Source organism: Methylobacterium currus (assembly GCF_003058325.1).
Lineage (GTDB): Bacteria > Pseudomonadota > Alphaproteobacteria > Rhizobiales > Beijerinckiaceae > Methylobacterium > Methylobacterium currus.
The window spans coordinates 1440561-1496545 of the sequence record NZ_CP028843.1 but is presented as its reverse complement, the minus strand read 5'-3'; the positions used below and the strand labels follow the sequence as shown (position 1 = coordinate 1496545).

Below are 55985 nucleotides of genomic sequence, written 5' to 3'. Positions count from 1 at the left end.
CCGTAATCGATCACGTTGAGGATGCTGTGCAGCACCACCGTGATGATCCGGCTGCCGCCGGGCGTGCCCGTCACGAGGACGGGCTTGCCGTCCTTGGTGACGATGGTCGGGCTCATCGAGCTCAGGGGCGTCTTGCCGGGCGCGACGGCGTTGGCCTCGCCCTGGAGCAGGCCGTAGATGTTCGGCACGCCGACCTTGGCGGTGAAGTCGTCCATCTCGTTGTTGAGGAGCACGCCCGTCCCCTCGGCGGTGATCCGCACGCCGAACCAGTCGTTGAGGGTGTAGGTCACCGAGACGGCATTACCCTCAGAATCGACGATCGAGTAATGGGTCGTGTTGCTGCCCTCGTGCGGGGCTGAGCCCGGCCTGAGCTCGGCGGAGATGCCGGCCTTCCGCGGGTCGATCGCCGCCCGGACCTGCGCGGCATAGGCCTTGTCGGTCAGCCGCTCGACCGGGTTCGTCACGAAGGCCGGATCGCCCAGGTAGCTGTTGCGGTCGAGATAGGCGTGGCGCATCGCCTCGATCTCGTAATGGACCGCCTGGGCCGAGCCCCAGCCGAGCGTGGCGAGGTCGTAACCCTCGAGGATGTTCAGCATCTCGCAGATCACCACCCCGCCGGAGCTGGGCGGCGGGGCCGAGATCACCCGGTAGCCGCGATAGTCGCACTCGACCGGCGGCAGCTCGCGGGTGGCGTAGCGGTCGAGATCGGCCTGGACGATGAGGCCCTCATGCCGGCGGCTCGACGCCGTCAGCGCGTCGGCGACCGCGCCCTTGTAGAACCCGTCCTTCCCCCGCTCACTGACCGCCCGCAGCGTCCCGGCGAGGTCCTTCTGGACGAGCCGGTCGCCCACCCGGTAGGGCTGCCCCTGGTTCAGGAAGATCCTGGCCGAGGCCGGATCCTTGCCGAAATCCTCGGTGGCGGTTCCCAGCATGTCGACGTCGCCCTGGTCGAGGGTGAAGCCCTCCTCCGCCAGCGCGATCGCCGGGGCGATCAGCTCGGCCCGTGGCCGCGTGCCGAACTTCGCCAGCGCGTCCTCGAGGCCCGCCACGGTGCCGGGCACCCCGACCGCCAGGAAGCTCTTCGTGCTCAGGCCTTTGACGACGTTGCCGTCCTTGCCGAGGAACATGTCGCGGCTGGCGGCGAGGGGCGCCTTCTCGCGGAAATCCAGGAAGGTGCGGCTGCCGTCGGCGCGCTGGATCGTCATGAAGCCGCCGCCGCCGAGGTTGCCGGCGGCCGGATAGACCACCGCCAGGGCGTAGCCTACCGCCACCGCCGCATCGACGGCGTTGCCGCCCCGCTTCAGCACGTCGACGCCGACCCGGGTCGCCAGATGCTGTGCCGTGACCACCATGCCGTGCTCGGCGGCGACCGGCGCCCGCGAGGCGGCGAGAGCGGCCTCCCGCGGGACGGACACGACCAGGAATGCGGTGAGAAGTCCGATGCCGACCGAGGCGATCCTGTGGCCCATGAGCGTCCTGCCCTGTTCGCGATTCGCCGCCACGGTACACGACGGCGGCGCGCCGCCCTATCGCGGGCGACTTATCCGTGTGAGACCCATCCCCGTCCGCGGACCGCGCTCTAGCTGCGCAGGGCACACGCACCGGGAGGCCTTCCATGTCGATGAACCGCCGCACCCTCATGGCCGGAGGCGTCCTCGCCGGCCCGCTCCTCGCCAGCGCGCCCGGCCTCGCCGGCGGCGGGGCGGCGCCCGCCGGCGACCTGCCGGGGGTCTACCGCTACGGCATCGGCGAGGCGACGGTGACGGCCCTGCACGAGGGCGGGGTGAAGCGCCCGCTCGATGCGGGCTTCGTGCGCAACGCACCCCTCCCCGAGGTGCAGGCGGCCTTAGGCCAAGCCTTCCTGCCGACCGAGACCCTGCCAATCACCTTCACGCCGCTCCTCCTCACCCTCGGGGGCAAGCGGGTGCTGGTCGATGCGGGCTTCGCCGACCAGGGACCGCCCGGCACCGGCGGGACGTTGCGCGGGCTGGCGCTCGCCGGGATCGATCCGGGCGCGGTCGACGTGGTGGTGATCAGCCACTTCCACCCCGACCACATCCTCGGCCTCAAGCGCAAGGACGGCACCGCCACCTTCCCGAACGCCCAGGTCCTGGTGCCGGAGGCCGAGTGGCGCTTCTGGATGGATGACGGCCGCATGGCGAATCCGCCCGAGGCCCTGAAGGCCACTCTCGGGGCCGTGCAGAAGACGTTCGGCAGCGGCCTCAAGGTCGAGCGCTATGCCTGGGACAAGGAGGTGCTGCCTGGCCTGACCGCGCTCGGCACGCCGGGCCACACCCCGGGCCACACCTCGTTCCGGCTCGAATCCGCCGGGCGCCGTCTCCTGATCGCCTCCGACATCACCAACCACCCGGCCCTGTTCGTGCGCCATCCCGACTGGTCGGCTCTGTTCGACATGGATGCCGATCAGGCCCGCGCCACCCGCCACCGGATGCTGGCGCTGATCGCCGACGAGCGCCTGCCGGTGGCCTTCTACCACGCCCCCTTCCCGGCCGCCGGGCATATCGCCCGCTCCGGCTCTGCTTACGAGTTCGTGCCGCTGCAATGGGGGCTGGACCTCGCCTGAGCGCTCACCCTCAGCGCTCACGGGCCCGGCATTCCCCGGGTCTCGGCGACGAGCCGGGCCAGGGTCGCCCGGCCTCCGCCGGCAGGGTCGGGATCACCGCGTCTCGTCGGGGTGACGGGCTTTCGGCGCCGCCACCATCGGCTCGGCCAGGGCGGCGCGGACTTGATAAGCGCGGCCACCTCCTCGCCGCGCTCGACGGCGCCCTTCCGGGCATGGACCGAGCGCATCCCGGGCAGCACGTCGAGGCAGGCGGCGAGGCGCACGCGCCGGGGCCTCGCCGACCGCGAGCGCCGCGTCGGCGTCCGGGAAGGGGGTGTAGACGAGAAGCGGACGCTCCATGCTATGCCTCTCCCGACGGGGCCGGGGACGGCCCGGCGGTCTCGCGCGTCCGGGGATGCGCGGGCCCCCGGGCCGTCAAGCGGCAGGACCTTTCTCGGCGGTCGGGACACCCCACATGGCGCGGCGCTTCAACCAGATCGCCTTCATCGCGAGCCCGACGCCCGACGCCCGCGAGGCGGCCGAGCTCCTGATGCAGCGCTACGACCACGTGCCGCCCGAGGAGGCGGACGTGGTGGTGGGCCTCGGGGGCGACGGGCTGATGCTCCAGGCGCTGCACCGCTTCATGGGCACGGGCAAGCCGATCTACGGCATGAACCGCGGCACCGTCGGCTTCCTGATGAACGAGTTCCACCTCGACGACCTGATCGAGCGGCTGGAGGTGGCCCAGCGCAGCATCGTCCACCCGCTCCTGATGATCGCCACCGATGTCGGCGGGCTCACCCACACGGCGCGGGCGGTCAACGAAGTCTACATGCTGCGCCAGACCCACCAGACCGCCAAGCTGAAGATCTCGATCGACGGCCAGGTGCGCCTGCCGGAGCTGATCGCCGACGGGGTGCTGGCGGCCACGCCGGTGGGCTCGACCGCCTACAATCTGTCGGTCGGCGGCCCGATCCTGCCGATCTCGTCCCAGCTCATCGCGCTCACCCCGATCTCGGCCTTCCGGCCGCGGCGCCAGGGCAGCGTGCTCCTGCCCAACCACGTCCGCATCCGCATCGAGGTGAAGGACCCGGAATACAGACCCGTGGCGGCGGTGGCCGACCACACCGAATTCCGCCGCGTCGCCCGGGTCGAGACCCAGCTCGACCGCTCGACCGACCTCGTGATGCTGCACGATCCCGGCCAGGGCATGGACGAGCGCATCCTGCGCGAGCAGTTCGGATGAGCCCCGCGCGGCAAGATCCTGCACAGGATCCTCAAGATCCTGCACAGGACCCTACGGCAAGGCGGCGCACTGGAAGCCGGCGCATCCTCGCATAGATCCGTCGCCGGGGCCGGCCGTGACGCCCCGTGACGGAGCGCCCGGATGCCCGACCGCCTGCCCCCGCCCCGGTTCCGGGCCCCGCTCCCATACGGGGCGCCGGTCTCCTGCCGGGCGCCGACCTCCTGGCAGGGCTTGCCCCGATGAGCGGGGGCGCCCTGCGGGAGGACGATTACCGCAACCTCGCCGAGTCGCTGCCGCAGCTCGCCTGGATCGCCGAGGCCGACGGCCATATCGTCTGGTACAATCAGCGCTGGTACGACTACACCGGCACCACGATCGAGACGATGCGGGGCTGGGGCTGGCGCGCCGTCCACCACCCCGACCACCTCGAGCGGGTCGAGGCGCGCTTCCGCCGCGCCTTCGCGACCGGCGAGCCGTGGGAGGACACCTTCCCGCTGAAGGGCGCCGACGGGGTCTTCCGCTGGTTCCTGTCCCGGGCCCAGCCCTTTCGCGATGCCTCCGGGCGAATCGTGCGCTGGTACGGCACCAACACCGACATCACCCGCAGGCGCGCCACCGAGGAGCGCCTGCGCCACGCCCAGGACCGCTTCCGCGCCCTCGTCGACAGCGCCGCGGCGATCATCTGGTCGGCGGATACCAACGGCGAGCTGTCGCTCGGGCAGTGGCGCTGGACCGCCTATACGGGCCAGAGCGACGAGGAATGCCAGGGCTGGGGCTGGGTCGAGGCGGTGCATCCCGACGACCGGGCCAAGGCCGCCGATGCCTGGTCCCGCGCCGTCGAGGCGCGCACGCCCTTCGAGATCGAGTACCGCCTGCGCCGGCGCGACGGCGCCTGGCGCCACATGGAGGTGCGCGCCGCCCCCGTCATCGCCGAGGACGGGGCCGTGCGCGAATGGGTCGGCATGCATGTCGACATCACCGACCGCAAGGAGGCCGAGGCCGAGATCGACCGCGCCCGCCACGCCGCCGAGGCCGCCAACCGCGCCAAGAGCCAGTTCATCGCCAATATGAGCCACGAGCTGCGCACGCCGCTCTCCGCGGTGATCGGCTATTCGGAGATGCTGGCCGAGGAGCTGGAGGATCTGGGCCAGGCCGAATTGCTGCCGGACCTGCGCAAGATCGAGGCCTCGGCGCGGCACCTGCTGGGCCTCATCAACGACGTCCTCGACATCTCGAAGATCGAGGCCGGCCGGATGAACGTGGCGGCGGAGGACTTTTCCGTCCGCGACATGGTCGCCGACGTGGTGGCGGCGACCGAGTCGCTGGTGGGCAAGAAGCGCAACCGCCTGGTCCTCGACATCCCGGACGAGATCGGCGCCATGCGCCAGGACCAGGGCAAGGTGCGCCAGTGCCTGGTCAACCTGCTCGGCAACGCGGCGAAGTTCACGGAAGGCGGCACCATCACCCTCTCGGCCCGGCGCGACGAGGAACAGGGGACCGACTGGCTGACCTTCGCGGTCACGGACACCGGCATCGGGCTCACCCAGGAGCAGATCGGCCGGCTGTTCGAGCGCTTCGCCCAGGCCGACGAATCGACCACCCGGCAATTCGGCGGCACGGGCCTGGGCCTCGCCATCACCCGCGCCTTCTGCCGGCGCATGGGCGGCGACATCACGGTGACCTCGACCTACGGCGAGGGCGCGACCTTCACCCTCCGCCTGCCGGCGGTGCTGACGGCCCAGGACGACGAGCCGACCCCGGAGGAGGTGCGGGCGCTCGCCGAGGCGAAGCAGGAGGCCGCGCGCCACGACACCGTGCTCCTCGTCGACGACGACCCGGCGGCCCGGGAGCTCCTCTCCCGCTTCCTCGAGCGCGAGGGATTCCGCGTCCGCACGGCGAGCGACGGCAAGGCGGGCCTCGCGCTCGCCCGGGCGCTCAGGCCCCGGGCGATCCTCCTCGACGTCGAGATGCCCCGGATGGACGGCTGGTCGGTGCTGCACGCCATCCGCAGCGACCCGGATCTGTCGGCGACCCCGGTGATCATCACCTCGGTGGTCAACGAGCAGGGCCTCGGCCGGGCGCTCGGCGCCACCGACTACCTGGTCAAGCCGATCGACTGGGACCACCTCAAGGGGCTGATGGAGCGTTACCGCCCGGCCGATTCCCCCGGCACGGTGCTGCTCGTCGACGACGACGCGGATGCCCGCGAGCGCCTGCGCCGCAGCCTGTCCCGGGACGGCTGGACCGTGCGCGAGGCGGAGAACGGCGCCGCCGGCCTCGCGCGCCTCGACGAGGGCCGGCCCTCCCTGATCCTCCTCGACCTGATGATGCCGGTGATGGACGGCTTCGCCTTCCTGACGAAGCTTCGCGCCCGGCCCGACGTCGCCGACGTGCCGGTGGTGGTGCTGACCGCCAAGGACATCACCCCGGCCGAGAAGGAGCGCCTCGGCCGCGACACCGAGCGGGTGATCGTCAAGGGCAGCGTGTCCCTGAGCGAGATCGGCCGCCTGCTGCGCAACATGTACGCCGATCGGGTGCCGGACGCGGTGCCGGCCTCGCTGCAGGGGCTGATCGACGAACTGGCGGCGCGGACGGGGCCGGAGGGAGGATGAGATCCCCCCGGTTTCCTCAAGGTCACGCCTTGATTTCGGCGCGGCGCGCGGCAAGATCGTCCCCATGGCGAAGATTGCGAAGCGCGCGGGCCCTCGTCCGTACCGGAGCCTGGGGACGACCTCGGACGGGGTCGTGATCCTGACGCCGAAGGTCGCGCCGACGCATTTCAAGGCCGGCGAGATCCGCAGGATCATCGCCAGGCTGAAGCGCGAGGAGGCCGACCGGGAGGCGCGCGAGGCGACGGCGCAGGCCCGTGCGCCGTCGTCTCCGAAGAAGGCGTGACGGCGGAAGGCGTGAATGCCGCTCGAACCGCGTGACGTCTTCATCAACTGCCCGTTCGACGCGGCCTACCGACCTTTCTTCCACGCGATCGTCTTCACGGTGACCCGCTCGGGCTTCCGGGCCCGCTGCGCCCTGGAAACCGACAACGCCGCCGACAACCGGCTCGCCAAGATCTGCCAGATCATCAAGCAGTGCCCCTACGGCATCCACGACATCTCGTGCACCGAGGCGGGCGGCGATCCTCCGCTGCCGCGGTTCAACATGCCGCTCGAACTCGGGCTGTTCCTCGGTGCGCAGCGCTTCGGCGGCCGGCATGACAAGCGGAAGTGCTGCATCGTGCTCGATCGGGAGCCCTACCGGTTCCAGCGCTTCATCTCGGACATCGCCGGTCAGGACATCCATTCCCATGCCGGGGACGTGCCGACGCTGATCCTGAAAGTCGCGACCTGGCTGCGAACGCAGAGCGACGATCCGCGGGTTCCCGGTGGCCGGGCGATCGCGGCCGAATACGCGGCGTTCGAGGCGCGCCTCCCGGTCATCTGCGCGGCGCGCAGGCTCGACCCCGACGAGCTGACCTTCGGCGATTTCGCCCGGATCGCGGCCGAGGCCATCGCGACCTGACGGCGCGCCCTAACCCCGCCCGCGCCCGGTCCCCTCGTCCCACACGCTCCAGCGAAACACCTCGGTGCCGGCACCATCGACGATGCGCACCGCCTCGGCCGCCGGCCCCGAGCGCTGCGGCACCCGGGCGCGGCGGAAGAGGCGAAGCGCCCGCTCGCGGGCGGCGTCGAGGCCCGCGGTGCGGATCGAGGCGCGCTGGACCGGCGCGTCCTCGGGGCCGATGATCTCGATGTGGTAGGTTTCGCGCAGCAAGGGTCTGGGGGCTCCGGTCGGCCCCCTCAATAGGGGAGCCGGGCCGGCGCGCGCCAGAGGCCGCGCGTCGCAATTCGGCGAGCGGTCGCCATCGTCAGGTCTTCAGCACCGGCTCGCTGACGTCGCCGCCGCCGCGCCGGGCGAGGTAGGCCGGCTGGAACATGCACATCCGCACCGCGTCGCGGTACTTGCCGTTGACGAAGAACTCGTCGCGCAAGATGCCCTCGGTCTCGAAGCCGCAGGCCTCGTAGATGCCGATGGCGCGCCGGTTGTCCTTGTCGACGTGCAGATAGAGCTTGTGGATGTTGAGCACCTTGAAGGCGTAGTCCATCGCGATCTGGGTCGCCCGCAGGGCGTAGCCGCGGCCCTGGAAGGACGGGTGGATCGCGATCTGGAACTCGCAGGAGCGGTGCAGGTGGTTGATCTCCACCAGCTCGACCAGGCCGGCGCGCTCGTTCTCCGGGGTGGCGATGATGAAGCGCCGCTCGGTCTGGTTGTGGATGTTGCGCTCGTAGAGCTGCGCCAGCTCGGCGAAGGACTCGTAGGCCTCCTCGAACCAGTAGCGCATGATGCTGTCGTTGTTGTTGAGCTGGTGCACGAAGAGCAGGTCCTCGCGTTCCAGCGGTCGCAGCTTGATGGTCGGGCCCATGGTCGTTCGAAAGGTGCCGGCGGGAGGCCCTGACCCTACTCCTCCGGCGGCGCCCCGTCACCCGCCGACAGGGCGGCGATGGCGGCGGCGAGGCGGTCCCAGCCTTCCGCCAGGCGCGTGACCTCGACGACCAGCCGGTCGAGGGCGGCGGCCGCCTCGGCGCTCTCCGGCGTCGCCCGCGCCGCGGCCGAGACGGGGTTCTCCCGCAGGGCCGCGAGCTGGTTGCGCAGCTGGCCCCGCAGGGCGGCGAGGCGGCGCCGTCCGGCCTCTCCCGGAAGCGGCCCGTCCGCGTCCTCCGGCGCGCCCTCCTCCACCAGCCGCAGCCAGGGTCGTCCGGTCTCGGGCATGGCAGCCTCCGTCATCCGGGGCCCCGGGTGGGGCGTGACGGCCGATGCTGCGCGCCGGGAGCGAACAAGAGATTAACGAAACCTTGAGAATGCCGCTCGTCCGGGGAGGCCCTCGACCCTTGGAAATCCCGCGACGGTCGCGATCCGGACAGTCGGTCGTGGCAGGCTCGCGTGCGAAAACCGCCACATTGCGGTGGCAGGCCCTGGCGGTGGCAGGCCCTGGCGCGGGCGAGGATGGAGCGGCGGGACATGGCCTTGCGGGGACGGACGATCCTGTGCGTGACGGCCGTCGCGGCGGTCCTGTTCGCGGGCGCTCTCCCCGTCCAGGCGGCGCCCAAGCACCTCGCCCCGGTCCCGCCCGCGACGCTCGCCCTGATGGCGGCGCGCACCATGGCGCCCTCGGCGCCGGTGCTGCTGCGGGCCTACAAGCAGGAATCCGAGATCGAGGTGTGGAAGCAGGCCGCGGATGGCCGCTACGTCCATCTCAAGACCTTCCCGATCTGCCGCTGGTCGGGCCAGCTCGGCCCCAAGGCCCGGGCCGGCGACCGGCAGGTGCCGGAGGGGTTCTACTCGGTCGCCACGCGCCAGCTGAACCCGAACTCGGCCTATTACCTCTCCTTCGACGTCGGCTATCCCAACGCCTATGACCGGGCCCATGGCGGCACCGGCTCGGCCCTGATGGTGCACGGCACCTGCTCGTCCGCCGGCTGCTTCGCGATGACCGACCGGCAGGTCGGCGAGATCTACGCGCTGGTGCGCGACGCGCTCGCCGGCGGGCAGGCGGCGTTCCAGTTCCAGGCCTTCCCGTTCCGGATGACCGCCCGCGCCCTGGCGCGCCACCGCACCGACCGGCACATCGCCTTCTGGCGCCAGCTCAAGGAGGGCTCGGACCGGTTCGAGGCGACCGGGCGCGAGCCGCTGGTCGGCGTCGAGGGCGGGCGCTACGTCTTCGCCCCCTATCCCGACCCGGCCATCGAGGCCCTGGCGGTGGCACGGCGCGGCGAGGAGGAGGCCCGCATCCAGGCCCTGGTCGAGGGCGGCGTAGAGGCGGTGCGCACCACCTACGCCGATGGCGGCCAGCATCCGAGCTTCACCGCGATGCTGAAGCGCGCCTCGGCCTTCGGGGCCGCCGCAGGCGGCGCAGCCGCCGTCACCGGCGGCCTGGGCGGCGCAGCCGCCGTCACCGGTGGCACGGCGACCGTGGCGAGCGCCACCGCCTACGCGACGGAGGGCACCCCGGCGGCGAGCCCCTTCGCGGCCTTCATCGTGCCGGCCGGCCTCGGCGAGGTCAGCCGGCCCGAGGCCCTGGCGATGGCCGGGCGCGAGGTGGTGGTGGTCCCGGCCCGCCGGCGCCCGCCAGCCCCGATCCACCCGATCCAGGTCGCGGCGGCCGTCGTGAAGCTGCCGCTGATCGAGACCGAGCCGTCGCCGTTCTCGCGCCTGCGCCTGGCGGAGGAGCCCTCCCGCCTCACCCTCGCGGCCTCCCCCGAGCCGGCGAGGCCCCGGTTCCTGACGGCGCGGTTCGCGGCGCTGCCCTGAGGCAGCGGGTCACGATCCGCCCGGCCTCGGGATGGGGGCGCGGCTGGGATGGTCCGGGAGGCGATCCCGCCCCTCACAGGTCCAGAATCCAGGTCTCCCCCACCAGGTCCTGCCCGAAGGAGCGGTGCGGCGCCGCTTCGACCAGGCGGAAGCCCGCCTCGGCGTAGATCCGCCGGGCGGCGCCCAGGACGTCGTTGGTCCAGAGCGTCAGCTGCCGGTAGCCGCGCGCGCGGGCGCCCTCGACGCAGGCCGCGGTGAGGCGCCGGCCGAGGCCCTGGCCCCGGGCGGAGGGCTCGACATAGAGCAGGCGCAGCTTCCCGACCGTCTCGGAGGCCGGCGCCAGGAAGACGCTGCCCAATATCTCGCCCCCCTGCTCGGCGATCCAGGCCCCGGCCCGGCCTGGGTCGAAGTCGCGCACGAACCCGGCCAGGATCTCGGCCACCAGGGCCTCGAAGGTGAGGTCGAAGCCGTATTCGGTGGCGTAGAGCACGCCCTGGCGGTGGGTGATCCAGCCGAGATCGCCGGGCTTCAGGTCGCGCAGGACCGTATCCGCCTCTGCCGGCGGCCCTTCCGACGGATCCCCGAGCAGGTGGCGCACCCGCGCCATCGCGCCGACGAGGGCGGCCCGGTCGGCGGCCGAGAGGCGCGCCAGCAGCGCCCCGACCTCGGCCCGCGACGCCGCATCGAGCGGCGCGAAGGCGGCCTGCCCCTCCGGCGTCAGGGCCAGGACCTGGCGTCGCCCGTCGCCTGCGGCCGTCTGCCGGCTGAGGAGCCCCTGGTCCTCGAAGCGCTTGAGCAGGCGGCTGAGATAGCCGGCATCGAGGCCGAGATCCTGCCCGAGGATCGAGGCGGTCAGGCGATCGCGATGGGCGAGCTCGTAGAGCACCCGCGCCTCGGTGAGCGAGAAGGCGCTGCGGTGCAGCCCCTCCTCCAGGAGGCCGATCTGCCGGGTGTAGAACCGGCCGAAGGCCCGCACCGCCGCGACCATCGCGGCATCGACCTCGTCCGCCTGCATCATCAGCCCGCCTCCCATCCACGGGGAGCAGGATCGTCGAATTAATTGACTCAGTCAACTATTGGCGAGGAGCGCTGCCACGAGGTCGTGCACCTGCCGGATCCGGAACGGCTTGCGCAGGAAGGCGGCGTGACCGGCGGCGCGCTCCCGCACGGTGTCCTCCGGCATCGAGCTCATCAGCACGACCGGGATCCCGCTTGTCTCCGGATCGACCCCGAGGGCGGCCAGCATCGCCGGCCCGTCCATCACCGGCATCATGAAGTCGAGGAAGATCAGGTCGGGCCGGGTCGCCGCGACGCGGGCGAGGCCCTGCCGCCCGTTGGCGGCGGTGACCACATTGTGGCCGTCGTCGGAGAGGACGGCGTCCAGCAACTCGGCGATGCCGAACTCGTCGTCCACGATGAGCACCGTCGCCACCTGCTTATTCCCCGCCGCGTCCCGCCGCGTCGCGGTCGGCCAGGATCGATTCGGCCCGCTCGGGGCCGTCGTCGATCGCCAGGCCGCCAGGGCGGATGTCGAAGACGCGCAGCCGGGAGTCGATCCGGGCGTCCCGGGCCTTGGCGACGGCGATCAGGCGGTGGATGCCGGAGCGCAGGGCGCAGGAGCGCATCAGCACCACGTTCTCGGCGACGCTGGAGGTCTGCCGCAGGGAGGGCTCACCCGAGGGGGCGTCGAGGAAGGTGCCGCGCAGGTCGGTCTCCCGGGTGTACATCGCCGTCACGCCCAGCGCCCTCAGCTCGGCCGTCAGGGCGGCGAAGATGCGGACGATCCGGTCCTGATCCCCTGCGATCCGGCACATCGCGTCCAGACCGTCGATGAACACGCGCCGGACCCGCCGGTTCCGGATCGTCCCCAGCAGATCGGTGCAGATCTCGTCGATCAGCCCCTCGGTGGCGGGCTGCCACAGCACCGCGACCCGGCCGTCCGCGATCAGGTCGGCCGCTGGCAGGTCGAGCGCCCGGGCCTTGGCGAGAAGCGCCGCCTCGCTCTCGTAGAAGCCGCAGAGCAGGCCCGGCGCCTCCGGGTCGGCGCCGAGGAACTGCAGGCCGAGCGTCGTCTTGCCGATGCCGGAGGGACCGCCGATCAGGGTGGTGGAGTGGTGCGGCAGGCCGCCGCCCAGCATCGCGTCGAGGGCGGGCGACCCGGTGGTCAGGGCCGGGCCCTCGACGTGGTCGCGCCGGCTCGGCAGCCGCAGGCGCGCCTCGATGCGCGGAAACACCCGGATCCCGTCATCGGTGATGCGGAAGGCGTGGCGCCCGCGCAGGAAGCCGCTGCCGCGGAACTTGCGCACCTCCAGTTCGCGCTCGGCCCGCCATCCGGTGAGCCGGCTCGACAGGACGATGAGGCCGTCGACCATCGTGTGCTCGGCCGCCACCAGGTCGGCCCCGGCCGAGGCGCTGGTGAGGAGGAGCGCGGTGGCGCCGGTCGCCGCGGCCTGGGTCTGCAATTCGTGGATGAAGGTCTTGAACTCGAGGGCCGAGGCGGCGGTCTCCTCCGCCGCCACCAGGCCGTCGAGGACGAGCAGGCTCGCCTCGCGGGCGGCCATCTCCCGGCGCAGCAGGGTCAGGAGGCCGGCGAGCCCCTCGTCCTGCAGGGTGCGGAAGGCGCTCAAGTAAGTGATCCGGTCGGGGATCAGGCCGGCCTGGAAGAAGCCGAGCGGCGCGATGTGGCCGAGCATCCGGGAATGGCTCTCGGCCAGCAGCGTGACGTAGAGCGCCCGGTGCTCCGGCGAGGATCCCGCAGAGGACCCGGCAGAGGACCCGGCATGCGTGTAGCAGGCATGGTTGCCGAAGATGGTCTTGCCCGATCCCGGCGTGCCCTGGACGATGTAGACGCCGCCGCGAAACAGCCCGCCGCCCAGGATGTCGTCGAGGCCGGCGATTCCCGTCGGAACCCGCTCCAGCTCTCCGTAGGCACCGGCCTGTCCCATGCTGGGTTCCGCCCCCGTCATTCCGTGTCTCTCGCCGTGCGCTCGGGCGCTGCGATCGCCTATCCGTGGAGGGGGAGCGTTACCGTGAAGGTCGCGCCTTCGCCAGGGCGACTGTCGAGCGCGACGCCGCCGCCCATCGCCTCGGCGAGACGGCGCACCAGCCACAGGCCGACCCCGAAGCCGGTCGGCGCCACGCGCGGATCGCCCACCGCCCGCTCGAAGCGCTCGAAGATGCGGGCCTGGTCGGCCTCCGCGATGCCGATGCCGCGGTCGCTCACCCGGATCCTCGCCACGCCGCCCTCCCGGACGGCCGCGACCGTGATCGCGCCGCCGTCGCCGTACTTGATCGCGTTGGTGACGAGGTTGTCGAGGATCTGGTCGAGGGCGAGGCGCTCGCAGGAGAGCACCAGGTCGTCCGGCACCGCGACCGCGATCGTGCTGCCGGCATGGGCCGCCATCGGGCTCAAGGACGCCACCACCTCCTCCACCACCTCGGCGAGGGGCACCGGGGCGGCGAGCAGCGCGAGCTGCCCGGTCTGGGCCCGGGAGACGTCGAGGAGGGTCGTCGCCCGGCGGACGTAGCGCTCGACGAGCCAGCGCAGCTGCACCAGCCCCTGCGCCACCCGGCCCTCCGGCGCCTCGCGCGCGGCGGTGCCGAGCAGGCGCTCGACCTGGCCGAGGATCGGGGTCATCGGGTTGCGCAATTCATGCGCGACGCCGGCCAGGAACGCGTCGCGCTCGGCAAGCGCCCGGCGCAAGGCGGCGACCTCGCGGCGCAAGGCGGCCGTCTCCTCGGCGGCCTCGGCCGATGCCGGGATGTCGTCGGCGCGGGGGCCCGTCGACCCGCTCGTGACCGGCCCGCTCACGCGCGCGGCCGCCACAGGCAGGCCGCAATTCGGCGAGCGGCCGTCCGGCTCGGCGGCGGCGCGGGGGGCGAGGTCGGCATCACCCGGATGGCATAACAAATAGCAACCCGGCAGGCGAGCGCCCATGGCCGCGCTTGCCGGGTCGGGCCGCGACGGTTCCTGCGTTCTACCGCCGCGGCGCGTCCTTATCGCCGCGGCGCCTGCACCGGGATCACCCGGGCGCCGCCGACCGAGCGTGCGCCGCCATTGATGACGTAGAGCACCGGATCGGCCTTGGGCTGCGGTGGGATGCCGGAGACGGTCGGGATGCCGTAGGTGCCCTCGCCCCAGGCGGAGGGGACGAGCTCGCTCGGGCGCGGCAGCGTGACGTAGGGCTCGGCGACGAGGCCCGGCTCCAGCACCCCGCCCGGGCCCGCGCCGTAGAGGCCGAGGGGGGCGGCGAAGGTGGTGCCGCCATAGGCGGCGAACCGGCGGCCGTGGACCCCCCCGCCCCGGCCGTGCCGCCCGCGGACGTCGTAGATCGCGGCGCGGCCGCCCTGCACGGCCGAGACATGGGGACGCCCGCCCTGCCCCGGGGTTCCGTAGCCCCGCAGCGGCTGCGCCTCGGCGCCGGCGCCGACCAGGGTGGCGGCGAGGGTGAGGACGATCAGGTCGCGACGCATGGTGTGTCTTCCCGGCTCCCGGCACTCGCAGGGCTCAATGCCGGGGTGCCATCCTCGTTCCCGTCGGGGAGCCGCGCCAGCCGTGGCAGAGTGCGGAGCACGGGAAGAGGCGGCTCGACCGCGGCACGCCGCGCACTTTGTCAGGCAGCCTCGGGATCCGTCACGAGAGGTCGTGCAGCGCCTTGCCCAGGGGGGCGCCGATCGTGAAATCGGAGAAGTCGACGCTCAGGCCGGCCCGCTCCGGCGTACAGCACATCGGGCCGACGCTGTACGAGGATGCCTTGGGAAACGGACAGAGCCGCATCAGCGGCCAACGCGTCCCGTCGGAGGATACCTGCAACCGCAGCACGCCTGCCGCAACGGTCGCCCGCAGCCAGAAATCCCCCGCGTCGTGACCATACGGCGCCGTCGCCCAGTCGGATCGGTCGATCGTCAGCACGCTGCTGATCATCGGGATGCCGTCAGACAGTTCGATCCCCGCCTTGACCCATGCGCGCGGCGAGACCCGCACCATCAATCCGGCCTGGTCGTACAGCTCCCGATACTGTGCGCGAACCCGCACCTGCGCCGTAAAATCGCCGGTGGTCGTCACGGCGAAGAAATGGCCCGTGTCTCGGGTGAAGCCGTAATGGGTTTCCCGCCAGAAATCCGTGGCCTTGTCCGTGACGACGTGAAGACCGTCGCCCGTCATCTGCCAGTTGGCTGGCTCGTTGACCCAGGTTCCGCCTTGAAAGCCCATCGTCTCGCCTTGTCTCGCCGATGCAATGTGTGCGTTCGCGCGTCAGGCAGGATCGGCCTTCCGGGCCGTTTGGCAATGCCCGCTTCTCACCCTCGACCGTCCGTCGTGCCGTCGGGCCGAGAGCGCGGCTCCCGAACCCCCGACGGAAGTCTCACGACCTAAGTCTCACGACGAATTGTCGGATGGGCCGCGCGGCACGGCTGGCTTAACGATTGGTGTCAGCGGCGGACACGTGCGAGCGGGCGGTCTCAATCCCCCGCTCGGCGGAAGGCGCCGCCCGACACCCGGTTCACACCCAACGCGGCCTCCGACGCGGCGAAGATTCGCGCGGGCGACGCGTGCCGTCCCTCAAGGAAACGCTCCCCAAGGAGGACATAACCCCATGGCAAGCTCAGCCGCCCTCGGGCAAGCCGGCGATGCCGCGCGCCCGATGACGCGGGAGGAGAAGAAGGTCATCCTGGCCTCCTCCCTCGGCACCGTGTTCGAGTGGTACGACTTCTACCTCTACGGCTCGCTCGCCGGCATCATCGGCGCGCAGTTCTTCTCGTCCTACCCGCCGGCGACCCGGGACATCTTCGCGCTGCTCGCCTTCGCGGCGGGCTTCCTGGTGCGGCCGTTCGGCGCCCTGGTGTTCGGGCGCGTCGGCGACCTCGTCGGGCGCAAATACACCTTCCTGGTCACCATCCTGATCATGGGCCTGTCGACCTTCATCGTCGGCATCCTGCCCAACGCCGCGCAGATCGGCATCGCGGCGCCGATCATCCTGATCGCCCTACGCCTCGCGCAAGGCCTGGCGCTCGGCGGCGAGTATGGCGGGGCGGCGACCTACGTCGCCGAGCACGCGCCGCAGGGCCGGCGCGGCTTCTACACCAGCTGGATCCAGACCACGGCGACGCTCGGCCTGTTCCTGTCGCTGGTGGTGATCCTGGCGGTGCGGTCCTTCACGGGCGAGGCCGCCTTCGCCGAGTGGGGCTGGCGCATCCCGTTCCTGGTCTCGGTGCTGCTGCTCGGCATCTCGCTCTGGATCCGCCTCCAGCTCAGCGAGTCGCCGGCCTTCCAGCGCATGAAGGAGGAGGGCAAGACCTCGAAGGCCCCTCTCACCGAGGCCTTCGGCCAGTGGCGCAACGCCAAGATCGCCCTCATCGCGCTGCTCGGCCTCGTCGCCGGCCAGGGCGTGGTCTGGTATACCGGCCAGTTCTACGCCCTGTTCTTCCTGCAATCGATCCTGAAGGTCGACGGCTACACCGCCAACCTGCTGATCGCCTGGGCGCTCCTGCTCGGCACCGGCTTCTTCGTGGTGTTCGGCTGGCTCTCGGACAAGATCGGCCGCAAGCCGATCATCCTGGCCGGCTGCCTGATCGCGGCGCTCAGCTTCTTCCCGGTGTTCAAGCAGATCACCACCCTGGCGAACCCCGCCCTCGAGAAGGCGATCGAGAACGTGAAGGTGACCGTGGTGGCCGATCCGGCCCAGTGCGGCAGCCTGTTCAACCCCGTCGGCACGCGGGTGTTCTCGGCCCCCTGCGACCTCGCCCGCGACTTCCTCGCCAAGTCCTCGGTCCGCTACGCCACCGAGGCCGCGCCGGCCGGCCAGCCGACGGTGGTGCGGATCAACGGCACCGAGGTCCCGTTCGCGGCGGGCGCGCCGGCGGCGGAGTTCAATAAGGCGGCGGCCTCCGCCCTCCAGGCGGCGGGCTACCCGAAGGCCGGCGACGCCCAGGTGGTGAAGATGGCGAACCCGTTCGACATCTTCCGGCCGCAGGTCGCCGGGGTGATCGGGCTCCTGTTCGTCCTCGTGCTCTTCGTCACGATGGTCTACGGCCCGATCGCCGCGGCCCTGGTCGAGCTGTTCCCGACCCGGATCCGCTACACCTCGATGTCCCTGCCCTACCATATCGGCAACGGCTGGTTCGGCGGCCTGCTCCCCGCCACCGCCTTCGCGATGGTGGCCCAGACCGGCGACATCTATTACGGCCTCTGGTACCCGATCGTCATCGCGCTGATGACCTTCGTGCTCGGCCTGCTCCTCGTGCCCGAGACCAAGGACCGGGACATCTTCGACGAGCGGGACACCGCGCACTGATCCGAGGATGGTCTGACCGGAGGGACGCCCGCGGCGAAGGCCGCGGGCGTCCCTTTCTTGTCCGGGCCGACGCTGTTCCCATCCTCGACGTCGTCCCGGAGCTCGCCGAAGGCGAGAACCCGGGATGACGCGGAGGGAGGCAAGAGCGTCGCGCGATGCCGGCGCGGGGGCGGGCCAGGGACTCTCCTCGAACGGACCCCGTCCCCCGAACGAGAAAGGCCCGCCTCACCGAGACGGGCCCCAACCCTCACCCATGCCGGACGATCACCGGCAGGTCGTCACCCGCCGCACGATCCAGCCCTCGCCGTCGACGAAGAGCTTCTTGCGGGAGGTGGAGCACTGGGCGTCGTCGGCCTCCGCGGCGGGGGCGGCGACGCTCGCGGTGGCGGCGACGTCGCGGGTGGCGCCCGGTCCGGCCTTCGGCGCCTTGTCGACCGCGGGGGCGGCGCTCGCACAGAGCGGGGCGCCGGCCGTGGCCAGGGCGGCCAAGACGACCGCCAAGCGGGCGAACAGGGGCAGTCGGGCGCAGGGACGCGCACGCATGATCGGTGATCCCATCGGTTGAATGCCGAGCGGCAACGTCCGGCGAAGTGGCTCTGGACCGCTCTCTCTTGCCATGGATAAGTCGCGAGCGCCCGAAGAGTTGCGTCGCGCCAGCGTGCCCGTTGCGAAAACGGTAAACACGCGGGTGCGACGCCGCGGTGACATTTCGCACCACGGTGCGGACTTGCCAGAGCGGCGGTACCAAGGCGGCCTTCGACTGGTGTCGTGTGCCGCCTGGACTATGAGGTACTTGAAACGCCCGGCATCCCGGCAGGTTCCTGCCGCAGCGTCGCGCAGATGATCCGGACCCCGTACGTTGGGCTTCGACTGGCCCGGTCTCGCCTCTTCGGTCCTGCGTCAGGCCGGCAGTGCCCGCCCCTGCCCGGCCCGGCGCTGCACCAGCCACAGGCTGATGGCGACGTTGAGCAGGTTCCAGCCGACCCCGTTGGCGAAGGCCGCCGCGTAGGAGCCGGTGAGATCGAAGATCACGCCGGAGAGCCAGCCGCCGAGCGCCATGCCGAACAGGGTCGCCATGATGACGACCCCCACCCGGCCCCCGGCCTCGCTCGCCGGAAACAGCTCGCGCACGATGATCGCGTAGGCCGGCACGATGCCGCCCTGGAACAGGCCGAACAGGGCCGAGATCACGTAGAGCGAGGTCAGCCCGTCGAAGGCGAGATAGAGGAGGAGCGCCACGCCCTGGAGCACCGAGCCGACGAGGAGCGTCGGCAGGCCGCCGATCCGGTCGGCGAGGAAGCCCGAGGCGATCCGGCTGACGATGCCGAAGCCGAGCATCAGGGACAGCATCTCGGCGCCGCGGGCGACGCCGTAGCCGAGATCGCCGCAATAGGCGACGATGTGGACCTGCGGCATCGACATGGCGACGCAGCAGGCGAGGCCCGCGACCACGAGCAGGCCCTGGAGCACGCTCGGCGGCAGGCCGAGCGTGCCGCCCGCCCCCGCGGCCCCGCCCCGCTCCACGGCCGCGGCCGGCGGGCGCCGGCGCATCAGGAGCGCCAGGGGCAGCATGGTGGCGAGGCAGAACAGGCCGATGCCCGCCTGCGTGGCGCGCCAGCCGTAAGTCGACACCGCGTGCTGGACCAGCGGCGGCCACAGGGTGCCGGCGAGGTAGTTGCCCGCGGCGCAGACCGAGACCGCGATGCCGCGCCGGCGCGCGAACCAGAGCGAGATGTCGGCCATCAAGGGCCCGAAGGCGGCGGAGGAGCCGAGCAGCCCGATCAGGAGCCCGTGCGCCAGGGCGAACTGCCACAGGCTGGTCGAGAGCGCGGTGGCGCCGTAGCCGAGGAACAGGCAGATTCCGCCGAGCGCCAGCGGCGCCAGGATGCCGAACCGGTCGGCGAGCCGCCCCATCAGCACGCCCCCGAAGGCGAAGCCGACCATGGTGAGGGTGTAGGGCAAGGCGGCGGCGCCGCGGGCGGCGCCGAACTCCGCCTGCACGGCGGGCAGCACCACCACCACCGACCACATGCCGACGCCCCCGATGGTGGTCAGCAGCACGGAGACGACGAGGCGGCGCCAGGCGGCGGCGGAATCGAGCCCGTCGGCGGGCAGCGGGCGGGTCGGCACGGGCGTTTCCTCGAATCGGTTATGGTTTGGATCGAGGCTGTAGCAGGCGGGCCGGCATCCGAGGAGCGATCCCGGCGCAACCCCCGCCCGCTCCGGCTCACCCCTGCGCCACCGTCCCGGGGTAGCGCGCCGCGAGATCCCGCCGCATCGCCTCCACCCAGTCCCGGCCACGCTCCGCCCGCGCCGTCCGGATCGGCACCTCCGCCACCAGGCTCGCCGGCCGGCCGGAGAGGAGCAGCAGCCGGTCGGCCACCGCCAGGGCCTCGGGCACGTTGTGGGTCACCATCAGCACCGCCGCACCGCGGGAGGCCGCGCTGCCGAACACCGCCGCCCGCAAGGAGGAGGCCGCCGCGTCGTCGAGGGAGACGAAGGGCTCGTCGAGGACGAGGAGGCCAGGTGCCAGGGCGAGCGCCCGGGCGAGCGCGACCCGGCGGGCCATGCCCAGCGAGAGCGCCCGGGGATAGCGCCCGCGCCAGGGGCCGAGGCCCAGTTCCTCGAACAGCGCGTCGAGCGACTGCCCGCGCTCCGCCCGCGGCAGGGAGAGGCGCACGTTCTCCTCGACGGTCCGCCAGGGCAGGAGCCGTGGCTCCTGGAACACCATGCCGATGCGCAGGCTAGGGCGGGTGGTCAGGCCGCCCTCGAAGTCGCGGTCGAGGCCGAGCAGGATGCGCAGGGTGGTGGTCTTGCCCGCCCCCGACGGGCCGATCAGGCACAGGGTCTCGGCCCTCCGGACCGAGACGTGAAGGTCGCGCACCGCCTCGACCGGCTCGGCACCGGCCGGGCGATAGACCTTGCGGCGGACCGTCAGGGCGAGGATCGCGTCGGTGCCGGGCATCCCGTCGCCGGCGGCGGACATCTTATCGCCAGCGACGGGCATCTTATCGCCAGCGACGGGCATCTTATCGCCAGCGGCGGGCATGGGCGTCGAGGGGCTGGAGCAGCAGGGCGTCGACCGCCAGCATCACGGCGCTGAACACGAGGCTGTAGCCGATCAGGGCCGCGACGTCGAAGAGCTGGAAATAGTACGAGATGGCGTAGCCGACGCCGTTGGGGCGGCCGAGCAGCTCGACCACCAGCACGATCTTCCAGGCGAGCGAGATCCCCGACCGCGCCGCCGCCACCGCGAAGGGCACGAGCTGGGGCATGAGCACGTGGCGGATCCAGGTGCGGCGGTCGTACCGGAAGGCCTGCGCCATCTCCTCCAGGCCAGGGTCGAGCCCGCGGGCGCCCTCGCGCAGGATCACCGCGACGTTCGGCATCTTGTTGAGGGCGACCGCCAGGATCGCCGCGGTCTCGGTCAGGCCGAGCCAGATATAGGCCAGCACGGTGATGACCAGCGCCGGGGTGTTGAGCAGCACGAGGAGCGGCGTGTCGAGGAGCCGGTCGGCGGCCCGCGAGCGGCCGAGCGCGATGCCGAGCACCGCCCCGGTCGCCATGGCGAGGCAGAACGAGGCCGCGACCCGCCACAGGGTGATGCCGATGTTGCGCAGGAGGTCGCCGGAGGCCGCCTCCCGCACCACGAAGGCCGCCACCGCCTCCGGCGACGGCAGGGTGCGCGGGTCGGTGGTGCGGCTCAGAAGCCACCAGGCGGCGAGGAGCAAAGCGGCCGAGAGAAGGCGGGCGAAGAGGGCCATCAGGCGATCGGTGCGCGCGGGGGCGGCTCAGCCATTCGGCCCGCCATCCCAGTACAGCCCCTCCGGCAGGGTCGCGGCCGCCCCGACCAGCCGCTCGCCGCCGAGCCGCGCCAGCACCGCGTAGAGGCGCTCGGCATCCGTCCGCTCGGCGGAGGCCGGCCGGCGCGGGATGCCCTCCAGGAAGGCGCGCTTGAGCGTGGCGTAGGTCGCCTCGTCCTCCGCCGCCATCAGCGGGCGCACGGGCGCCCAGGCCGCGTCACCGGCCGCCAGGGCGCGCTTGGCCCGGGACGAGGCGCGGGCGAAACCCGCGACGGTCTGCGGCGCGCGCTGAAGCAAGGCCTCGTCGAAGACGTAGCCGAGGAGCGCGATCGGCCCCTCGACCCCGAACGCCGCCGCGATGCCGTCGGCGCCGATCAGGCGGCGGAAGCCCCGCGCCTCGAGCCGCGCGCAGAAGGTCCAGTACAGGAGCGCGGCGTCGAGCTCGCCCGATTCGAGCTTGCGCATCAGGAGCGGCGGCGCGCCGAAGACCGGTTGCGCCGCGCGTTCGAGGTCGAGCCCGTCCTTCTCGCGGGCCCGGGCGCGCAGGAGCAGCCAGTTCTTGTCGAGCGGGCCGCCCGCCACCCCGAGGCGCTTGCCCGCGAGGTCGGCGACGGAGCGCAGGGGGCTGTCGCCCGCCACCATCAGGGCGCCCTCGGTGGAGGAATAGGGCAGGAACTTCACCGCCCGCCCCTCCGCCCGCAGGCGGGCGGCCCAGAGCAGGTCCGACACGATGGTGTCGACCTGGCCGCCCTGGAAGGCGATGCGGGCGGCGTCGCTGCCGGCGAGGCGCACGCCTTCGAGGCTCAAGCCCTCCGCCGCGTCGATCCCCTCCGCCTTGATGACCGCCGCCTCCCAGGCGACGGTGCCGAAGGGCAGGAGCCCGACCTTCAAGGGGGACTTTTGCAGGGCGGCGGGCTGGGTCGAAGCCGGCTGCGCTCCGGCGGCCCGGAGCTGCGCGATCGGCCACAGCCCGGCCGCCGCCATCAATCCGCGCCGTGAGAGCATGGCCGCTCCTCCCTGTTGCCCCGCTTGTGCCGGGCGTTCCACCCGGCCGGTCCGCCCACCTTTTCGCCCATGAGAGGTAGGCGGCCGAGCCGGCGGCGTCCACCGCTGGCGCGCAGAGAGGCTGAGGCCGCACCCTGGGCGGCCCCGCCGCCGCGGTCACTTGTACTATCGTCGGGCCGCCCGGCCGGGAGCGCTCGCCCGCAGAGGCGTCCTTCCGCGCGTCATCGGGCGGGTCGACGCGTCGATCTCGACGATGGCCGACCGGGGTGGGCCGGGGTGCCGCACTGATCCGAGCACGCGAGAGGACATCGTCGTCGCCTCTGTCGTGCAAAAGGGCCGGCTTCTGCCGGTTCATGTCGTTGCGCGTGTCCGCAACGGCGTCTTGGCAAGTTGTGGGAGATGCAGCGCCGGCGGAAGATACACCGCTCGCCGTCACGAGGTTTGACAATTCCGGACCCGGGAATTACCAGATCGCATGATTTGGGGGCATTCATGTTGGCGCATCCACGCAAAATTTGCCTGAACATGATTGTCAAAAACGAAGCCGACAAAATAGAAAACTGCCTGCATGCTGTTGCGGATCACATCTCCTGCTGGGTCATAGGCGATACGGGTTCTACGGATGGCACGCAGGACATCATCCGGAAATTCTTTCGATCGCGTGGCATGGCCGGGGAATTGCATAGTTTCCCGTTCAAGACCTTCGATCAGGCCAGGAATGCGGCGCTCGAACTGGCGTTGGAGTCGCGCCTCGAATACGATTATCTTCTCTTCGTCGACGCCGATATGGAGCTTGTCGTCGAGGACAAGGACTTCGCCAGAAAACTGACGGCCGACGTCTATCAGATCATACAAAAATCGGGCGTGGCCTATTGGAACAGCCGCCTGCTGCGGCGCGGTGCGGAGGCGCGGTATGTCGGCGTCACTCACGAATATCTCGGTCTCAAGGACGGAACGACCGAGCATCTGGACGGCGTCAGGTTCATCGATCACGCGTCGGGAACGAACCGGTCGGGCAAGTTCGCGCGCGATGCCGCCCTGCTCCGCGACGGGCTCGCGACCGAGACCGATCCCTTCCTGCGCACCCGCTACACGTTCTACCTGGCCAACAGCCTGCGCGACAACGGCGACCATGCCGAGGCCCTGGAGCAGTACGAAGCGCGCGCCGGCATGGGCTACTGGCAAGAAGAGATCTTCGTCAGCCTGCTGAATGCGGCGAAGATCAAGGCAACGCTGAATTTTCCCGCCGACGACGTCATCGGGACCTTCGAGAGGGCCGCCGCCGCCTGTCCGTCGCGCACGGCCGAAGCGATGCACGACGCGGCCCGGTTCTGCCGCGACCACGGCTTGTACGAGCGAGGGTACTGGCTCGCCCGCAAGGGCGAGAACGCGGCCGTGCCGAAATCCGGCTTGTTCGTCTCGGAATGGGTCTATCGCTACGGGCTGCTCGATGAGATGGCCATCGCCGCCTACTGGACGGGCCGGCATGCCGAGGCGGTCATGATCGCCGACAAGCTCCTGGCCATGGATGGCATTCCGGGCGATGACGTCGAGCGCCTGAAGAGCAACCGGCAATTGTCGGTCGACAAGATGGCCGACCTGCAGACCTCCCCCGACGGGGAGAGCCGGGCCGCCGCGAGGTTGCTGGAGCAGGCGCGACGCAGCGAGAATCTCGGGTTGCCGGATGAGCAGGTCGTCGCGGCCTATCTGGGCGTCGCCGAAGTCGATCCGACCTGCGCCGCAGCCTTCCACGGTGCGTCGCGCTTCTGCCGCTACAGGCAGCAGCACGAGCGAGGCTATCACCTGGCGGTCCGCGGCCTGAAGGCGGCAGAATCCAAGACCGGCAGGGTCGACGGTGAGGCCTGGATCACCGATTACGGCCTCCTGGACGAACTCTCCGTGCATGCCTACTGGACCGGGCGCTACGACGAGGCGATCCGCGCCTGCAACCGCCTCCTGCGCGAGGGCAGGATCCCCGAGGACATGATCGAGCGGGTCGCCAACAACCTCCGCTTCAGCTCGGAGGGTCTGGCGAGGGCGACGAGGCAATCGTCACAGATCCCGAAGACCTTTCATTTCATCATCGCGTCCAACGACCCGGACGAGCCGCCGCGCTTCTCCCTGATCAATTACCTGGCGGTGCGGTCCGCTCTCGACCTGAACGAGGGCTTCAAGGCGGTCATCCACTGCGATCCGGAACCGCAGGGCCCCTACTGGGACATGCTGAAGGGCAGCGTCGACATCGTTCGGACGACGTTGCCGAAACGGGTCTTCGACCGCCCGGTGGATCTGATCGCGCATCGCGTCGACGTGTTGAGGATGCAGGTGCTCCTGGAGCATGGCGGGATCTATCTGGATTTCGACACGATCTGCCAGAAGCCGTTCGCGCCGCTGCTCGACGGCAGCGTCGTCCTCGGGCGCGAGGAGGTCCCGGACGGAGCCGGCGGACGCAGGCCGGTCGGCCTGTGCAACGCCACGATCATCGCTCCGCCCGGCGCCGAGTTCCTGCGGTTGTGGTACGAGGAATACCGGTCGTTCGTCGGTGGCCCGAGCGGCGATGCCTGGAACAAGTTCTCGGTCCAGGTGCCCCAGGCCCTCGCGGACGCCCATCCCCACCTCGTCAGGATCGAGCCGGCGGCGTCCTTCTTCTGGCCGAGCTGGGACGAGCACGGCATCGAGGCGCTGTTCGAGCACGACCTGGAATTTCCCGAGGCGTTCTGTTTTCATTTGTGGCAGGCGAAGTCGTCGAGGTGGATCGAGAGTCTCGATCCCGAGACGATCCTCGGGCACGACACGACCTACAACCGCATCGCCCGCCGTTTCCTGCCGCGGCCGGCCGCGGCCGACGTCCCGCTCGACGACACGCTCGCGCAGCGCTTCGGTGCTCCCCGTGCGCTCGACCCCGTGTTCAGTTCGGGCAAGCCGCGCTTCAACATCTGTTTCGTCGGCTACAATCAGCATGACAGGGTTTATGACGACGTCGTGCGCGTCCTGCGCGCAGCCTTGCGCGATCTGGGTCATGACTGCTCCCTGACGGAGAACAGGCTCGCCCAAGGCTCGGTCAACATCGTGGTGGGCAATCTGCTCCATCCGGTCCAGGACGAAAGGCGCGTCGGCCCCTTCCGCTCGGGTCCGTTCATCCTCTACCAGCTGGAGCAGCTCGATATCATCGGGCATCGGACAGAGGGCGAGAAATACCTCGAATTCTTCGATCTGGCGTCCCATGTCTTCGAGTATTCCCGCTCAGGCCTCGCCTTTCTTCGAGCAAGGCCGAATTTTGGGGCAAGGTCGAATTTTGGGGCAAGACCGGACGGATCGGCCGTCTCGTTCCTGCCTCCTGGATTCCACCGCTGCCTCGAGATCACCTGTCCCGCGCCGGAGCAGAAGATCGACGTCCTGTTCTACGGCTCGTATTCCGAGCGGCGCGTGCGGGTCCTGGACGCCCTGCGGTCCCACGGCCTGAAGACCGTTCACCTGTTCGACGTCTATGGCGAGCCGCTGTGGGACACGATCCGGCGCTCGAAGATCATCCTGAACATCCACTCCACGCCCGGCTTCAGGGCCCTGGAGACCGTCCGCATCGTTCCTCTTCTGGCCAATCGCTGCTTCGTCCTGTCGGAGGCGAGCGACGACAACCCGTTCGGACCGGGCGTCGCGTTCTGCGAGATCGAGGACATGGCCGAACTCTGTCGCGCCTATCTCTCGGTCGGCGGCCCGCTCCGGCAGGCCGTCGCGACGGAGGGCTACCTCGCCGTCCGCCGGATCGACTTCGCCACGCAGCTGCGCGACGTCCTGACGACTCTCGATCTGGCGCAACTCGTATTGCGCGCGTGAGCCGATCCGGCGACCCTGCGGGGATCCCGCGACAGGCTCTCGAGGAGATGGACGCCATGCCGAAGGACGACGTGCTCAGCCCCGACGTGATCGCCGCGCGCCTCGCCGACCTGCCGGCCTGGCGGCACGCCGACGGCTGGATCACCCGCACCTACCGGACGAACAGCTGGAAGGGCACCCTGATGGTGATCAACACCGTCGGGCACCTCGCCGAGGCGGCCTGGCACCATCCCGACCTCACCGCCTCCTATGCCTGGGTCGAGGTGCGGCTGACCACCCATTCGGCCAAGGGCTTGACCGAGAAGGACTTCGCCCTGGCCCGCAAGATCGAGGAGGTGGTCGGCTGGCAGCCGGGGCTGGAGGGCGGCGCGCTCGAGGGCACGCCCACGGATCCGCGCTTCGCCTACATCAAGCATGATCGGTAGGGCCGGGCCGTCACTTCCCGCCGGCCCTCATCCGCCGGCACTGGGTCTTCAGGTAGGCTGTCCGTCCCAGCCCCTCGCGGATCTCGGAGCGGGCGATGATCTCCTGCCAGCCGGTGGCGCAGCCGATCTCGCTCGCGACCCGGGTCTTGAACACGTCGGTGGCTTTGGCCTCGTCGCAATCCTGCACCGGAACCGTGCTGGCGCAGACCAGCACCAGAGCCAGGAAGCCGTTCATCGCTCCACCCTCCGCGGAAAGCCGGGAGGATGGGGCGCGGCGGCGCAAGTCCAACCCGTCCCTTGGCCAACCCGTCCCCTGTGGCCGACCTGCCCCCTCGTCCGGCTCCTCAGGCCGGAACCTCCGCCACCAGCCCGGGATCGAAGGTGCGGCCCTCGACCGGGTTGGCGAGGCAGCGCGTGGCGTGGAGCACGAGGTCGTGGCCGGCATGGAAGTGGCCGGAGACCCAGAGGTCCGGCCGGTGGGCCTCCGGCAGGTCGGCGAGCAGCGTGGTGGCGTAGAAGGCCGGCACCCACCAGGGCACGCCGGGCGCGTCGCGGAACCGGTCGGCGGCCTCGGGGATCGGCGGGTGGTGGGTGACCGCGACGGTCGGGCCCGGATGCGGCCGGGCGAGCGCGTCCCGCATCGCCGCCCGGTCGGCGGCGTGGGCCGCCATCGCGGCCTGCGGCGTCCAGGGCGTGCCGTCGCCCTGGCGGATCGCCCGGTACTCCCGCGAGCCGGTCGCCGGATCGGTCATGCGGGCGGCGGCATACGCGACCGGGTCGTCGGGCCGCTCCGGCGCCTCCGCGGACAGCCAGCGCCCGGCGAGCCGCCAGTCGCTCCACAGGGTGGCGCCGACGAAGCGCACGCCGCCGATCACGCGGGTTTCCCCGCCCTGGAGCAGCGCCACCCGCTCGCGGCCGGCCGCGCGGTTGATCGCCGCCACCGCCTCCCCCAGGGCCGCCAGCAGCTCCGGGGCGGTGCGGGGATCGCCTGACGGGGCGTACCGCTCGTGGTTGCCCGGCACCAGCACCACAGGCCGCTCGCCGGCCAGATGCAAAAGCGCCGCGAGGCCCCGCTCCGGCTCGCCCTCCCAGACGTCGCCGGCGCAGACCAGGACGTCGAAGGGCTGCGCCGGGACCGGCACGGCGGCGAGCGGCCGGCGCTCCAGGTGCAGGTCGGAGAGCGGGAAGAGGCGCATCGCTCAGGCGCCGAACAGCGACAGCACCACCGGCCGCCGGTCGAGGTTGTAGATCTGCGCCTCCCGGGCGGCTCGGGCGGCGCGCTCGGCGGCGTCGGCGAGGGCGGCGAGGCGGGACGGCGGCTCGCCCTGGCGGCGCTCGATCTCGGCGGCGAGCCGCCGCTGCACCGTGTCGAGGGCGGTGGCGTAGAGCGCGTCGGCGTCGCGGCCGGCCAGCCGCTCGGCCAGCCGCAGGGCCCGGCGCCAATCCGGCCGGTCGCCCTGGTCGAGCAGCGCCTCGACCTCGTCGACCACACCGATCGTGTCGGGGTCGAGAAGCGCGAGGGCGCGGGCGACCGAGCCCTCGCTCAGGGCCGCCGCCCGCTCGATCAGCTCCGGCGAGGCCCCGGCCCGCTGCGGTCCGAGGGTCTGGAGCACCCGCACCACCTCGCCGACGGTGAGCGGCTTCAGGGCGAGGCGGCGGCAGCGCGAGCGGATGGTCGGCAGCAGGCGCCCGGGGGCGTGGCTGACGATCAGGAACAGCGAGCGCGGCGGCGGCTCCTCGATCACCTTCAGGAGCGCGTTGGCGCTGGCGAGGTTCAGCTCGTCGGCGCAGTCGACGATGCAGATCCGGTAGCCCGCGTCGGCCGAGGTCTCGGCGAAGAGGTGGAGGGCGCGCCGCGCCGCGTCGACGCCGATCTGGGTCGGTACGGTCTTCGCGCCGGGCGCCTTCTGGCGCCGCAGCAGGACGAGGTTGGGATGCGACAGGCCCGCGACCTGGCGTGCCACCGGGTGGCCGGGCGGAAGCGCCAGGCTGTCGGGCTCGCCCGCGCCGTCGCCGCGGGCGAGCAGGTGGCGGGCGACCCGGAAGGCGAGCGTCGCCTTGCCGACGCCCTTCGGCCCGCCCAGCAGCCAGGCATGGTGCAGCCGCCCCGACCCGATCGCCTCCCGGAAGGCGCGCTCGGCCGCCTCCTGGCCGCGGAGGTCCATCGTCTCGCGCGGGCGCGGCACGCCCGGGATCTCGCCCGGCTCGAACTCGTCGTCCCTCGTCTCAGGCGGCATCGGGGCGGTCCCGGACGAGCTGCGGCAGCCGGGCCGCGACCGTGGAGCGGATCGCCTGCGCGACGCGGTCGGGCGCCTCCCGCGCGTCGATGACCGCGCAGCGCGCCGGCTCGGCCGCGGCGATGGCGAGGAAGGCCGCCCGCAGGCGCTCGTGGAAGCCCAAGGCCTCGGCCTCGAACCGGTCGGGGCCGCGTGCGGCGGCGCGGTCGCGCTGGCGCGCCCGGGTCAGGCCGGTCTCCGGCGGCAGGTCGAGGATCAAGGTCAGGTCCGGCCGGGTCGCCCCCACCACCACCCGTTCGAGGGCGGCGAGCGTGGCTTCATCGACCCCGCCGGCGGCGCCCTGATAGGCCCGGGTCGAGTCGCTGAACCGGTCGCACAGCACGATGGCGCCGCGGGCGAGGCCCGGGCGGATCAGGGTCGCGAGGTGGTCGAGGCGGGCAGCGGCGAACATCAGCGCCTCCGCGAAGGGGCCGTGCGGCTTGGCGACGCCGGAGAGCACCGCGGCGCGGATCCGCTCGGCCCGGGGCGAGCCGCCGGGCTCACGGGTGGTCACCACCTCGCGGGGACCCGGCAACCCGTCGGTGCCGGCGCGCAGCCAGGCCGCCAGGCGGGCGATCTGGGTCGACTTGCCGGCGCCCTCGCCGCCCTCGAAGGTGATGAAGCAGCCGGGACGTCGAGATGCGACCCTTGCGGCGGCCAGAGGAGCCTCGCTCACGACTTGCTGGTGATCCGACTGAGGGCCTGGCGGAACCAGCCGGTGCCGACCTCCAGGGCCGCGTCGAGGGCTCGCTGGGTCATGGTGCCGGCGGGCACCGCCTCGGCGGTGTAGAGCGGCATGTCGAGCACCACCTGCTCACCGCGGGTGACCTTGAGCCGGCCGACCTCGCGGCCCTCCTCCACCGGGGCGGTCAGCGGGCCCTGGTAGGTGGCGCGCGCCACCAGCCGGTCGCTGTTGCCGCGGGGCAGCAGGAGCCGCACCGGCTTCTTCGTGACGAGGGGCACCCGGCCCTTCTCGCCCCCGAAGGTCTCGGCCTCCGCCACGGTCTCGCCGGCGGAGAAGACCTGGCGCGCCTCGAAGGCGCGGAACCCCCATTCGAGGAGCTTGCGCGATTCGGCGGCGCGGTCGCGGGCGGTCTTGAGGCCGCTCACCACCAGGACCAGGCGCTGGCCGTTCTGCACCGCCGAGCCGGTCAGGCCGTAGCCCGATTCCTCGAGGTAGCCGGTCTTCAGCCCGTCGGCGCCGATATCGAGGGTGAGCAACGGGTTGCGGTTCTGCTGGCGGATCTTGTTCCAGGTGAACTCGCGCTCGGCGAAGAGCTTGTAGTTCTCCGGATAGGTCTCGATCAGGTGGATGGCGAGCTTGGCGAGGTCGCGGGCCGTCACCTTCTGGTCGGGGGCCGAATAGCCGGTGGCGTTGCGGAAGGTCGAGCGGTCGAGCCCGATCTCCTTCGCGTGCCGGTTCATGATCTGGGCAAAGTTGTCCTCGGTGCCGGCGACGCCCTCGGCGGCGGCGATGGCCGCGTCGTTGCCGGACTGCACGACGATGCCGCGCAGGAGGTCCGGCAGCTTCACCTTGCTGTTGAGCTGGGCGAACATCGACGAGCCGCCGCCGCCGGCGCCGCCGCGGCGCCAGGCGTTCTCGCTGATCGTGAACTCGGTGTCCGGGCCGAGCTTGCCCCTGCGCATCTCGTCGAAGAGCACCTCGACGGTCATCAGCTTGGCCATGCTGGCCGGCGAGAACGGCTCGTCGGCGCCCTTCTCGAACAGGACCGCGCCCGTATCGGCGTCGATCAGGATCGCGTGCGGCGCCAGGGTCTGGAAGCCTTGCGCGCGCGCATCGCAGACCGCCACGGCGGCCCCGAGGATGGCTGCCAGAGCTAATCCCGCGGCACGGCGCGCGAGCGCCCTGCCCGCCCCGGTGGTCGCTGTCACACGCATGTCCCTACCGCTCGAAACCCCGGCCGACCGGGAGACCTGCCGCACTTTGCCGCTCCGCTCCGGGACGCGCAACAGCGCCTGTGCCGCAGTGCGGGAAGCGGAACCGTTTCGGATGTGGACCCTGGCGTAGTCGTCCCTCGCCCATCCATCCACGACCGCATCCTGAGGTGTCGGTCGATCGGCGATCGACTGACCTCGAAGGAGGGCTCCAGGGATCGCCGAGACTGCCGGAGGCCTGCTTCGACGCTCCCTGCGGCCGGCGATCGGGGATCGCCGGTCACCTCAGGATGAGGGCGTGGATAGGATGCTCCAGGCCTCCGCCATCCCGAAGGCCGCCCCCTGCCTTCAATACATCCCCGCCACCTTCGACCGCGGCGGCATGCCGGGCTTGTGGCCGGTCGCCTTGGCGTCCTCCCGGTCGCCCTTCTGGGCGCCCGCGAGGCGGAGCGGCGGCGCGACCGGCAGCGGACCGCTCTTCGCGATGACGGTCGTCCGCTGCGTGACCTTGCCCCCGGCGGGATGCGCGGCGGCCTGCATCGCCTGGGCGAGCGAGGCGCGGTCCGCCGCCGGATGACCCGCGAAGGCCAGGGCCTGGCTCGGCGGGGCCGGCCGGCGAGCCATGGCGACGGGGGCCGGCGCGGCCGCCGGCTTGGCGGCGCGCGGCGCGGCGAGGCCCGGGTTCAGGCCCTCGATGGCGGCCATGCGGACGGGCGCCGGGAGAGGCCTGGTCGCCGGGAGAGGCCTGGGCGCCGCCTCCGCCACCTGGACCGGCGCGCGGACGGCGCGCACCGGCGCCGGGCGGCGCATCTCGGGCTCGGCCTCGGCGACCTGCACCGGCGCGACGACCCGCGGCGTCTCGACGATCGGGCGCACCGGCTCCGGCTCGGGCTGGCGGAACGCGAAGGGTTTCGCGTCGTCGCCGGCATCCGCCACCATGATGTTGGCGCCGAAGGGCGAGCCGGCCGGCTGCCCGTCGGTGCGCAGGGTCGCCATCAGCTTGCGGTCGTCGCTGCCGCCGACCGAGGCCTTTCCGACATACTCGACCCTGACCTTCGTGGTGCCGCGGCGGCGGAAATCGAGGGCCTCGGCCACCGCCTGCGACACGTCCATCAGCCGGTCGGCGTGGTAGGGCCCACGGTCGTTGACCCGCACCACCATCGAGTGGCCGTTCTGCAGGTTGGTGACCCGGGCGTAGCTCGGCAGCGGCAGGGTCGGATGCGCCGCCGCGACCGAGAAACGGTCGAAGATCTCGCCGTTGGCGGTCTGGCGGCCATGGAAGGCGGTGCCGTACCAGGAGGCCAGTCCCTCGCGCACGTAGCCGCGGGCGTCCTGGCGCGGCACGTAGGTGCGGCCGGCGACCACGTAGGGCTTGCCGGTCATCTGCCGGCCGCCGCCCTTCGGGATCTTGTCGTTCTCGCCGTAGAGCCGCGGGCTCGCGGCGACGCCGTATTTCGGATCGATCTCGCGGCCCCCGCTCCGCACCGCGAGGGTCTTGGGCGTCGGCCCGGCGCAATTGGCCGCCGCCAGCGCGATTCCCGCCACCGCGGCCCACCGCACGACCGGCATCGGCCGGAGGGCCCCCCGCTCCGTCTCCGGACGCGGACGACCGCTCTTCGAAGATCCCGCCATCGACCCCTCGGATCCCCCGTGCCGCCCGACGGCCGCCGTCCGCCCGGGAGGGCTGGAAGGGCGGGCGCCAGGGCCGCACAGGGTTACGCTGCACGTATGGAAGACCCTGCCGGCCCTGCGTAAATGAAAGCTCAACGGGGGCTTTCGCGCGAGTCCCCTCCACCGCCGTCCACAGGTCCCTGCGCTGCCTGGGCGACACTGGGGCGCGTCCCGACGGCCGGCCTTGACGGGCCCCTGCCGCCCCCCGGCCGGACACGCGCCGGATCGCTTGACGCAGCGGCTCTGCTGCTGCCTCATGGATTCAAGTTAGTGCCTGCTTCCAGGGTTGGACGCCGCGTATGTCAGAAACGGCAAGGAGGCCCATTCCCTGGCGTCCGCAATCGTTCTTCACTCACCAGCTTCACAGCACACGATCTTTCGAGTTGCTGAACGAGCACGGCGGCATCGCGGTCGATTTCCATGCCCTGCGCAAGACCAGGCCGCATCTGGCGGTCGAGGGTGGCCAGAGCCGCGCGATGAGCCTCTGGCTCACGCGGTCGACCACGGGCTTTCTCACGGTGCCGAAGCTCGAGGCGGACCTGTTCACGATCCGCTTCGTCACCAGCGGCCGGATGATCCGCCGCAATCGCAGCGGCGAGCATCTCGGCTGTCCCGGCGACGCGATGTTCGTGGCCTTCGAGGACATGCGCAACGAGGAAGCCTCGGCCCATTTCGCCGCGATCAGCGGAACGATCAGCCGGGCCGCCCTGCTCGCCAGCAACCGGGCCCTCGGCGGGGCGGAGGACGGCGCCTGTCCCGAGCTGGAGCCGGTCACGCCCGTCGAGACGCTGGCGATGCGGTCCTTCCTGTCGTGCTTCCAGCGCCTCCATCGGCGGCTGCGGCAGGTCGACCCGGCGCAGGACCTGTTCTTTCCCTTGTTCGAGGAGATCGTCAGCTACCAGCTTCTCTCCTGCTGGCCGCGCCGCCGGGCCGCGCCCCGACCTCACCGTTCGACGCCGTCGTCGTCGAGCCTGCGCTCGGCGATGGAGTATATCGACGCCCGTCTCGGGGAGTCCCTGAGGCTCGCTGACGTCGCGGCGGCCGCGGGCGTCAGCGTGCGCACGCTCCAGCACGCCTTCAAGCACGAGCTGGGCACGACGCCGCTCGGCTTCATCGTCGAGCGGCGCCTGCAGCGGGTCCACGCGGATCTCGCCTCCCCAGCCTGCGCGGATCTGTCGGTCGCCGACGTGGCGCGCCGCTGGGGCTTCGTGCATGCGAGCGCCTTCACGCAGCGCTACCGCAGGCGCTTCGGCTGCACGCCGACGGACACGCGCCGGCGGTGATCCCGGCCGCGCGCCGACGGCCGGGTGGTGCCGCAGCGTCGGCGGCGCGATCCCGTACGTATCAAGATTGCGCAAGGCGCTGTCATATTCGCGATGATGAATCCTAAATAGATTTGTCAGCTTCCAAGCCGATCACTGTCTCTCGTTCTCGAGGTCCCGGGTGCCGACGCCTGCTGTGTCGATCGGCGAAGAGAGAGATGGCATGATGTTCGATGTCGATGGCTTCATGGCACGGTCCACGCTGCGCGCCCTCGATCGGTCGCACGCGATGATTGCATTCGACCCGGACGGAAGCATCCTGTCTGCGAATGAAACCTTCCTCATCCTGATGGGCTACACGCTCCCGGACCTGCGCGGCCGGCATCACCGCATGCTCCTGCCGGCCGCCGAGCGGGACGGCGCCGCCTGCCAGGCCGTCTGGGACGACCTGCTGCGCGGCGCGCCTCACGAGGGCGAGTGCCTGCGCCTCGCGAAGGGGGACCGCGCGGTCTGGCTCCGGGCGAGCTACAATCCCGTGCCCGGGCGCCGAGGGCGCATCGCCAGGATCGTCATGGTGGCGGCCGACGTCACCGATCAGAAGCGGCGCGGCCTCGATGCCGAGGGACGGCTGGCCGCCCTCGACCGCTCGCAGGCGGTGATCACCTTCAGCCCCGACGGCACGATCGAGGACGCCAACCGGAACTTCCTCGACGTGCTCGGCTACCGGCTCGACGAGATCCGCGGCCGGCATCACGGCGTGTTCGTCGATCCGTCCGAGCGGGACACGGCCGCCTACCGGGCGTTCTGGACCTCCCTGAGGGCCGGCCAGTTCCAGGCGGCCGAGTACAAGCGCCTCGGCAAGGACGGGCGCGAGGTCTGGATCCAGGCGACCTACAACCCGATCCTCGACGCGCAGGGACGGGTCTGCCGCGTGGTGAAGTTCGCCACCGACGTCACCCCGCAGGCGCGTGACCGGCAACGGCGCGCCGCCGCGGGCCGCACGATCGCCGGCGACCTCACGGTCATCGGCGACGCGGTGAGCGACGTCACCGACCGGAGCGGCCAGGCGGCCAGGGCGGTCGAGCGGGTCTCGAGCGACATCCAGGCCGTGGCGGCGGGAGCGGAGGAACTCGCCGCCTCCGTGGCCGAGATCAGCCAGCAGGTCACGCACGCCGCCACGATCTCCCGGGGCGCGGTGGCGCAGGCGCAGGATACCGGTGCGATCGTGGCCGGCCTCAGCGGTCAGGCCCAGCAGATCGGCGAGGTGGTCAGCCTGATCCAGTCCATCGCCGAGCAGACGAACCTGCTCGCGCTCAACGCGACCATCGAGGCGGCCCGGGCGGGCGCCGCCGGCAGGGGCTTCTCCGTCGTCGCCGCCGAGGTGAAGGCGCTGGCCAGCCAGACGGCCCGGGCCACCGACGAGATCCGGGCCCGGATCGATGCGACGCGCGCGGCCACGCACGAGGCCGTCGCCGCCATCGGCACGATCCAGGCGACGATCCGGGAGCTGGACGCGGTCTCGGCGGCGATCGCGGCCGCGGTCGAGGAGCAGGCCGTGGTGACGCGCGAGATGTCGGGCTCGATGCAGGCCGCCTCCCAGGGCGCCGAGACCATCGCCGCCGGCGTCGGCGCGATCGCCGGGGCCGTCGCGCAGGTCGATCGTGCCACCCGGCAGGTGCGGGACGCTTCCCAGGCCATCGCCTGACCCGGCGACGACCCCGCGGCGCCCTACTCCGCCGGCTGCGGCGCGCCGCCCGGCTCCTCGTCAGGCGCTCCCTTGCGCCCCCGCCCCGCCACCAGCTGCTCGGCCGCTCGGCCGCGACGTAGAAGACCGGGGTGACGAACAGCGTCAGCAGCGTCGCGACCAGCAGGCCGCCGATCACCACGGTGCCCATCGAGATCCGGGCATTGGCGCTCGTGCCGCTCGCGATGGCGAGCGGCACCGAGCCGAGGACGAAGGCGAAGGAGGTCATCAGGATCGGCCGCATCCGCAGCCGCACCGCGCCTTTCGCCGCCGTCACGGCATCCTCACCTTTGGCGCGCAGGTCGCGCGCGAAGGAGACGAGCAGGCTCGCGGTCTTGGCCGCCAGGCCGACGAGGAGCAGGAGCCCGATCTGCCCGAAGATGTCGAGGGGCAGGTCGCGAAGGCTGAGCGCGCCGACCGCGCCGAACAGGGCGAGCGGCGTCACCAGGATCACCACGAAGGGCAGCCGCAGGCTCTCGTACTGGCCGGCCAGCAGCAGCACGATCATCACCACGCCCAGCCGCCGGCGATCTTTTCCTGGTAGGCGACCTCGGTCCATTCCACGGCGTAGTCGGTGGGGAGGGCCGTGTCGGCCAGGCGCTCCACCGCTGCGATCGCGCGCCGGAAGCTCAACCTCGACTACGCGGTGATCCGCGCCCCCTTCGACGGGCGCGCCAGCCTCTCCGACGTCAATGCCGGCGACCTCGTCAACGAGACGAGGACCCAGCTCGTCAGCGTGGTCCAGGTCGATCCGATCGAGGTGGAGGTGGCGCTCTCGACCGAGGATTCGGAGGCCGTGCGCGCCGCCCTGAAGGAGAACCGCGCCTTCATCCAGATCCTCGACACGCAAGGCCAGCCGGTGCGGAAGGCGACGATCGACAAGCTCGACAACCGCTCCGATCCCCGCACCGCCCACCGCCTGATCCGGGCCTGGCTGCCCAACGCCGACGAGCGCTACCGGCCGGGCGAGTTCGTGCGCACGCAGGTGCAGGTGGGCACGGAGGAACGCCTGCTGGTGCCGACCCTCGCGCTCTCGGCCCAGCTCGACCAGCGCATCGTCTGGCGCGTGAGGACGACGGCAAGGATGACGGCAAGGACGAGGGAAAGGCGGCCAAGGTGACGATGACCCCCGTCGAGACCGGCGAGGAATTCGGCGACCGCACGGCGGTCCTCAAGGGCCTCAAGGCCGGCGACCGGATCGCCACCGACCATCTCCAGCTCCTGCGCCAGGACCGGCGGGTCGGGATCAGGCGGGACGGCGAGCCGGCCCGCCAGGCCGCGAACGAGCCCGGCGCCAGCGTGCCGTAACGCATCGGCGCTCACGCACCGTCAGTGCTTGCAGGGAGGGAGACCCGGACGCTACGCTTGGGGAGATGCCACCCCGCCACGGCATGCGAGCGACGGGCCATGACCTCTCCCGAGACCGCGCCCGTCGAGGCCGCGCCACCCGACGCCGTACCACCTGATGCGGCACCTGGCGGCCCGCGCTTCTCGGTCGTGACCGCCGGGCCGGACGGACTCGAGCTCGTGGTGGCGTTCGGGCCGCGGGACTACGCGGTCCGGCTCTCCCCGGCGGAGGCCGGCGAGCTCGGCCTGGCCCTGCTCGCCACCGCCTCGGTCGCGGCGGATGCGGCGCAGGACGTGCCGGCGGGCACCCGGGTGGAGAACTGCTTCTTCCCGGTCCTCGGCTGGACGGCCGGCGAGATCGCTCCGGGCGTGCCGGCCCTCGCCCTCCGGCTCGCCGAGGGCGCCGAGATCGCCTTCCAGTTCGACCGCGACACCGCCCGCGCCTGCGGCCGCGACCTCGCCCGCAGCGGCCGGGTGCCGTGGCGCGAGCGCCTGGGCCGCGTCTTCCGGCGCCCCGCCCGGATGCCAGTCCCACCGCCGGCCAATCCTCAGGGCGCGTGAGCGCCCGCCTGCCAGGAGAGCATCAGGGCGCGTGAGCGCCCGCCCGCCGAGCGAGCATCAGGGCGCGTGAGCGCCCGCCCGCCAAGAGAGATCGCGGACGAGGCCCTGCGGCAGGATATCGAGGAGCGGCGTCGTCGGAAGGCCTGCCGCGTCGAGGAGCCCGGCGCTCCAGTGGTTGCAGACGGCGAGGAGGCTGAAGCGTCCTTGCGCTGCGTAGAACAGGCTCGGGCCGTAGAGGCCGGGCCCCGCCTCGACCGGATGGCCGTCCCGGGTGGCGAAGGACTGCGCCAGCGCGGCGGCGAGCCGCCGGAAGCCCGCCCGCGACAGCCGCAGGGTCACGAGCCCGGCTCCCGGGAAGGCGGCGCCGGGCTCGGCCGCGACCCCGACCACGTGCAAAACCGCCGGGCGACCGCCCGGGGTGAACAGGGCCTTCAGCGCCAGGCGCCAGTCGAGGGCCTGGATCGTCGGCACGGCGCGGTAGAAGCCGGCATCGCCCCAGCCGATCTCCAGCGCCGGATAGGCGCCGAAGCGCTCGGTCACCGCGATCAGCGCCCCGTCCCCGGCCTCGGCCGCCGCCTGGGCGAGGGCTTCGCGCGGCAGCAGCAGACCGGAATGCCAGGCTCCTGCAACGAGCCGCACCGTGACCGATTCGTCGCCGGGGGCCGGGGGATAGAGGGCCGGATCGCCCGGCCGGGCGGTGAGCCACGCCGCCGGGACGAGGATGCCGGCGACGGCCACGACGAGGAACAGGATGACCGCCGCAGCCCGCCGGGCGAGGCGCAGGCCGCGGCGCAAGTCAGGCCGCCCCGGTGAGCCGCCGCAGGTCCTGGTCGGCCGCGAGCCGCCCGGCCGAGGCCTCCAGGATCTCGATCGCCGCGACCGCACCGGCCGCGTCGTAGGCGACGACGATTCCCGGCCGCACCTCGCGGCTCGCCACCGCCTCGGCATCGGTGAAGCGGACGGACAGCACGTCGGTCTCTGTGTCGTAGCGGCCCGCCGCCGGGCGGGGTGGCGTCGGGGCGGGCTGTTCGGGCTTCGGGCTCATGCCTGGGCGGGTATCCGGGCGACGGTTGACGGCGATGGGCGACGGCGATGGGCGACGGCGATGGGCGACGGCGATGGGCGACGGATCGTCTCTCTGCGCGCCTATCCGCCCGGTCACGCTGGACCGGGCGCCCTGCGGGCGCCTCTCCCCGGTCGTGTCGTTGTGTTCCGCGCTCCGGTGCGGACGCGACGCCCGCGCCGGGAGCGTGGCGGCGCTCAGCCCTGGAGCCGCGCCAGCGCCTCCCGCACCTTCTCGCGGCGGGCGATCGCCGCGTCGCGGCGCTCGCGCTGCTCCTCCACCACCTCCTCGGGGGCGCGGGCGAGGAAGTCGGCATTGCCGAGCTTGGCGTCGATCTTGCCCGTTTCGACGCCGAGCTTGGCATCCTCCTTCGTCAGGCGCGCCACCTCGGCGGTCAGGTCGACCACGCCCTCGAGCGGCAGGGCCGCGACCTCGCCGCGCACGATCAGCTGCACGGCGTTGCGCGGGCTCGTCTCCGCGATGTCGATCGAGGCGATGCGGCCGAGCCGGCGCACCGTGTCGCCCCAGCGGGAGACGCGCTCGCGCACCGCCTCGCCGGGGGCCACCAGCACCAGCGGGATCTGGGCGCCGGCCGGCACGTTCGTCTCCGAGCGGGCCGAGCGGATCTCCGAGACGAGGTCGACGACCCAGCCGATCTCCGCCTCCGCCTCCGGCTTGGCGAGCGCCCCGAGATCGGGCCAGGAAGCCAGCGCCAGCAGCCCGCGCGCGATGCCGGCCTCGCGCGCCTTGGTCGCCCACAATTCCTCGGTGAGGAACGGCATGAACGGGTGCAGCAGCACGCAGATCTGGTCGATGAGGTACGCGATCGTCCGGCGCGTCTCCTCCTTCGCCGGCCCGTCCTCGCCCTGGAGCACAGGCTTGGCCAGTTCCAGGTACCAGTCGCAGAACACGTTCCAGACGAAGCGGTAGGCGGCGTTGGCGGCGTCGTTGAAGCGGTAGGCCTCGATCGCCCCCGTCACCTCGGCGACGGCGCGCGCCGCCTCGCCGAGCGCCCAGGCATTCAGGGTCTGGGTCACGCCCTCGGGCGCGAAGGACGGATCGAGCCGGCAGCCATTCATCTCGGCGAAGCGGGCGGCGTTCCAGAGCTTCGTGGCGAAGTTCCGGTAGCCCTCAACGCGTTGCACCGAGAGCTTGATGTCGCGTCCCTGCGCCGCCATCGCCGCCAGGGTGAAGCGCAGGGCATCCGCCCCGTAGCGGTCGACGAGGTCGAGGGGATCGACGACGTTGCCCTTCGACTTCGACATCTTCGCCCCCTTCTCGTCGCGGACGAGGGCGTGGATGTAGACGGTGCGGAACGGCACCTCGTCCAGCGCGTGAAGGCCGAGCATCATCATCCTGGCGACCCAGAAGAAAATGATGTCGAAGCCGGTCACCAGGGCGCTGGTCGGGTAGTAGCGGGCGAGCTCCGGCGTCGCGTCGGGCCAGCCGAGCGTCGAGAACGGCCACAGGCCGGACGAGAACCAGGTGTCGAGCACGTCCTCGTCGCGGCGCAAGGCGACCGGGCGGCCATGCTTCTCCGCGGCTTTCGCCAGGGCCTCCTCCTCGCTCTGGGCGACGAAGCAATGGCCGTCCGGGTCGTACCAGGCCGGGATCTGGTGGCCCCACCAGAGCTGGCGCGAGATGCACCAGGGCTCGATGTTCTCGAGCCACTGGAAGTAGGTCTTCTCGTAAGTCTCGGGCACGAAGCGGGTGCGCCCGTCGCGGACCGCCTGCAGCGCCCGCTCGGCCAGCGGCTTGACGTTCACGTACCACTGGTCGGTCAGGTAGGGCTCGATCACCACGCCCGAGCGGTCGCCATGCGGCACCGCGTGGGTGTTGGGCTCGATGGCGACCAGCCGGCCGCGCTCCTCCATCAGGGCGACGACCTTGGCGCGGGCTTCGAAGCGGTCGAGGCCGTGCAGCGCCAGAGCCTCGGGCTCCGGGCTCGATCCTTCCAGGAAATCCGCGTTGCCTTCGAGGCTTATGCGGGCTTCCTCATCCAGGATGTTGATCTGGGAAAGCCCGTGCCGACGCCCGACCTCGAAGTCGTTGAAGTCGTGCGCCGGGGTGATCTTGACCGCGCCGGTGCCCTTCTCGGGATCCGAGTACTCGTCGGCCACGATCCGGATCAGCCGGCCGACCAGCGGCAGGCGCAGGCTCTTGCCGACGAGCGCGCGGTAGCGCTCGTCCTCCGGGTGCACCGCCACCGCGGTGTCGCCCAGCATGGTCTCGGGCCGGGTCGTCGCCACCGTGATGGTCTCGCCGGTCTCGTTCCCGGCCTCGTCGACCACCGGATAGGCGAAGTGCCAGAGATGGCCCTTCACCTCGACCTGCTGCACCTCGAGGTCGGAGATCGCGGTCTGGAACTTCGGGTCCCAGTTCACCAGGCGCTTGTCGCGGTAGATCAGTCCCTGCGCGTGCAGGTCGACGAAGACCTTCAGGACGGCCTTCGACAGGCCCTCGTCCATGGTGAAGCGCTCCCGCGACCAGTCGCAGGAGGCGCCCAGGCGCTTGAGCTGGTTGACGATGGTGCCGCCCGATTCCGCCTTCCACTCCCAGACCCGGCGGACGAATTCCGCCCGGCCGAGGGTGCGCCGGTCGGGCTGCTGCTGCTCGGCGAGGCGGCGCTCCACCACCATCTGGGTCGCGATGCCGGCGTGATCCGTGCCGGGCTGCCACAGCACGTCCTTGCCGCGCAGGCGCTCGAAGCGGGCGAGCACGTCCTGCAGCGTGTTGTTGAGGGCGTGGCCCATATGCAGCGAGCCCGTCACGTTCGGCGGCGGGATCATGATGCTGTAGGGCTCGGCACCGGCCCGGTCCGGGCGCCCGGCCCGGAAGGCCTGCGCCTCCTCCCATTCGGCGGCGATGCGCGCCTCGACGGCGGCGGGATCGAAGGTCTTGTCCATCATCGCGAAAGCGCCACTCGCAGGCTGCCCGGGGCGCGTCCGCCAGGCGGGACGCGGGCCTCGCGGGCGCCGGAACCAGAAACGAAAAAGGCCGGCCGCGCGAGCGGCCGGCCCCCGAGCCCGCTTTCAAGCGGACCCGCGTCGTTCCGTCAATGGGAGCCGCCGCCCGATCAGCGGCCGGGACTCACCGCCCGGTCGTCACCGGCCCCTTGCCACGCGCTCGATCTCGGCGCGGACCAGGCGCTCGACCATGACCGGCAGGTTGTCGTCGAGCCAAGCCTTCAGCATCGGCCGCAGCATGTCCTGCACCAGGTCCTCGATGGTGCGGGCGTTGCGGGTCAGGACCGTGCTGGCCAGGAGGTCGAAGGCGTGGCTGACCGTGGCGTCCGTCGCCTGGGACAGGAGCCGGTCCTCCATCGCCGGACGGGGCGGCTCCGGCGGCGCAGGGGGCGCGGGCGGCGGGGCCTCGGCCTTCGGGGGCTCCGGCGGGGGCGGCGGCGGAGCGGGCTCCGGCTCGATCTCGATCGCGTCGAAATCCATCGGCTCGTCGCGGAACGCGATCTCCGACATCTCGTCGAAGCTCGGCTCGGGCTCGGGCTCCGGCGGAGGCGGCGCCTTGGCGACCGGCTCCGGGGCGGGCTTGGGCGCGGGCTTGGCCACCATCGCCAGGTCGAGCACGTCCTCGTCCGGCTCGGGCTTCGGCACCGCCACCGGCCGCGACCCGGCGGCGGGCGGCTCGGCCGGCTTCTGGTCGTCGGCGATGATGCGCCGGATGGAGGCGAGGATCTCCTCCATCGAGGGTTCCTGCGTCTTGTCCTGCGTCTTGGGGCTCGCGGCGCTCATCCGGCTCAACGCTCGAGTGCAGAGGATCGGGGGGGGCTTGGATACGCAGTATTCCACAGTGCCGGCCGCGCACAAGCGAGGCGGCCCGCGCAACTAACAGGAAGGCGGGCTCTAGGAGGCCGCCCTCCGGCGTGTCGCCGGGCGGGACGGCGCCACGGTCAGCGGCCGTCCGGTGTGCGCACGCCGTACCAGAGGTCCTTGATCTGGTCGTAATGCTGCTTGGCGCTGTACTGCGCCACCGGGACGGCGATGAAGCGGGTGGTGAGGCGGCCGACGGTCTGCACCACCTGGTAGGAGCCCACCACCCGGTCGCGCTGGGCCGCGATCAGGTTGACGCGGGCGGACAGGAGTTCCTGCTGGGCGTTCAGCACGTCGAGGGTCGTGCGCTGGCCGACCCGGGCCTCCTCGCGCACGCCGTTCAGTGCCACCTCGTTGGCCTGGACCTGGGCCTGCGAGGCGATGACACGGGCCTTGGCGGCCTCGAGGGCGCCCCAGGCGCTGACGATGCTGGCCCGGACCTGGTCGCGGGTCAGCTCGGCCTGGAGCCGGGCCTGGCCGACCTGCTCCTTGGCTTGGCGGATCTGCGCGTATTCCGCGCCGCCCTGGTAGAGCGGGACCGTGAGCTGGCCGACGATCGAGCCCTGGAAGTAGCGCGTATTGGCGATCTGCTGGTCGAAGACCTGCGCGGCGCTGCCGCTCACGCTGACCTGCGGGTAGAGCGACGATTCGGCGATCTTGACCTGTGCCTCGGCCGCGTCGACCGCGTGGAGGGCGGAGAGGATCGCCGGATGCTCGGTGAGGCCGATCTCGACCGCCGCCGTCAGGGTCTGAGGCACGAAGCGGTCGATCGGCCGGCCGGGGGCAAGCTGGCGCGGCTCGACGCCGATCACCTGCCGGTAGGTCGCGATGCTGGTGCGCAGATTCGCCTCGGCCAGGCTGACCTGGGCCCGGGCGCCGGCGAGCCGCGCCTCGGCCTGGGCGACGTCGGTGCGCGTCACCTCGCCGACGTTGAAGCGGTCGCGGGTCTGGCGGAGCTGCTCCTCCAGCACCTCGACGTTGTTGCGGTTGAGCTCCAGCGTGGCGGTGTCCGCCAGCACGTTCATGTAGGCCTGCGCCGCCTGGAACAGCGTCTGCATCTCGCTGTTGCGCAAGGTCTCGCGGCCGCCCAGCACCTGCGACTCGGCCTGCCGGGTCTGGTTGTCGGTCCGGAAGCCGTTGAAAAGGGTCTGGTTGACCGTGAGGCCAGCCGAGCCCGGAATCAGGGTCTGCGAGGCGTCGCTGCCGACGCCGAGGCCGCGGCTGCCGCCGAGGCTGCCCGACACGTTGCTGACGCCGATGCTGGCCTGCGCGCTCACGGTCGGGCGATAGCCCGCCAGCGCCCGGGGTACGTTCTCGTCGTTGGCGCGCTGTCCGGCGCGCTGCGAGTTGAGCGTCGGGTTGCCCGCATAGGCCCGCGCGAGCGCGGTCTCCAGGGTTTCCGCGGCCGCGCCCTGGCCCGCCATGGCGAGCGCCATGGCGGCGAACCCGCCCAGCCGAAGCCTGCGGAACGCCTGAGTTCCTGTGTCAGTCACGCCTGTCTACCCTGTGCGGCTAGCCCACAATCGATCGGCTCTGCACCGCGGGCGGCGGAGCCGGTTCGTCATATCGCTGTGCCCACCTCGAGCGTGACCTTAGCTGAGGGCGGTTCCGGGAGCATCGCCCCCTCGCTATGGATCACCGAGTTTGCCCGGCGGTGCCGCAAAAAAGCGACAGGTGTCCTGGGGGTAATCAGGGCGGCGGAACGGTGATTCGCGCGCGTCCCCGCGCCGGGCGGCCGCGCCGCGCGCGCAACCGGCAAGACCTTGGTGAAGGACATGCTTTCGCGGGCCGCCCGGCCCGCGGGCGGGGCCTCGGCAGCCCGGTTCGTGCCCGTATGGCGGGGGCCGAATCCTGGCGGGCGACCGGCTTGGACGGTCGACCCGCCCGCGGGCCCAAGGAAAATCCGCATCCGGCCGCCCGGCCGGAGCCTCCGGGGGCACGTCAGATCGGTGGTGGGCCACCCGCTTTCGGAGATGGCCGGACGGGTCGGGCGCGGGGTGGCAAGGCCGGTCCCGCGCCCGACCCGTCAGAACGCGAAGCCGGTCTCGACCGCGAAGGCGCGCAAGGGCGGCAGGGTGGCGTCGAAGAGCGGGCGCGAGCCGAAGGCGTCGCCGGAGCGCACCCACAGGGTCGCCTTGGCCGGACGGCCCTGGCCCTGGACGCAGGCGAGGCGCCCGCCATCGGCGAGCTGCTCCAGCAGGGCCTGCGGGCGCTGCTCGACCTGGCCGTTGATCAGGATCGCGTCGTAGGGGGCGTGGCCGGCCGCGCCCTTCTCGAGCGGGCCGACCTCCACGGTGACGCCGTCGCCGAGCCCGCCTTGCGCCAGCCGCTCGCGCGCCGCCGCGGCGAGGCCGGGAAGCGATTCGAGGGCGACCACCTCGACGCCGAGGCGGCGCAGGAGGGCGGCGCCGTAGCCGAGACCGGTCCCGACCTCGAGGACGCGGTGGCCGGGCTTGAGGGTCAGCGCCTGGATCAGGCGTGCCAGCACCATCGGGGCCGGCATGAAGCGGGTCTCGCCCTCTTCCGTGCCGACCGCCTGAGGCTGATCGATATAGGCGAAATCCTGCCGGTCCGCCGGCATGAACCGCTCGCGCGGGACGGCGTCGAACGCGTCGAGGAGCGCGATGTCGGTCACGTCGAACGTCCGGAGCTGGCAATCGACCATGAGGCGGCGCGCTTGCGCGTAGTCGAGCATGAACGTCTCTGGGGAGCTTGAGCGACGGCCAAGCCGCGACGGTCAAGCCGCCGGGCGACGCGGTTGTGGTGGATCGCCGGCCAAAAGGCAAGGATCCGGGCAAGGAGCCGGGACAAGCCGGTCTCGCACGCGAAAGCCGGGCTGGTCTGTTGATCTGATAAGCGGGAGAAGAAGGGGTGGAGGCCTCGCCCGGTCTCACATTCCCATTCAATATCAATGGGTTAGGTCAGGAGTTTGGGGAAAATCGCCTCATTGAATTTACAGGCTTTTCAGACCCATTCCCAACCACTTCCCCAAACTATGAGGGGTGATGATGGACGAGTTCGAGCCCCCGCCGCAAGGGGCAATTTTTGTCTTCGGCGCAAACTTGGCAGGCAGGCACGGCAAGGGCGCAGCGCTGGTCGCCAAGCGCCAGTATGGAGCCATCCAGGGCCAGGGCGAAGGGCTCATGGGGCAGTCCTACGGCATCCCCACCAAGGGCCCCGAGCGCACCGGAACCCTGTCGATTCTGCCCCTGGGTCAGATCGAGTGGCACGTCATCCGTTTCCTGCAGCTCGCGCATGATAGGCCCGACCTCACGTTCTTTGTGACCCGGATTGGCTGCGGCCACGCCGGCTACCACGACGACGAGATCTCGCCGTTCTTCGCGACGGCGCCGGACAACTGCATCCTTCCCGCCGGCTGGAGAATCTAATGAGTGAGACCGAGAAGGCCTTGCGTGCCGTCCTTCCCAAGGCGCGCTCGGCCGCCGCCCGGGTTGGCGCTATGCACGGCTCCTGGGACGCCATCTTCGACGCCGAGGCCTTGTTGGCCGGCAAGCCGACGCTGCTGCGCTTCGGCTCCCGGGAGGAGGGGATCGAGGTGCTGTACGACCTGCTAAAGAGCCACGAGTGATCATTGCCGTCACCGGGGGCCGGACCTTCTCCGAGCGCCGGCTGGCGTTCCGGTCCCTCGACGAGGTCGACGTGGTGCTCGGTGGCATCTGCGGACTGGTCGAGGGCGGGGCTTCCGGCCTCGACACCTTCGCCCGGGAGTGGGCGGTCGAGCGCGGCGTGCCGTTCGAGACCATGCCGGCCGACTGGCGCCGGTGGGGCAAGGCGATGGCCGGCCGGGCCCGGAACCAGGACATGCTGCGCCGCTGGCGTCCCTTCGCGCTCGTCGCCTTCGAGGGCAATGAAGGCACCGCCGACATGGTCGAACGCGCAGGACTGGCCCGGATCCCGGTGATCCACGCCACTGCGAATGGCCTTGTCATGCCTGCAAGCTTGCAGTAATGCGAATGCAAATGCAAACGACGGGACCGCAGATGGACCAGACCACCCTCGCCTCCTCGATCGAGCGCATCGCCGTCGCGCTGGAGCGCATCGCCGACGCGCTGAAGCCCGTGGTGATCGAGGCTCGGCCTCATATCGAGGCCTGGAAGCCCGACATCGCGCTGTACGGCTCCACCGTCGAGCCCGCCGTCAAGGGCGAGAATCGGGTCGAGCGCAAGATCCGGTCGCTGTTCGACGAGGGCTTCACCTCCTACACGCGCATCGCCAACGAGCTGAACCGTCGCGGGCTGATGACCGAAGCCGGTACCTCGTTCCACCCTTCCTCCGTCAAGCGGATCATGAAGGGGATGGGGCTGGAGAGCCCGCACACGAAGATCGGCCACACGAAGGCCGCGCCCGCCCCGGCTCCCGAGGCCGCGGCCGAGCCCGATCCGGATCCTGACCCGGCACCTCCCCCCACAGTGCTGCCCAAGCCTGCGCAACTCCTCGACACCGAGAAGGATCGCAAGCGGCGCGAGCGCAATGCCCGGTACATGGCGCCCCAGCGGCGCCAGCTCACCAAGCCCAAGCCCAAGCCGACGAGCGAGGTCGCTGACGACGCCTCCCTGATCGCTGCCGCGCTCGCCGCCGGCAAGGTCACCCACTGCCCGCCCTTCCAGGGCGCGGACGGCTTCAACTACCGCACGGGGATGTTCGAGGAATGACTTACAGCCAGAAGTGGGATTTGCGGTTCCTGGAGATGGCCGACATGGTCGCCGGCTGGTCGAAGGACCCGAGCAGCAAGGTCGGCGCGGTGCTGGTGCGCCCCGATCGCACGCTCGCCTCGGTGGGCTTCAATGGCTTTCCGCGCGGGCTTAACGACGCCGCGGAGCTGTACGCCGACCGGGACTACAAGATCGCCACGGTCCGGCACGCCGAGGAGAACGCGATCGGCTTCGCGAAGGACCAGAGCCTGGAGGGCCACACTCTCTACGTCTCCGGCCTGCCGCCGTGCTGCTCCTGCGCCTCCGAGATCATCCAGTCCGGCATCGCCCGGGTCGTCGCCCGCCACAACATGGTGCCGGTGCGCTGGGTCCGGAACATGAGCTGGGCGATCGACAACATGCTCGCCAAGGGCATCGTGGTCGACACCTACGACGGCCACACCGGCACCTGGCACGAGATCACCCGGCCCGCCGACCTCTGGCTTGAGGCTGTCGAGGGGTCCGATCCGGCGGCCCAGGCCTGCGCCTGCGCAGCATGAAGGTCTCCGACTGGCCTCTCCCCGAGGTCCGGATCGTCTGCACGAAGTGCGGCCTTGAGAGCGCTCTCCCCCGGGAGGCGCTCGCTGTCGTGTTCGGGGAAGACGCCGACCTCTTTACCATCCGGGCGGAGATGACCGCCGGTTGCGTGCCGACCAAGAACGAGGTCTGCCAGTCGAAGCTGGCGGACGCCCTTCTGGTCCAGGCCATCCTGGAGCCCGATGAGGCCAAGGTGGTCGACCCCTCGCTGCTGCCGGCGGCGCGGGAATGGCGCGAGACGCTCGGTCTCGCATCCCCGGAATCCGAAGAGAGCGAAGCAGCATGAGCCGGGAATTCAGGTACGTCGGCAGCGGGTACTTCCACAGCGTCCTCGACGACGCGGCCAATCCTGAGGGCGGTGGACGGCACGAGATCACCAAGCTCCTCTCCGAGCTGTACGGCGCCCTCGCTCCACTGGAATACGACAGTGCCTCCTACGAGGCCTCGGATGCCGGGCCGGAGCGCGTCGTGCTCGGACTCCAGGAGAACTGGACCCGGATCGAGGCGGCGATGATGAAGCTGAAGCACGTCTACCAGCGCGACCGGGACCTGATCCAGGCCGTGATCCGCGAGATGAACCGGCTGTAAGCCATGCCCGGCAGCTTGCAGGAATGCAAATTTGCACAGAGGATGATCATGAAGCAAATCGCACGCATGACCTTCGGGTCGCACCTCTACGGGACGAACACCCCGGCCTCGGACCGCGACTTCAAGGGCGTCCACCTGCCCTCGGCGCGGGAGATGCTGTTGCACCAGACCCAGGGCTCGTTCAGCGAGCGCACGAAGGAGGATCGCACGGCCAAGAACACGGCCGACGACATCGACTTCGAGAGCTTCGCCCTCCACAAGTGGTTCGGCATGTTGGCGAAGGGCGACGCCAACGCCCTGGAGATGCTGTTCGCGCCGCGTGACGCCCTGCTGTTCTGGAGCGAGGAGTGGCTCGCGATCCAGGAGCGCCGCGACAGGTTCGTCAGCCTGAGCTTCGTCGAGGGCTTCGTCTCCTACATGAAGCGGCAGGCGGCGAAGTACGGGATCAAGGGATCGCGGATGGGCACGGTCCGGGCCGCGCTCGCGCTCATCGACGGCTGGATCTCGGTCTACGGCAAGGAACGTAAGCTCGTCTTCTTCCAGGAGGCGATCGAGGCGTTCTCGGAGGCCAACGCCCACTCCGGCATCATCTCGATCAAGCACCCGAACGGGCCCGAGCAGCTCCACTGGGAGGTGGTTGGCCGCAAGTTCCCGCTCGGCGTCCACGTCGGCGAGGTCCGCCGCGTGCTCCAGTCGGTGTTCGACAACTACGGCGCCCGCACACGGGCGGCGGAGCAGAGCGACGGCGTGGACTGGAAGGCGATGAGCCACGCCATCCGGGTCGGCGGCCAGGCCTTGGAGCTGATGCGCGAGGGCACCCTCACCTTCCCGCGCGCCGATCCGGAAGCTCCCCGATGGCGAGAGCGAGTTCTTCGACTTCGACTGGCAGGCCAGCCGCTGGGTCATCGGCCAGGCGGTCGCCGGCAGCCATCTCCACAAGAAGGCGGTCGCCCACATCGCCGAGTTCTGGAGCAAGGCCGCCCAGTACCAGTTCCGGGGCTGCCCGGAGGAGCACATGGCCCGGCACTGCTGCTCGGCCGCCTGACATCACCTTGAGGGCGCCTCGTCGCGCCCTCCCCCTTGCAAGAATGCAAATTCGAGGAACGTGCCATGGCTGTCATGCTGCGCGACCACACCAACATATCATCAGGAGCCCTTGACGCTCGGGCAACCAGCCTCGCCAACGAGGCCAAGATCGCCCACGCGCTGTTCACCGGCATCGTGAAGGACAAGATCGGCTACCCCGTCCGCGAGTACGCCAAGAACGCCTGGGAGGTTTCCCCCGCCGACCGGCCGTTCGAGATCGACCTGCCCGGCCGATGGTCGCCCAAGATCCGTTTTCGCGATTACGGCCCCGGGCTCGACCACGAGTTCATCATGGAGCGCTACGCGACGCTCGGTGATTCGACCAAGGACTCGAACGGCATCGGCGGCGTCTCGGGCTGGGGCTTCGGCTCGCTCTCGGCGCTCGCCTACCTGATGGAGGACGGGCTGTCGGGCTCGTTCACCGTCATCTCCTACCAGGGCGGCGAGGCGCGCCACTACATCGTCTCGCTCGACGAGCGCGGCATGCCGCAGCCCAAGCACTTCGCGAGCTTTCCCTCCGAGGAGCCGGACGGGCTGGAGGTCAGCTTCGCGGTGCGCGAGGACGACTTCGAGGCCTTCGAGGACCGGGCCCGCGAGATCCTGTGGAGCTTCGAGCCGCGCCCGGTGATCTCGCCCGCGATCAACTTCCGCGAGCCGGAGATCCAGGCCCAGGGCCAGGGCTGGATCAGCTACGCCAAGCACACCGTGCCGTTCTCCGGCCCGCAGGTGAAGGTCGGTCCGGTCATGTACCCGATCGACATGAAGGAGATCTCGGGCTCGATCGGCTTCCTGCAGCCGACCGACACGATCGTGTTCAGCGTCAACCCGGAGGACGTGACGCCGACCGCCTCGCGCGAACAGCTCCAGTACACCTCGACCACCAAGCGGGCGCTGTCGGCGATGATCGCGGCCTTCGAGGCCAACTTCGTCGCCGAGGTCCAGGCCAAGGTCGACGCCGCGAGCTGCTACTTCGAGGGCTGCGCGGTCTTTCGCACGGCAACCGCGCATCTTGGCGTCAACCGGATCTCCGGTATGCGCGAGAAGGTGACCTGGGGCGGCCAGCCGATCCGGACCGAGATCACCCACAAGGTGATGCGGCTCGGCGACGGCTGGAGCAAGTTCGAGCGCTTCAGCAAGGATCACGTCGACCCGGCGAACGTGCCGGCGGCGGCCAAGATCGTCGTCGAGCACAACCCCTATGCCTCGCTCGACCGCTTCCTGGCCCTCGATCTCGTCGGCCAGGACATCCTGTGGGCCCGGGTGAAGCGTGACGAGCTGCCCGGCTTCCTCACGATGTGCGCGCTCAAGGAGGACGACGTCATCGTCCTCGACAAGGCGGACGTCACCCGCAAGGCGAACGGTGCCACGAGCCACGGCATCAGCCGCAACAACCGCATCCGGCGGCGCCGCGCGCTCAACGTCTCGCTCGTGCCCTCGAAGTGGGGCGGCACCGACGTGGCGCTCAACGACACCACCGAGACCTTCGACCTCGCGGCCGGCGGCCTCAAGATCCAGCGCGCCCGCTTCGGCTACTCGCGCCGGGCGGACGGGTTCCGGATCGCGGACGGCATGTCGAAGCTCGGCGAGGGCGCGCTGCGGGCCCTGATCGCGCAGCTCGTCCACCACAACGTCATCCGGGAGGATTTCCGCCTCCTGATCGATACCGGCGATGACGAACTCGACGAAGATGTCTGGTTCGACTTCGGCGATTATGTCGAGATGCGTCTTCGCGACCTGATCGACATTCCCAAGCTCACCCCCGTCCAGCGCCAGAAGGGCGTGGGCGATATTCCTCACGGCATCCTGCACTTTGCGGAGCGCTACGACCTGGAGAAGGCCCCGAATGACCTGAAGACCTTTGCCACCAAGGTCAGGCTGACCAAGAACTCGATCCAACGTCGCGACGAGCGGCGCGAGAATGAGAACGACGCGCTGTTCAAGATCCTGATGACCATCGTCCCGGGCCTGCACTTCCCGATCGGCAAAGCCGGCGTCTGCCCGGTCGATGGTCTCAAGGAGAACTACGACGAGCTGATGAGCAAGTACCCGCTGTTCAAGCACCTGCTCGACGGTTTCAACAACACCGAGACGAACCGTCGCCTCGGCCTGTACTTCGACCTCCTCGCCAACCAGAAGTGAGTTCTAAGATGCACGTTCAGCTTCCGCACAACATCACCGACCTCTCCTTGACCTTCTTCGCGAAGGGCCGGCCCTACGAGGTGCAGAAGTCCCACGCTCACTTCGGGACGATCCGCACCACGCTGCTGGACTGGAACAACGCGGAGCGCGGGATCGTCGACATCGACGCGCTGATCAAGCTCGCCGATCCGACCGTCGAGCTGCGGGCGGCCTCGGGCGAGCGCCTGACCTTCGCCGGCCGCGAGATGCGCTACGACGGCCTGCCGCTCCACAACCTCTGGGTCGACAAGATCATCGCGTTCAAGGACGAGGGCGAGAACTTCGACCCGATCTTCCGCGCCCTGGAGGATCTCCAGCTCAACCCGACGCCGGCCGCCCGCGAGCGCCTGCCGCTGTTCGTCGAGCGCTCCAAGCTAGGCTTCCTGCCGGACGGCCGGATCGCCGCGTTCAAGGGCGTGCGGGACAACTACAACGACGTCCACTCGAACACGGTCAACTACGCGGTCGGCAAGACCGTCTCGATGCCGCGCCACGAGTGCAACGCCAACCCGGACCAGACCTGCACCACGGGCCTGCACCTCGGCGCGATCGACTACATCCGCAACAACGGCTACGGCTGGGGTTCCGACCGGCGCATGCTGCTCTGCGCCTTCTGGCCCCGTCACGTCGTCGCCGTGCCGGTCGACTACCACGGCGGCAAGATGCGGGTCGAGGAGCTGACCGTCCTCGACGAGGTCGACCGCAAGTACGTCAACGAGCTGCTGAACAGCAGCACCACCCTGGTGCGCGGCTACGACACCCCGGCCACCACCGCGGCACCCGCTCCCGTCGCCGAGGCCAAGCCCGAGGTGGACGTGCGCGAGCCGTACCAGAAGGCCAAGGTCGGCGACTGGATCGAGGTCGAGGACGACCAGTACCTGTCGGACGGCGAGTACCTGGTGGTCGCGGTCGACGACGCCAGCGCTGACAACCAGCGCCTGTCGGTGAAGACCGGATCGAGCGACGACGACACCGAATGGGTCGATGACGACGCCGTCACGGGGATCCTGCCGTCCGCTCCGGACTGGTTCCTCGCCAAGCTCGGCGACTGGATCGAGTACGACGAGTACGGCGACACGAGGACCGGCGAGGTCATCGAGATCGACGAATCGTCGCTCAACCCCGGTGACGGGTCGCGGCTGCGCGTTCACGACGGAAGCGAGGAGACCTGGGTCGACAACGACGACGTCGAGCAGATCCTCGCCTCCCCGCCGCCCGTGTACCTGCGGGCCCGCATGGACGACCTGATCACCATCGCCGACAACCCGGTTCTGCGTGACGGCGAATTCAAGGTGGTCGAGATCTTCGACGACAGCGACTCCGACAAGGAGGACGGCTCTCGCCTCGGCGTCGAGATCAACAACGAGCCGTTCCCGATCATCAACCGCTCGATCCGGTCGATCAAGCGGGAGGTCGAGGCGGCTGTCGCCAAGGGCGAGGCTGCGGCTGCCGCGAGCACCGCGGTCGTGGTTGCCGGTGCTTCGGCTCCGGTGGTCGCGAACCTGTGGGAGCAGGTGCTGAAGGGCGACAAGGTCCGCGTTGCAGGTGATCCGGACATCCAGGACGGCGAGTACATCGTCGACCTGACGGACAGCGGCCTGACGCACGGCCCGGATGGTGTCGGCATCATGGTGAGTGGCCTCTACATCTACAACAAGAACCTGAAGGAGATCCTGGAGCGTGACGGCAAGCCCTTCGTCCTGCCGGGGGTGATGGCGCCCGCCGTCGCGGAGAAGCAGCCCTGGGACCTGGCCGAGGTCGGCGATACCGTCCGGGTCGAGGGTAGCCGCTGGGTCCAGGATGGCGACTACGTCGTCGACCGGGTGCAGTCGGCCGAGCAGAAGGCGGGCCGCGGTCCTGACTTCGGTGGCTCCAGCACCGAGTACGGCGTCCACATCGCGAAGGGAGGCTGGTTCATCGAGAAGAGGGCAGTGAAGGCGATCGTCCGCAAGAAGGGCGAGGTCGAGGTGCCGGCGGACGGGTTCGTTCCGGTCGACACCTCGAAGAAGCTCCACGAGCAGGCCTCGACGGGCGACTTCGCCCGGGTGACGGACGGCTCCTACTCGTCGGCTGGCGAGTACGAGATCGTGGCGGTCAACGAGGACAGTCGTGCGATGACCTTCAAGCTGAAGGCGCCGTTCAAGACCAACAAGTCCGACCTGTGGGTCTACGACCGCAACGTCACCCACATCCGCAAGGCGAACGCCGTGACGGCGCCCGCTGCCGAGGAGGTGCCGCTCTACAAGCAGGTCGCGGTCGGTGACCGGATCAAGGTCGAGGGGTCCCACGACACGCCGGACGGCGAGTACGAGGTCACCAGAACCGACGACTACCGCTCGGGCTACCGCGTCTCCGTCGACAACCAGGGCAAGAACGGCCGGGTCTGGTGGGTCGGTCACGGCACCGTCAAGGCGATCGTCCGCAAGGGCCCGGCCACGGTCTCGACCGAGCCGGCGTGGAAGCTCGCCAAGGTCGGCGACACCGTCGAGGTGAAGGGCGCCCCCACGCACCGGGACGGCAGCTACGTGGTCGACCGGGTCGACGAGGGCAACGGCGGCGGCAAGCGGCTGAAGCTCGTCAACCCGGGCGGCACGCGGTGGGTCAACAACGAGTACGTCGTGTCGATCGTCTCGACGGCCGGGTATGCGCCGGTTCGTGATCCTGCGGCCTTCGCCAAGGCCAAGATCGGCGACACCGTCACCGTGAAGGGCAGCTCGTGGGTCAAGGACGGCGACTGGAGGGTGATCATGATCGACGAGGGCGACAACGAGCGCCTGCGCGTCAGGACCGACGAGGACGAGCGGTGGGTCCGCAACGAGCACGTCTTCGCCCTGAAGGAGGTCGTTCAGGGTCTGACGTGGCGGGACGCCGAGGTCGGCGACTCGATCCGTGTCGAGGGCCACAGCACCGTTGCTGACGGCGACTACGAGGTGATCGCCACCGACAAGGGCGACGTCCACGTTCCGCTGAAGCTCATGATCGGCTCTGAGCGTCGCTGGGTAAGATCCGAGAACCTCAAGGCCGTGACCAAGAAGGCGGCCTGATCAACACCCGGGTGGGCGGCGTTCTGCTGCCCACCCACTTGCAGCAATGCAAATCACTCAGGAAGGAGTGCAAATGCAAGGGTTCATCCTCTACGAGGGTCCCTCGACGATCGACGGCCAGCCGATCGTCGCCATCGTCACGGGCCTCGGGCGACCGAGCAACAACGTGAAGACTGGCCCCATGGCCCAGGTCTACATCCTGCGGGCCGACCGGCATCCGATGGAGGCCGTGAACACCGGCGACGACGCCTCGATCTGCGGCACCTGCCGGCATCGCGGTTCGGTCGAGGTGCTGAAGGACGGCAAGACGGCCAACCGGGGCCGATCGTGTTACGTCACGCTTATGCATGGCCCCCGAATGGTCTGGGAGGCCTACAGGAAGCGGTTCTACGAGCCGCTGACGCCCGCGCAGGCGAAGGTGGTCCTTCGGGCGCACTCGGTACGCCTTGGCGCCTACGGCGATCCTGGGGCGGTTCCCGAGGCCATCTGGAAGGCCGCGCTCGGTCGCACCCGCGGACTCACCGGATACACCCATCTCTGGCGCCGGTTCCCCTACCTCGCCGCCTTCTGCATGGCGAGCTGCGACACGCCGGCCGAGCGCGCCGAGGCCAAGGCACTCGGATTCCGCACCTTCCGCGTCCGGGCCAAGGGCGAGCCCTTGAGTGAGGGTGAAGGCCACTGTCCGGCCTCGGTCGAGATGGGTAAGGCCGCCCGCTGCTCGTCCTGCTTGTTGTGCGGCGGCAACCGCCGCCCGGCGAAGTCCGACATCACCATCCAGGTCCACGGCACCGGCGCCAAGAACTTCGCGCCGCCCCAGGGCTCCCTGAAGCTCAACTGAAGGAGTGACACCCATGCAGCGCGACCATTTCAACGCCATCATCGCCGACATCGAGAAGGGCCGCGAAGGCGACGCCTACGGCCTGCGCATCAGCATGCGCAACGGCGAGGTCTACGATGGGGGCTGGCGCTTCCTCGCCGAGGCGCCCGACGTCCTGGTGATCGACAACCGCGGCGGCCACCCCACCTACATCGCCCTCCCGGCGGTCGCCACGGTCGGGGAGGCGCTGCTGTGAGCGCCTTCACCACCACCGTCTCGATCCCGCTCGACAAGGTCGTCAGCCAGATCATCACCGCGGTCGAGGGCGGCATCACCTACTGGGCGAGCACCTTCCACCACGTCTCGTCCGAGCACGAGCCGAAGGAGCGGCCCTGGTACGCCGACCAGACGCTCTACGAGGGCGCCTTCGACATCAAGGTGCTGATCCACGAGGAGCACAAGGCCGGCGAGGGCATCGAGTACCACCTGACGCGCGAGAAGCTGCAGTCCGGCCTCGACTTCCTCGCCAAGAACCGCCCGGCCCGCCTCAAGGAGGTCCTCGACGAGTCGGGTGATGCCGACACCGCCGACGAGTTCATGCAGGCCTGCCTCTTCGGGGAGCTGATCTATGGGTAGCGAATCCGTCATGCGCTGGGATGGCGACGGCGATCCCGATTTGGCCGGCTGGTACGTCGTCACCAGCGGCCCGAACGGCTCCACGGACGAAGCTCTGGGGCCCTACGACACCGAGCAAGACGCGCTCGACATCCTCCACGCCCCCCAGCCGGAGGATCCCCCCGACTAGCACCGAGAAGGACCATGTCGAAGCTACCCACCCGCATCACCTACGTCGTCGGGATCGAGGACGGCATCGAGCGCAGCCTGTGCATCGAAGCCTCCTCGGC

General features: G+C 70.8%; 56 protein-coding genes and 2 pseudogenes (2 of these 58 cut by a window edge). 29 read left to right on the top strand and 29 right to left on the bottom strand.

Annotated features, from left to right (window positions below; all coding sequences use genetic code 11):
* Positions 1-1469 carry the 5' portion of a gamma-glutamyltransferase gene (gene ggt / locus DA075_RS06880; RefSeq protein ID WP_099952575.1) on the bottom strand. It extends 268 nt beyond the left edge of the window, so the window shows 1469 of its 1737 coding nt (coding positions 1-1469); the start codon lies at positions 1467-1469; its stop codon lies off the left edge, out of view.
* Positions 1470-1615: 146 nt separating this feature from the next.
* Between ggt and DA075_RS06875 the strand changes: the two genes are divergently transcribed.
* Complete coding sequence (locus DA075_RS06875) at positions 1616-2584, top strand: MBL fold metallo-hydrolase (RefSeq protein WP_099952574.1); 969 nt, start codon at positions 1616-1618, stop codon at positions 2582-2584.
* A gap of 99 nt (positions 2585-2683) precedes the next feature.
* Here DA075_RS06875 and cutA read toward each other — a convergent pair.
* Positions 2684-2923 (bottom strand): annotated as a pseudogene (cutA, locus tag DA075_RS06870) (divalent cation tolerance protein CutA); the annotation flags it as partial.
* A gap of 115 nt (positions 2924-3038) precedes the next feature.
* Between cutA and DA075_RS06865 the strand changes: the two are divergent.
* The 4 genes from DA075_RS06865 (at position 3039) to DA075_RS06850 (ending at position 7325) form a co-directional block, all read left to right on the top strand.
* Positions 3039-3809, top strand: a complete 771-nt coding sequence (locus DA075_RS06865; RefSeq protein WP_093565320.1) for an NAD kinase — start codon at positions 3039-3041, stop codon at positions 3807-3809.
* A 239-nt stretch (positions 3810-4048) separates the two neighbouring features.
* A complete protein-coding gene (locus tag DA075_RS06860) occupies positions 4049-6421 on the top strand; it encodes a response regulator (protein WP_099952573.1) in 2373 nt (790 codons plus the stop codon).
* Positions 6422-6485: 64 nt separating this feature from the next.
* The gene (locus DA075_RS06855; protein WP_099952572.1) at positions 6486-6704 is read left to right on the top strand and encodes a hypothetical protein; all 219 of its coding nucleotides are present in this window, start codon (positions 6486-6488) and stop codon (positions 6702-6704) included.
* A 15-nt stretch (positions 6705-6719) separates the two neighbouring features.
* Entirely contained in the window at positions 6720-7325 is a 606-nt protein-coding gene (locus DA075_RS06850) for a hypothetical protein (protein ID WP_099952571.1), read from the top strand.
* A 9-nt stretch (positions 7326-7334) separates the two neighbouring features.
* Here DA075_RS06850 and DA075_RS06845 read toward each other — a convergent pair whose 3' ends face one another.
* From DA075_RS06845 to DA075_RS06835, 3 genes are all read right to left on the bottom strand, one after another.
* Entirely contained in the window at positions 7335-7574 is a 240-nt protein-coding gene (locus DA075_RS06845; protein ID WP_099956460.1) for a hypothetical protein, read from the bottom strand.
* A gap of 97 nt (positions 7575-7671) precedes the next feature.
* Positions 7672-8226, bottom strand: coding sequence for a spermidine N1-acetyltransferase (gene speG, locus DA075_RS06840; protein ID WP_099952570.1), 555 nt, complete (start codon positions 8224-8226; stop codon positions 7672-7674).
* A gap of 35 nt (positions 8227-8261) precedes the next feature.
* Positions 8262-8573, bottom strand: a complete 312-nt coding sequence (locus DA075_RS06835; protein ID WP_099952569.1) for a hypothetical protein — start codon at positions 8571-8573, stop codon at positions 8262-8264.
* Positions 8574-8822: 249 nt separating this feature from the next.
* Here DA075_RS06835 and DA075_RS37395 point away from each other — a divergent pair, with 249 nt between their 5' ends.
* On the top strand, positions 8823-10112 hold the full coding sequence (locus tag DA075_RS37395; protein ID WP_244936525.1) for a L,D-transpeptidase family protein: 1290 nt from the start codon (positions 8823-8825) through the stop codon (positions 10110-10112).
* A gap of 73 nt (positions 10113-10185) precedes the next feature.
* Here DA075_RS37395 and DA075_RS06825 read toward each other — a convergent pair whose 3' ends face one another.
* The 6 genes from DA075_RS06825 to DA075_RS06800 form a co-directional block, all read right to left on the bottom strand.
* Entirely contained in the window at positions 10186-11130 is a 945-nt protein-coding gene (locus DA075_RS06825; protein WP_164712230.1) for a bifunctional helix-turn-helix transcriptional regulator/GNAT family N-acetyltransferase, read from the bottom strand.
* A 51-nt stretch (positions 11131-11181) separates the two neighbouring features.
* Positions 11182-11544, bottom strand: coding sequence for a response regulator (locus tag DA075_RS06820; protein WP_099952568.1), 363 nt, complete (start codon positions 11542-11544; stop codon positions 11182-11184).
* A 4-nt stretch (positions 11545-11548) separates the two neighbouring features.
* Positions 11549-13057: an RAD55 family ATPase gene (locus DA075_RS06815; RefSeq protein WP_244936524.1), complete on the bottom strand. Its 1509-nt coding sequence runs from the start codon at positions 13055-13057 to the stop codon at positions 11549-11551.
* A 59-nt stretch (positions 13058-13116) separates the two neighbouring features.
* A complete protein-coding gene (locus DA075_RS06810; RefSeq protein WP_232386119.1) occupies positions 13117-13923 on the bottom strand; it encodes a sensor histidine kinase in 807 nt (268 codons plus the stop codon).
* 185 nt (positions 13924-14108) lie between these two features.
* Positions 14109-14585 carry a hypothetical protein gene (locus DA075_RS06805; RefSeq protein WP_099952566.1) on the bottom strand — a complete coding sequence of 159 codons (477 nt, stop codon included), beginning with the start codon at positions 14583-14585 and terminating at the stop codon, positions 14109-14111.
* Positions 14586-14745: 160 nt separating this feature from the next.
* Complete coding sequence (locus tag DA075_RS06800; RefSeq protein ID WP_099952565.1) at positions 14746-15324, bottom strand: DUF1349 domain-containing protein; 579 nt, start codon at positions 15322-15324, stop codon at positions 14746-14748.
* Positions 15325-15754: 430 nt separating this feature from the next.
* Here DA075_RS06800 and DA075_RS06795 point away from each other — a divergent pair, with 430 nt between their 5' ends.
* Positions 15755-17404: an MFS transporter gene (locus DA075_RS06795; protein ID WP_099956457.1), complete on the top strand. Its 1650-nt coding sequence runs from the start codon at positions 15755-15757 to the stop codon at positions 17402-17404.
* A 264-nt stretch (positions 17405-17668) separates the two neighbouring features.
* Here the strand turns inward: DA075_RS06795 and DA075_RS06790 are convergent, their stop codons facing one another.
* The 5 genes from DA075_RS06790 to DA075_RS06770 all read right to left on the bottom strand — a co-directional run bounded on the left by DA075_RS06790 (position 17669) and on the right by DA075_RS06770 (position 22212).
* On the bottom strand, positions 17669-17947 hold the full coding sequence (locus tag DA075_RS06790; protein WP_099952564.1) for a hypothetical protein: 279 nt from the start codon (positions 17945-17947) through the stop codon (positions 17669-17671).
* 357 nt (positions 17948-18304) lie between these two features.
* A complete protein-coding gene (locus tag DA075_RS06785) occupies positions 18305-19534 on the bottom strand; it encodes an MFS transporter (protein ID WP_099952563.1) in 1230 nt (409 codons plus the stop codon).
* A 97-nt stretch (positions 19535-19631) separates the two neighbouring features.
* Positions 19632-20390, bottom strand: a complete 759-nt coding sequence (locus DA075_RS06780) for an ATP-binding cassette domain-containing protein (RefSeq protein WP_099956456.1) — start codon at positions 20388-20390, stop codon at positions 19632-19634.
* Positions 20391-20433: 43 nt separating this feature from the next.
* On the bottom strand, positions 20434-21168 hold the full coding sequence (locus DA075_RS06775) for an ABC transporter permease (protein ID WP_099952562.1): 735 nt from the start codon (positions 21166-21168) through the stop codon (positions 20434-20436).
* Between the two features lie 27 nt (positions 21169-21195).
* A complete protein-coding gene (locus DA075_RS06770) occupies positions 21196-22212 on the bottom strand; it encodes an ABC transporter substrate-binding protein (protein WP_099952561.1) in 1017 nt (338 codons plus the stop codon).
* A gap of 492 nt (positions 22213-22704) precedes the next feature.
* Here DA075_RS06770 and DA075_RS06765 point away from each other — a divergent pair, with 492 nt between their 5' ends.
* Both DA075_RS06765 and DA075_RS06760 read left to right on the top strand, forming a co-directional pair.
* Positions 22705-26046: a glycosyltransferase gene (locus DA075_RS06765; RefSeq protein ID WP_164712229.1), complete on the top strand. Its 3342-nt coding sequence runs from the start codon at positions 22705-22707 to the stop codon at positions 26044-26046.
* A gap of 56 nt (positions 26047-26102) precedes the next feature.
* Positions 26103-26471 (top strand): 4a-hydroxytetrahydrobiopterin dehydratase, encoded by a 369-nt coding sequence (locus DA075_RS06760; protein WP_099952559.1) that lies wholly within the window; start codon positions 26103-26105, stop codon positions 26469-26471.
* Between the two features lie 10 nt (positions 26472-26481).
* Here DA075_RS06760 and DA075_RS06755 read toward each other — a convergent pair whose 3' ends face one another.
* From DA075_RS06755 to DA075_RS06730, 6 genes are all read right to left on the bottom strand, one after another.
* Entirely contained in the window at positions 26482-26706 is a 225-nt protein-coding gene (locus tag DA075_RS06755; protein WP_099952558.1) for a hypothetical protein, read from the bottom strand.
* A 109-nt stretch (positions 26707-26815) separates the two neighbouring features.
* Positions 26816-27667, bottom strand: coding sequence for a metallophosphoesterase (locus DA075_RS06750; RefSeq protein ID WP_099952557.1), 852 nt, complete (start codon positions 27665-27667; stop codon positions 26816-26818).
* 3 nt (positions 27668-27670) lie between these two features.
* Positions 27671-28708 carry a DNA polymerase III subunit delta' gene (locus DA075_RS06745; protein WP_099952556.1) on the bottom strand — a complete coding sequence of 346 codons (1038 nt, stop codon included), beginning with the start codon at positions 28706-28708 and terminating at the stop codon, positions 27671-27673.
* On the bottom strand, positions 28698-29423 hold the full coding sequence (gene tmk / locus DA075_RS06740; RefSeq protein ID WP_232386127.1) for a dTMP kinase: 726 nt from the start codon (positions 29421-29423) through the stop codon (positions 28698-28700). The genes DA075_RS06745 and tmk overlap by 11 nt, the downstream gene beginning before the upstream one ends.
* Positions 29420-30646, bottom strand: a complete 1227-nt coding sequence (locus DA075_RS06735) for a D-alanyl-D-alanine carboxypeptidase family protein (protein ID WP_099952555.1) — start codon at positions 30644-30646, stop codon at positions 29420-29422. The genes tmk and DA075_RS06735 overlap by 4 nt, the downstream gene beginning before the upstream one ends.
* A gap of 345 nt (positions 30647-30991) precedes the next feature.
* Complete coding sequence (locus DA075_RS06730) at positions 30992-32212, bottom strand: septal ring lytic transglycosylase RlpA family protein (RefSeq protein ID WP_232386128.1); 1221 nt, start codon at positions 32210-32212, stop codon at positions 30992-30994.
* Positions 32213-32697: 485 nt separating this feature from the next.
* On the opposite strand from DA075_RS06730, the gene DA075_RS06725 reads away from it, so the two are divergent.
* Together DA075_RS06725 and DA075_RS06720 are read left to right on the top strand one after the other, a co-directional pair.
* Positions 32698-33597: a helix-turn-helix transcriptional regulator gene (locus tag DA075_RS06725; RefSeq protein WP_164712228.1), complete on the top strand. Its 900-nt coding sequence runs from the start codon at positions 32698-32700 to the stop codon at positions 33595-33597.
* 202 nt (positions 33598-33799) lie between these two features.
* Positions 33800-35281, top strand: a complete 1482-nt coding sequence (locus DA075_RS06720) for a methyl-accepting chemotaxis protein (RefSeq protein WP_164712227.1) — start codon at positions 33800-33802, stop codon at positions 35279-35281.
* Positions 35282-35288: 7 nt separating this feature from the next.
* On the opposite strand, the pseudogene DA075_RS06715 reads toward DA075_RS06720, so the two are convergent.
* Positions 35289-35935: pseudogene (locus DA075_RS06715) on the bottom strand (efflux RND transporter permease subunit); the annotation flags it as partial.
* Here DA075_RS06715 and DA075_RS37390 point away from each other — a divergent pair.
* From DA075_RS37390 to DA075_RS06705, 3 genes are all read left to right on the top strand, one after another.
* A complete protein-coding gene (locus DA075_RS37390; protein ID WP_338068004.1) occupies positions 35895-36440 on the top strand; it encodes an efflux RND transporter periplasmic adaptor subunit in 546 nt (181 codons plus the stop codon). The pseudogene DA075_RS06715 and the gene DA075_RS37390 overlap by 41 nt on opposite strands.
* Positions 36437-36628: a hypothetical protein gene (locus tag DA075_RS37385; RefSeq protein ID WP_244936523.1), complete on the top strand. Its 192-nt coding sequence runs from the start codon at positions 36437-36439 to the stop codon at positions 36626-36628. Before DA075_RS37390 ends, DA075_RS37385 begins: the two co-directional genes overlap by 4 nt.
* A gap of 99 nt (positions 36629-36727) precedes the next feature.
* On the top strand, positions 36728-37228 hold the full coding sequence (locus DA075_RS06705) for a hypothetical protein (protein WP_099952552.1): 501 nt from the start codon (positions 36728-36730) through the stop codon (positions 37226-37228).
* 57 nt (positions 37229-37285) lie between these two features.
* Here the strand turns inward: DA075_RS06705 and DA075_RS06700 are convergent, their stop codons facing one another.
* From DA075_RS06700 to DA075_RS06675, 6 genes are all read right to left on the bottom strand, one after another.
* Positions 37286-38023: a DUF2459 domain-containing protein gene (locus tag DA075_RS06700; protein WP_167456055.1), complete on the bottom strand. Its 738-nt coding sequence runs from the start codon at positions 38021-38023 to the stop codon at positions 37286-37288.
* A gap of 1 nt (position 38024) precedes the next feature.
* On the bottom strand, positions 38025-38273 hold the full coding sequence (locus tag DA075_RS06695) for a DUF2283 domain-containing protein (protein ID WP_099952550.1): 249 nt from the start codon (positions 38271-38273) through the stop codon (positions 38025-38027).
* A 215-nt stretch (positions 38274-38488) separates the two neighbouring features.
* The gene (locus DA075_RS06690) at positions 38489-41200 is read right to left on the bottom strand and encodes a valine--tRNA ligase (protein ID WP_099952549.1); all 2712 of its coding nucleotides are present in this window, start codon (positions 41198-41200) and stop codon (positions 38489-38491) included.
* Positions 41201-41395: 195 nt separating this feature from the next.
* Positions 41396-42040: a PopZ family protein gene (locus tag DA075_RS06685; RefSeq protein ID WP_232386132.1), complete on the bottom strand. Its 645-nt coding sequence runs from the start codon at positions 42038-42040 to the stop codon at positions 41396-41398.
* 158 nt (positions 42041-42198) lie between these two features.
* On the bottom strand, positions 42199-43554 hold the full coding sequence (locus tag DA075_RS06680; protein WP_174800153.1) for a TolC family outer membrane protein: 1356 nt from the start codon (positions 43552-43554) through the stop codon (positions 42199-42201).
* A 590-nt stretch (positions 43555-44144) separates the two neighbouring features.
* Positions 44145-44813, bottom strand: coding sequence for a protein-L-isoaspartate O-methyltransferase family protein (locus tag DA075_RS06675; RefSeq protein WP_099952546.1), 669 nt, complete (start codon positions 44811-44813; stop codon positions 44145-44147).
* Positions 44814-45123: 310 nt separating this feature from the next.
* Here DA075_RS06675 and DA075_RS06670 point away from each other — a divergent pair, with 310 nt between their 5' ends.
* The 15 genes from DA075_RS06670 to DA075_RS06610 all read left to right on the top strand — a co-directional run.
* Positions 45124-45507 (top strand): A1S_2505 family phage non-structural protein, encoded by a 384-nt coding sequence (locus DA075_RS06670; protein ID WP_244936522.1) that lies wholly within the window; start codon positions 45124-45126, stop codon positions 45505-45507.
* Positions 45507-45707 carry a hypothetical protein gene (locus DA075_RS36445; RefSeq protein ID WP_164712226.1) on the top strand — a complete coding sequence of 67 codons (201 nt, stop codon included), beginning with the start codon at positions 45507-45509 and terminating at the stop codon, positions 45705-45707. The genes DA075_RS06670 and DA075_RS36445 overlap by 1 nt, the downstream gene beginning before the upstream one ends.
* Positions 45704-46087 (top strand): DUF2493 domain-containing protein, encoded by a 384-nt coding sequence (locus DA075_RS06665; protein ID WP_164712225.1) that lies wholly within the window; start codon positions 45704-45706, stop codon positions 46085-46087. The genes DA075_RS36445 and DA075_RS06665 overlap by 4 nt, the downstream gene beginning before the upstream one ends.
* Before the next feature lie 32 nt (positions 46088-46119).
* Complete coding sequence (locus tag DA075_RS06660) at positions 46120-46791, top strand: serine integrase family protein (RefSeq protein ID WP_099952544.1); 672 nt, start codon at positions 46120-46122, stop codon at positions 46789-46791.
* Entirely contained in the window at positions 46788-47330 is a 543-nt protein-coding gene (locus DA075_RS06655) for a deaminase (protein WP_099952543.1), read from the top strand. Before DA075_RS06660 ends, DA075_RS06655 begins: the two co-directional genes overlap by 4 nt.
* Complete coding sequence (locus tag DA075_RS06650; RefSeq protein ID WP_099952542.1) at positions 47327-47653, top strand: hypothetical protein; 327 nt, start codon at positions 47327-47329, stop codon at positions 47651-47653. Before DA075_RS06655 ends, DA075_RS06650 begins: the two co-directional genes overlap by 4 nt.
* On the top strand, positions 47650-47955 hold the full coding sequence (locus tag DA075_RS06645) for a hypothetical protein (protein ID WP_099952541.1): 306 nt from the start codon (positions 47650-47652) through the stop codon (positions 47953-47955). Before DA075_RS06650 ends, DA075_RS06645 begins: the two co-directional genes overlap by 4 nt.
* 48 nt (positions 47956-48003) lie before the next feature.
* On the top strand, positions 48004-49011 hold the full coding sequence (locus DA075_RS06640; RefSeq protein WP_164712224.1) for a DNA polymerase beta superfamily protein: 1008 nt from the start codon (positions 48004-48006) through the stop codon (positions 49009-49011).
* A gap of 54 nt (positions 49012-49065) precedes the next feature.
* On the top strand, positions 49066-51180 hold the full coding sequence (locus DA075_RS06635) for a hypothetical protein (protein WP_099952539.1): 2115 nt from the start codon (positions 49066-49068) through the stop codon (positions 51178-51180).
* A gap of 8 nt (positions 51181-51188) precedes the next feature.
* Positions 51189-54263, top strand: coding sequence for a hypothetical protein (locus DA075_RS06630; protein WP_099952538.1), 3075 nt, complete (start codon positions 51189-51191; stop codon positions 54261-54263).
* A gap of 73 nt (positions 54264-54336) precedes the next feature.
* Positions 54337-55101, top strand: coding sequence for a hypothetical protein (locus DA075_RS06625; RefSeq protein ID WP_099952537.1), 765 nt, complete (start codon positions 54337-54339; stop codon positions 55099-55101).
* A gap of 13 nt (positions 55102-55114) precedes the next feature.
* On the top strand, positions 55115-55336 hold the full coding sequence (locus tag DA075_RS06620) for a hypothetical protein (protein ID WP_099952536.1): 222 nt from the start codon (positions 55115-55117) through the stop codon (positions 55334-55336).
* Positions 55333-55716 (top strand): hypothetical protein, encoded by a 384-nt coding sequence (locus tag DA075_RS06615; protein WP_099952535.1) that lies wholly within the window; start codon positions 55333-55335, stop codon positions 55714-55716. The genes DA075_RS06620 and DA075_RS06615 overlap by 4 nt, the downstream gene beginning before the upstream one ends.
* Positions 55709-55885, top strand: coding sequence for a hypothetical protein (locus DA075_RS36440; protein ID WP_164712223.1), 177 nt, complete (start codon positions 55709-55711; stop codon positions 55883-55885). Before DA075_RS06615 ends, DA075_RS36440 begins: the two co-directional genes overlap by 8 nt.
* Before the next feature lie 14 nt (positions 55886-55899).
* On the top strand, positions 55900-55985 hold the beginning of the coding sequence (locus DA075_RS06610; RefSeq protein WP_108394316.1) for a hypothetical protein. The gene runs 460 nt beyond the window's last position; 86 of the gene's 546 nt are visible here — the first part of the coding sequence; it begins with the start codon at positions 55900-55902; the stop codon falls past the right edge of the window.

Bases quoted from the DNA above. Each gene is read 5' to 3' on its own strand.
- DA075_RS06745 (WP_099952556.1), bottom strand. From the start codon at position 28,708: ATGCCGCCTGAGACGAGGGACGACGAGTTCGAGCCGGGCGAGATCCCG.
- DA075_RS06635 (WP_099952539.1), top strand. From the start codon at position 49,066: ATGGCTGTCATGCTGCGCGACCACACCAACATATCATCAGGAGCCCTT.
- DA075_RS06650 (WP_099952542.1), top strand. From the start codon at position 47,327: ATGAAGGTCTCCGACTGGCCTCTCCCCGAGGTCCGGATCGTCTGCACG.
- DA075_RS06850 (WP_099952571.1), top strand. From the start codon at position 6,720: ATGCCGCTCGAACCGCGTGACGTCTTCATCAACTGCCCGTTCGACGCG.
- DA075_RS06825 (WP_164712230.1), bottom strand. From the start codon at position 11,130: ATGATGCAGGCGGACGAGGTCGATGCCGCGATGGTCGCGGCGGTGCGG.
- DA075_RS06755 (WP_099952558.1), bottom strand. From the start codon at position 26,706: ATGAACGGCTTCCTGGCTCTGGTGCTGGTCTGCGCCAGCACGGTTCCG.
- DA075_RS06705 (WP_099952552.1), top strand. From the start codon at position 36,728: ATGACCTCTCCCGAGACCGCGCCCGTCGAGGCCGCGCCACCCGACGCC.
- DA075_RS06790 (WP_099952564.1), bottom strand. From the start codon at position 17,947: ATGCGTGCGCGTCCCTGCGCCCGACTGCCCCTGTTCGCCCGCTTGGCG.
- speG (WP_099952570.1), bottom strand. From the start codon at position 8,226: ATGGGCCCGACCATCAAGCTGCGACCGCTGGAACGCGAGGACCTGCTC.
- DA075_RS06770 (WP_099952561.1), bottom strand. From the start codon at position 22,212: ATGCTCTCACGGCGCGGATTGATGGCGGCGGCCGGGCTGTGGCCGATC.
- DA075_RS06695 (WP_099952550.1), bottom strand. From the start codon at position 38,273: ATGAGCCCGAAGCCCGAACAGCCCGCCCCGACGCCACCCCGCCCGGCG.
- DA075_RS06670 (WP_244936522.1), top strand. From the start codon at position 45,124: ATGATGGACGAGTTCGAGCCCCCGCCGCAAGGGGCAATTTTTGTCTTC.
- DA075_RS06625 (WP_099952537.1), top strand. From the start codon at position 54,337: ATGCAAGGGTTCATCCTCTACGAGGGTCCCTCGACGATCGACGGCCAG.
- DA075_RS06620 (WP_099952536.1), top strand. From the start codon at position 55,115: ATGCAGCGCGACCATTTCAACGCCATCATCGCCGACATCGAGAAGGGC.
- DA075_RS06655 (WP_099952543.1), top strand. From the start codon at position 46,788: ATGACTTACAGCCAGAAGTGGGATTTGCGGTTCCTGGAGATGGCCGAC.
- DA075_RS06765 (WP_164712229.1), top strand. From the start codon at position 22,705: ATGTTGGCGCATCCACGCAAAATTTGCCTGAACATGATTGTCAAAAAC.
- DA075_RS06720 (WP_164712227.1), top strand. From the start codon at position 33,800: ATGATGTTCGATGTCGATGGCTTCATGGCACGGTCCACGCTGCGCGCC.
- DA075_RS06795 (WP_099956457.1), top strand. From the start codon at position 15,755: ATGACGCGGGAGGAGAAGAAGGTCATCCTGGCCTCCTCCCTCGGCACC.
- DA075_RS36440 (WP_164712223.1), top strand. From the start codon at position 55,709: ATGGGTAGCGAATCCGTCATGCGCTGGGATGGCGACGGCGATCCCGAT.
- DA075_RS06760 (WP_099952559.1), top strand. From the start codon at position 26,103: ATGCCGAAGGACGACGTGCTCAGCCCCGACGTGATCGCCGCGCGCCTC.
- DA075_RS06660 (WP_099952544.1), top strand. From the start codon at position 46,120: ATGGACCAGACCACCCTCGCCTCCTCGATCGAGCGCATCGCCGTCGCG.
- DA075_RS06730 (WP_232386128.1), bottom strand. From the start codon at position 32,212: ATGCCGGTCGTGCGGTGGGCCGCGGTGGCGGGAATCGCGCTGGCGGCG.
- DA075_RS06750 (WP_099952557.1), bottom strand. From the start codon at position 27,667: ATGCGCCTCTTCCCGCTCTCCGACCTGCACCTGGAGCGCCGGCCGCTC.
- DA075_RS06645 (WP_099952541.1), top strand. From the start codon at position 47,650: ATGAGCCGGGAATTCAGGTACGTCGGCAGCGGGTACTTCCACAGCGTC.
- DA075_RS06685 (WP_232386132.1), bottom strand. From the start codon at position 42,040: ATGAGCGCCGCGAGCCCCAAGACGCAGGACAAGACGCAGGAACCCTCG.
- DA075_RS06780 (WP_099956456.1), bottom strand. From the start codon at position 20,390: ATGTCCGCCGCCGGCGACGGGATGCCCGGCACCGACGCGATCCTCGCC.
- DA075_RS06805 (WP_099952566.1), bottom strand. From the start codon at position 14,585: ATGCGTCGCGACCTGATCGTCCTCACCCTCGCCGCCACCCTGGTCGGC.
- DA075_RS06675 (WP_099952546.1), bottom strand. From the start codon at position 44,813: ATGCTCGACTACGCGCAAGCGCGCCGCCTCATGGTCGATTGCCAGCTC.
- DA075_RS06690 (WP_099952549.1), bottom strand. From the start codon at position 41,200: ATGATGGACAAGACCTTCGATCCCGCCGCCGTCGAGGCGCGCATCGCC.
- DA075_RS06860 (WP_099952573.1), top strand. From the start codon at position 4,049: ATGAGCGGGGGCGCCCTGCGGGAGGACGATTACCGCAACCTCGCCGAG.
- DA075_RS06855 (WP_099952572.1), top strand. From the start codon at position 6,486: ATGGCGAAGATTGCGAAGCGCGCGGGCCCTCGTCCGTACCGGAGCCTG.
- DA075_RS06835 (WP_099952569.1), bottom strand. From the start codon at position 8,573: ATGCCCGAGACCGGACGACCCTGGCTGCGGCTGGTGGAGGAGGGCGCG.
- DA075_RS06875 (WP_099952574.1), top strand. From the start codon at position 1,616: ATGTCGATGAACCGCCGCACCCTCATGGCCGGAGGCGTCCTCGCCGGC.
- DA075_RS06800 (WP_099952565.1), bottom strand. From the start codon at position 15,324: ATGGGCTTTCAAGGCGGAACCTGGGTCAACGAGCCAGCCAACTGGCAG.
- DA075_RS06630 (WP_099952538.1), top strand. From the start codon at position 51,189: ATGCACGTTCAGCTTCCGCACAACATCACCGACCTCTCCTTGACCTTC.
- DA075_RS06815 (WP_244936524.1), bottom strand. From the start codon at position 13,057: ATGGGACAGGCCGGTGCCTACGGAGAGCTGGAGCGGGTTCCGACGGGA.
- DA075_RS37395 (WP_244936525.1), top strand. From the start codon at position 8,823: ATGGCCTTGCGGGGACGGACGATCCTGTGCGTGACGGCCGTCGCGGCG.
- DA075_RS06865 (WP_093565320.1), top strand. From the start codon at position 3,039: ATGGCGCGGCGCTTCAACCAGATCGCCTTCATCGCGAGCCCGACGCCC.
- DA075_RS36445 (WP_164712226.1), top strand. From the start codon at position 45,507: ATGAGTGAGACCGAGAAGGCCTTGCGTGCCGTCCTTCCCAAGGCGCGC.
- DA075_RS06640 (WP_164712224.1), top strand. From the start codon at position 48,004: ATGAAGCAAATCGCACGCATGACCTTCGGGTCGCACCTCTACGGGACG.
- DA075_RS06680 (WP_174800153.1), bottom strand. From the start codon at position 43,554: ATGGCGCTCGCCATGGCGGGCCAGGGCGCGGCCGCGGAAACCCTGGAG.
- DA075_RS06775 (WP_099952562.1), bottom strand. From the start codon at position 21,168: ATGGCCCTCTTCGCCCGCCTTCTCTCGGCCGCTTTGCTCCTCGCCGCC.
- DA075_RS06735 (WP_099952555.1), bottom strand. From the start codon at position 30,646: ATGCGTGTGACAGCGACCACCGGGGCGGGCAGGGCGCTCGCGCGCCGT.